The sequence below is a fragment of the Actinoalloteichus caeruleus genome (genome assembly GCF_049311605.1).
Classification (GTDB): domain Bacteria; phylum Actinomycetota; class Actinomycetes; order Mycobacteriales; family Pseudonocardiaceae; genus Actinoalloteichus_B; species Actinoalloteichus_B caeruleus.
The window spans coordinates 5347353-5405023 of sequence record NZ_CP186005.1 but is presented as its reverse complement, the minus strand read 5'-3'; the positions used below and the strand labels follow the sequence as shown (position 1 = coordinate 5405023).

Here is a 57671-nt window from a genome sequence, read left to right as displayed (position 1 = left end):
TGGTCGTCCTCGCCCAGCGCGCGGACGCCGCCGAGCAGGCGGCCGCGGCGGGGCACACCGACGCCCTGGCCGGGCTCGACTCCCTCTTCTCGGCCGCCCGCACCGAGTTCGCCCAGATCCAGGGCGGCCTGGCCGAGGCCGTGGACCTCGGGAACGGCGTCATGATGCCCGGCGCGACCCCGGTCGCCGGTGCGAGCAGCCCGACAGCGCTCACCTTCTCCTCGCCGGAGGCACTGCTCGGTGACGAGGACGGGATCGGGGAGGGCGCGCCGTTCGGGCTCGGCCAGCACGACGGGGACTTCCTCGAACGGTCCGCCTCGGACTCCGCGTTCCTGCTGGAGGAGGTGATGAGCAGCCTGGTGGCCGAGGGGGAGATCTCCGAGGAGTTCGCCGTCCGCAGCGGCGAGGAGTGGGGGCTGGACGAGGGCTTCCTGGGTGGCCGTGACGGCCAGCCGATCCCGGATGTCCCTGGCGAGGAGACGCCCCCACCACCGTCCGAACCATCGGACACCGGAGCCCCACCCCTCCCGGCATCCACCCGAGGCACCGCGCCGTCCGGAACGGACGCACCCGTCGGAACGGACGCACCCGTCGGAACGGGTGCCGGTGTCCCGGCCGCCGTGCCCGGGCCGCCAGTCCACTCCGCCGCCCCGCCCGCCCCGCCCGTGGCGGGCACACCCCCGATCACCGAACCACCGGCAGCGGCGGCACCCCCGTCGGCGCCGCCCCCCGCTGGGGCACCCCCGGCCGGGGCAGGTCCGGGGGAGGTCACCGGACCGACCAGGGTGGACCCGAACTGGGCCGGAAGCGCTCCCGCGCAGCCGACCGCACCGGCCGAACGGCAGCCGGGTGGTCAGCCGGTGCCGCCGCCCCCTCCAGGAGGGGGACAGCCGCCTGGCGGGCACCTCCCAGCTGGCGGCCTGCCCGCCGCGCCACCGGGAGCGGGTGGTCCCGGCCTTCCGCACGGTGGGCCCGCGCCGACGGTCCCTCCCGGTTCGGGCGGTGCTGGGGGCGCCGGCGCGCCAGGCGGCCAGGCCGACCCCGGTCGCGGCGCCGGGGCCGCTCCGCCGCTCGGCGGCCAGCCGAAACCGATGCCGTTCCGACCCGAGTTCCCGGTGGGCGGTGGAACGGCCGTACCACCCGGAGCCGCCGTCGCCCCCGCCCCAGCCCCGGCCCCCGGCCAGCAGCCGCTGGCCCCGGTTGCCGGCGCGGCTCCGGTCGCCAAGCAGGTGCTCGGACCCGGGGCCCCGGACGGACCGGCGGCGCCACCGGCCGAACCGCGCACGACGCGACGCACCGCCACCCCGCAGGGCGAACTCCCCGAGGTCGCCTCGTTCGTCATGCACCTGTTCCCCCTCGGACGCATCCCGGTCCCCGAGGTCGAACCCGCCCGGCAACGGCCCGCTCCCGCTCCCGACAGCGACTACGCCCCCGGCGGGAGGTACGCGCCCCAGGACCATCCGCGCGCGGACCTGGTGAACACCCTGGACACACCCGGGGGAGAGGGCCCCGACGGCTCCGGGCCCGCACCCGAGGGCACCTCACCCCCCGGGGCGGCCGTGGCCGTCCCCGAACCGACGCCCACCGACCGCGAGTGGGACCGCCGGTTCGTGGTGCGCGGCATCGACCTGGCGACGGGCCGCCCACCCGAGTACGCCTGGCCGCCACCGGAGCTCTTCCCCGAGGGCGCCGCCGACCCTGGTGGCCTGGAGCCCGTGGTGCTGTCCGAGGGGGCGGAACTCGACCGGTTCGGCGACGAGGAGGGACGCCTGCTCTGCCGCGCGGGGGCCCCGTTCGAGGCGCGGTCGCTGCCACCGGGCCACGCCGACCGCGAGTACGCGCGGTACCGGGTCGCCCGGCCGTTGCCCGTGTGGGCCGGCCCCGCCGCCGCCTGGTTCGCCCAACCGGGGGGCGCCCTGAGATACCGCACCACGTACGCGGTGGCCGAGTTGGTGGCGATGGGCTACCTGGATCGGCTCGGCTCCACGGCGACCGGAGGAGACACCACGTGAACATGAACTCGATCGCGGACTGGCTCGCCCGGGTGGGGGTGCCGGACGAGGTCGTGTCCGTCGGCCGGGAGGCCGAGGACGCCTGGTGCGTGCTGCACGACCCGGGGGAGAACGGCGGCGAGCCCGCCTGGGAGGTCTTCTGGCGCGAGCACGGGAACCGGTACGACTGGGCCAGGTTCTCCAACGAACAGGTGGCCTGCTTCTACCTGTTCGGGCGGCTGTCCTGGACCCAGGTGCTCCGAGGTGCCCTCGGCACCACGTCACCCACGTCCACCGTGGACGAGATCCGTCCGAGCCCGCCACCGGTCACCGCGCATGAGGCCGCCACCCCGCCCACGGGGCTTCCGGTCGGCCGGTGACCGGCGTCGCGGCGGCCGGTGCGCGTCGGGCGAGCTGTCAGCCGCCCAACACGCGCAGCGCCGCGTCGTGCAGCGGACCGTTCGAGGACAACGCGTCACCGCCCTCGTGCGTGCGTGTTCCCCGCAGGTCGGAGAAGCGGCCCCCGGCCTCCTCGACGAGCACCTGGAGGGCGGCGACGTCCCAGGCGTTCACGACCGGTTCGGCCGCCAGGTCGATCGCCCCCTCGGCGACGAGGCAGTGCTGCCAGAAGTCGCCGAAGGCGCGGTTCTCCCAGCAGGCGTCGGCCAAGGCCAGGTAGGCGTCCCGGGACGCGTACTCCACCCAGGTGCCCAGGTGGGTGGTGGACAGGTACGCGTCCTCCAGCTGGGACACGGTGGACACCCGCAGCCGCTCAGGGGGCTCCTCGGCCGTCGCCGCCCAGGCGCCGAGCCCCCGGGCCGCCCACCACCGACGGCGCAACCGGGGCGCGCTGACCACGCCCACCGCGGGCGTGCCGTCCACGACCAGGGCGATCAGGGTGGCCCACGCCGGCACACCCCGGAGGAAGTTCTTGGTGCCGTCGATGGGATCGACGATCCACACCCGATCGGTGGATGCTCGTTCCGCCCCGGACTCCCCGCTCTCCTCGCCGACGAACACGTCCGCCGGCCGATGTTCGGCGAGGGACGTCCTGATCAGCTCCTCGACGGCCCGGTCGGCGTCGGTCACCGGCGTGCGGTCCGGCTTCCGCTCCGACCGGAGGTCGAGCGCCCGGAAGCGCCGCGTCGTGATCTCGTCGGCGGCGTCCGCCAGCGCCAGCGCCAGCCGGAGGTCCGCCGCCACCGCGTCCCCCGTCTGGCCCGCCAGGACCAGGTCCTCCCCGTCAGCACCCACGGCCCGCAAGCCTAGCCGGCGGACGGCCGCCACCCGCTGGGACCTTCGGCGCCCGCTGGGAGGTGGTCACCTCGGTCGTCACCCCACCCGGGGCGGACCGGCCGCTCTAGGCTGGGAGGCGTGAGCGTGGTGCTGCTGGCTGAGGACGACAAGGCGATCGCGGAACCACTGTGCCGGGCGCTGCAACGCGAGGGCTACGTGGTGCGCGTGGTCGGGGACGGCCCGAGCGCGTTGGGCGCGACCCGGGCCGGCGGCGCCGACCTTCTCGTGCTCGACCTGGGGCTGCCCGAGATGGACGGGTTGGAGGTGTGCCGGCGGCTGCGCTCGGACGGTGTCGGCATTCCCGTCCTGATGTTGACCGCGCGCACCGACGAGGTGGACTTCGTGGTCGGGTTGGACGCGGGTGCCGACGACTACGTCGCGAAACCCTTCCGACTGGCCGAACTGCTCGCCAGGATCAGGGCGCTGCTCCGGCGGCGCGCCGTGAAGACCATCGAGGCGAACGGGGTGCGGATGGACCTGGCGGCGCGGCGGGTCCAGGTGAACGGATCCGAGGTCCAGCTGGCGAACAAGGAGTTCGAGCTGCTGCGCGTGCTGATGCAGCACGCCGGCGAGGTGGTGACCAGGGACGCGATCCTGGACGAGGTGTGGAACGGGCCGGAGAGCAGGACGAGCAAGACCCTGGACATGCACGTGTCCTGGCTGCGCCGCAAACTGTGTGACACCAACGCGAAGCCGGCGGACCAGCGCATCGCCACCGTCCGCGGCGTGGGCTTCCGATTCAACATCGACTGACGGGGTGACCCAGGTGGCTCGGCGACTGCCCGAGAGGGATCGTGCCCGGACCGGGGCGGACGACGGGGTCGGCGTCCGCCCCGGACCCGGCGCAGGGTCGAACGGCGACGGCTGAGTCCGGTGCGACGTCGAATCCTCCAGTCGATCCTGCTCGCCGTGGCGGTGACCGCGGTCGCGCTCGGCCTGCCCCTCGGCTTCAGCGCCCTGCGCCTCGTCGAGGACATCACCCGGGGCGAACTGAGCGGTCGCGTCCAGCAGATCGCCGCCAGCCTCGACGACCAGCTGGCCTTCGGCCGGGACCTCGACCTGGGCCAGATCCGGGTCGCGGTGCCGGAGGACGGCCAGATCAGGGTGACCATCCCGGGAGAGCCGCCGGTGGAGCAGGGGCCTGACCCCGGCCCGAACCCGGTGGTGGAGCGAGCCGCGATCGTGCAGCAGGGCACCGTGTCGCTGGCGGTTCCCTCCGGGCCGCTGCGCACGGCCCAGGCCCAGATGGCGGCCGTCGTGCTGCTGCTGGTGGTGCTCTCGGTCGGGACCGGGATGCTCGTCGCCAACGTGACCGCGCGCCGGTTGTCCGAGCCGCTGCGGCACGTGGGGGACCGGGCGGCCCGGCTGGGGGCGGGTGACTTCCGGCCGGACTCGCGGCGCCACGGCGTGCCCGAGCTGGACCGCGTCGCCGAGGCCCTGGACACCTCGGCAGCCGCGCTCTCACAGCTCGTCGAGCGGGAGCGTGAGCTGGTCGGGGACGTCTCCCACCAGTTGCGAAGCCACCTCACCGCCCTCCAGCTGCGGTTGGAGGAACTCGCCGACCCCCGGCACCAACCCGAGCCGGGGGAGGCGAGGGCGGCCCTGGAGCAGGCCGAGCTGCTGGCCCGGGTGCTGGAGGACCTGCTGGCGACGGCGACGGCGGTGCGTTCGCTCAGCGCCGAGCCCCTCGAACTGAGCGCCGAACTGCCCACGATGGTGGCCGAGTGGCGTGACCGGCTGCGCGGGGCGGGCCGCGCCCTGCGGGTGCGGGTCGAACCCAACCTGCTGGCCAGGGCGACACCCGCTCGGTTGCGGGAGGCGATCGGGGTGCTGCTGGAGAACGCCGTCGTCCACGGCGCCGGGACCGTGGCGGTGACCGCGCGGCTGACCGGGGGAATGGTGACCATCGAGGTCACCGACCAGGGCAAGGGCGTGCCGGAGGAGCTGGTACCCCACGTGTTCGAACGCGGCGTGTCCGCCGCCGGCTCGACCGGGGTGGGGCTCGCGGTGGCCCGGGCGCTGGTGGAGGCCGACGGGGGCCGGTTGAAGGTGAGCCCCGAACGCACGGCGGCGTTCGTCATCTACCTCCGGGTGCCCCGCGTCGACGACGTCCTCGGCGTGTCCTGGCGGGCGGAGGCCCCGCGCTGAGTCCCCGGCACGTGGTGCCCACCGGCGCGGGCGGCTGATCGGGACGGGGGCGCCCACCGTCGTCGACGACGGGAGCGAGGTCGGTGGCCCGCGCGTCCGGGCCCAGGGGAACGGCAGAGGACCGGTGGGTCGCCGGCGTCAGCTCCCCCGCGCGCGTTCGCTCACCTGCGACGGATGCGGTTCCGGTCTCGTGCCTCCTCGGCCGGCTGCTCCTCCGACTCCGGGTGGGCTCGCCGCCCGTGCTCCGGCGCCGAGGCGGGCGGCGCCGAGGCGGCCGGCACCGCCCGGGCCGGGGGCGGGCCGTCGAGGGTGTCGGTCTCCGACCCGGCCGTGTCGTAGCTCGTCTCCAGGTTGCGGACCCCGCTCTGGGGGAAGACGAACCGGCGGAACGCCCAGTACCGGAAGATCATGCCGAGGAGGACGCCGATGACCTGGCTGCTGACGAAGTCGGCGACCTGCTCCGTGACGAAGCTGACCGCCGGCTGCTTGAGGTCGAGCACGTAACGCGACACCGCCAGCGGGGCCAGGTAGAGCACGAAGGCGAGACCGCTGATGACGAAGAACAGGCTCGCCTCGTGCCCCGGGCGTCGGCCTCCCCGCGTCCGGAAGGACCACTCCCGGTTCAGCACGTAGGAGGCGGCGGTGGCCACCAGCACCGCGATGACCTTCGCGGTGAGGGGCTTGTCCAGGATCCACAACTTGACGGTGTAGAAGACGATCGTGTCGATCACCCAGGCCGTGCCGCCCACGACCGCGAACTTGAGCAGTTCGCGGTGCTTGAGCATGACGGTGCGCAGCGGCGCTGGTAGTCGATCGAGGACCTTGTGGACGACGGACACCACCGCAGTCTACGGAACCACGCTCCACGGCCGTGTGTAGCTACCGGACCCCGCAGCGAAGTGGTGAATTCCCCCTGTTCAGCCGTGCGAGCGCCCCCCGATCCCCAGTGGGTGGTCGTGCCGGTCCGCCTGGTTCCTCCTACCGAACGTATCGGACAACCGTCGCATTACGCCACTGTCGAGTGAAGGAGGTGAGGGAAGTGGTACTGACCGTGCGTCCCGACCACCGCCCGGCGGACCCCCCGGTTGGGGTGGCCCGCTCCCGCTGACCGGAGGGGGCGTGGACGGGGGCGACGGTCGGTGCGGCGCCTCCGGGGTCCGGTCGGGACGGGGAGGATCCCGGGATTCGACGCCGTGCTCAGGAGCCGGCCCCGGGGGCCCCTCCGGTGGAGCGGGGGCCCGTGGCCGCGGTTCCGGGTCCGCGGCGTCCCTCGGTGCCGGTGGTCCGTCCCGGTCGACGTCCTCCACCGGGTCCGGCGCCTCCCCGACCGCGGGACCGCCGAACGGTCGGTGGGACCACTCCACCCGCACCGACGTCGGGTGCTCGGAGTCGCCGAGCCGCGCCAGCAGTGCGACGGAGGACGCGGGTGGCACGTCCCGACCGCCCTCCGCGCAGAACCACAGGACGAGGTGCCGTGACGAGCCCGGGCTGAGGGGCGGCGTGGGCCGGGGTCGGGTCGACCCCGAGGGGCAGCCAGCGAGCCCCCTCGGCGGGTCGAGGGGCCAACCGGGCAACTGGCGCATCCGGACACCCGGCGGCAGCGTGGCCTCCAGCCTCGCCGGCGCCGTCGTCTGGCCGACGTTGCTCACCCGGACCCGCAGCACCGCGTGGTAGGAGCGGTGGCCGGCGCCACTCGGGGACGGCGTCGACCACGCGGGTCCGGTCCCCGTGGAGACCGCCACCCCGGACGGCCGTTCCGCCAGGTCCAGCCGTACCGCTGGCAGCCGGGTCAGCGCGCCGTCCACCCCTCGAACGTGTCCCGTGACCTCCCCGGCCGAACCCGCCGCCGCCAGCGCGCGGACCACGAGAGGGAGGTCGGCCTGCTCACCGGGTTCGAGGCCGCCCGGAACGTGGCAGTGGACCAACCGTCCACGCCCGTCGCACGAGATGTCCTCCCCGCCGTCGAGGGCGAAGTGGCGCGGGACCTCGGCTCGCACGGTCACCGGGCCCGTCGGGGCGTTCCCCGTGTTCCGCAGGCGGTAGGTGACCGACCCGGCGGGGCCGCCGGGCGGCAGCGGCTCCGGAACGCCGAGGGCCTCGACCCGGAGGGCCGGGCGCGCCGCGGTCAGCCGGAGGTCCAGCGCCTCCCGCGCCGCGCCCAGCCTCGCGGTGACCCGGATCGGCGTCTCCACGGGCAGCCAGGTGCGGAGCCGCAGGCGGACGTCGTGCCGGTCGCCCGGTGCCACCTCGCCCGGTGACTCGCAGCGAACCACCGACGGGGGCAGCGCCGAGGCGACGACCCAGGAGGAGTGGGGGTGACGGAACGCGTCGGACCGCAGGTCGCACCGGGGCGGAAGGCCGTCGACCCGGACCCACCACGGCAGCCGCAGCTCCACGGAGACGGGCGCGGTGCTCGTCCCGGTGTTCGTGACCTCGGCCCTGAGTTCGGCGGGGGCGGGCCACCCGCCCCCAGGGGTGCGGAGCGCGCTCCCGCCCAGGGCCAGGTGGTCGACCGTGGCGGGGCGCACGGTGACGGTGATGGTGGCCAGGCGGAGGTGGATGGCGGTGCCGGCGTGCAGGGTGCCGCTGATGGCGCCCCCCTCGGCGTCGACCGAGGCGGTCAACTGGATGTGGAGCGTCAGGTCGCCCCCGGCGGGCACCCCCTCGGCCGACCGGCAGGTGACCCTCGTGCCGGTCGGGTGTTGGACGCAGACGTCCGGCTCGCCGACGGTGGTCGGGACCGGGGATGGGGCGGCCGGCGCGGCTCCGGTGGGATCCTCGGCGGCCCTCGGTGAGGGAGGTTCGGCGCCGGTTCGCGGTCTCGCGGCCGGATCCGGGGCGGGCGGTTCGCCGGCCCCCGTTCCCGGGGTGTCTCCGGCGGGCCGCGATCCGGAAGGGGCGTCCGGGACGGTTCGTCCCGTTGCCGTGACCCCCTTCGGGAGGTCCAACGACACGGTGACGGGTTCCGACGCACGGTCCCCGGTGTTGCGCACCGTGATGGGGAGGTCCACCGGTTCGCCGCCGGCGACCAGGACGAGTGAGCTGTCGGGAACGGTCGCCTCCAGCCGCGCGCCCACCGGCTCCGGTGTTTCCTCCGGGGGCGGAGGTGGGTCCGCCGGCCTTGGCGGGTGGGGCGGCGACGGGGACGGGGTCGGTGGTGGGGGTGGGAGCTGGACCGGATCCCGCACGGTCGGGGGCGCGGTCGGGACCTCGGGCAGCGGTAAGGACTCGCTGGCCGGCGGGTCGGAGGGCTGCGCCACCGGGTCGGGTGCGGGACCTCCGCTCAACAGGCCGAGCACCATCGCCGCGGCCAGCGCGGCGGCCGAGGAGGCAGCACCCAACCACTGGCGGGGGGCGCCGCTGATGAGCCCGCTGACCGCACCCGCCGTCGACCCGGTCACCGCGCCGACTCCCGCGCCGGTCAGGGAGGTCGCCGCCGCCGTGGCGAGGTAGCCGCCCGCTCCCACCCCGAGGACGACGAACGCGACGCCGCGCAGCGCCCCGTTGAGGTCGGCCAGCTCGGAGGCGAGGGTCCGACAACGTTCGCAACCGTCGAGGTGGGTCTCCACCTGGGCCGTCTCCCGTCGGGAGAGGCCATCCCTCGTCCACGCGCCGAGCCGCTCGGCCACCGCGCGACACCGCGACGTCGCCCCGACCTCGCTGAGGTGCTCCTGGAGGAAGGCCTGCCGCAGCCCCTCCCTCGCCCGGTACGCGAGGGCCGCCACCCCGTTGGCGGAGAGCCCGAGGATCGGTGCCACCGCGGAGGGCGGCTGTCCCTCGATCTCGGTGTGCCACAGCACCGTCTGCCACCGTTCGGGGAGTCGAGCGAACGCCCGGGCGGCGAGGGAGCGTTCCAGGCCGGCGACCGCGGTGTCGGTGAAGGGCACCGCGAGGTCGGCGCCCGCGACGGCGCCCACGTCCTCGGACAGCTCGACCCGCCGTTCCCGCCGGGTCCGGTCGTAGGCGGTGTGCCGCAACGACGTCAGCAGGTAGGCGCGGAAGGCCGAGTCCGGGCCCCCACCTGTCCGCAGCACCTGGAGTACCCGGGCGAACGCCTCCGACACCAGGTCGTCGGCCTCGATCGGGGTCCTGGCGAGCTGGCGGGACAGGTTGCGCGCCGCGTCGACGTGCCGGACGTAGAGCTCCCCGTACGCCGAGGTGACCCCCTGGCGGACGGCATCGATCAGGTCCTCGTCACTCGTGCCGTGCGTGTTCCCCGGGTCTGCCACGCCCGCCGCCTCCTCATCACACGGAAGCACACATTGTGACCAACCGGTTACCCGTCGCGCCATCAGGGCCACCGTGACGGACGAGCGGGGCGGGGACCGGCAACGCGCGGTCCCTCGGAGCCAGGCCACCGGACCCTCTCCGCGTGGCCCCCGTTTAGGCTCCTGGAACCGTGGAGACCAGCAACGACCGACGTGCCCGCCGCGGCGGCCGTTCCACCATGCCCTCGGTCGGCATGGTGGGCGGCGGTCAGCTCGCGCGGATGACCCACCAGGCAGCGATTCCCCTCGGGCAGTCCCTCCGGGTGCTGGCGGTGGCGGAGACGGACCCCGCCGCCGTCGTCGCCAGCGACGTCGCCTTCGGCCACCACACCGACCTGGAGGCGTTGCGGTCCTTCGCCCGGGACAGCGACGTCCTCACGTTCGACCACGAGCACGTGCCCGGCGAACACCTGCGCGCGCTCGAGGCGGAAGGGGTCACCGTCCACCCGGGGTCGGCCGCGCTGGCGCACGCGCAGGACAAGCTCGTCATGCGTCGCCGGCTCGCCGAGCTGGGCGTCGCGGGCCCCGCCTTCGCGGAGGTGACCTCGCCGGCGGACCTGGTCGCCTTCGGGGAGGAACACGGCTGGCCCTGCGTGCTCAAGGCCGCGAGAGGGGGCTACGACGGGCGCGGGGTGTGGATGGTGGACACCCGGGAGGACGGGGCGGCCCTGGTGGCGGAACTGCTCGCCGCCGGTACCCCACTGCTGGTCGAGGAAAGGGTCGACCTCCACCGCGAGCTGGCCGCCCTGGTCGCACGGTCCCCCTTCGGCCAGGGCGGGGCGTGGCCCGTGGTCGAGACGGTGCAGCGGGACGGCATCTGCGTCGAGGTGCTGGCGCCCGCGCCGGGCCTGACCGAGGGCCAGGCCGCCCAGGCCCAGGAGCTGGCCTTCACGATCGCGTCCGCGTTGGGCGTCGTCGGGGTGCTGGCGGTGGAGCTGTTCGAGACCCGGGACGGGAGGTTGCTGGTCAACGAGCTCGCCATGCGCCCCCACAACTCGGGCCACTGGACGATCGAGGGCTCGCGGACCTCCCAGTTCGAGCAGCACCTCCGGGCCGTGCTCGACTACCCGCTCGGCGCCACCGACCTGGCGGCGCCCGCCGTCGTGATGGCCAACGTGCTGGGCGGGGACCCCGTTCCGGAGATGACCATGGACGAACGGGTGCACCACCTGTTCGCCCGGTACCCCGACGTGAAGATCCACCTCTACGGCAAGGAGGAGCGGCCGGGGCGCAAGATCGGTCACGTCACCGCGCTGGGCGCCGATCCGGACGCCGCTCGCGGGCGCGCGGGGCAGGCCGCGGCGTGGCTGCGGGACGCCCGCTGGCCCGACGGCCACGACATCCACGGCACCTAGAACTGGTCGCCGCCGGCGTGGCACGGCCCCGCCACCACCCCGGGTCGGGTCAGGATGGCCGGGGTCGGTCCGCCCGCCCGAGGCGACGTCGTCCCGTAGCGCAGAGCGTCGGTCCCGCCGGCCCACCCTCCTGGTGCGGCCGCCCGGTGGGGCCGCGGAGGGAGAAGAGAACCAACGTGGCAGAACAACAGGCGCCTCTCGTCGGTGTGATCATGGGCAGTGACTCGGACTGGCCCGTGATGGGCGTCGCCGCCGAGACCCTGGCCGAGTTCGACGTCCCGCACGAGGTGTCGGTGGTGTCGGCTCACCGCACACCCCAGCGCATGCTCGACTACGCGCGGACGGCGGCGGAGCGGGGAATCCGCGTGATCGTCGCCGGAGCCGGTGGGGCGGCGCACCTGCCCGGCATGGTCGCCTCGGCGACCGTGCTGCCGGTCATCGGCGTTCCGGTGCCCCTGCGGCACCTGGAGGGCATGGACTCGCTGCTCTCGATCGTGCAGATGCCGGCCGGGGTCCCGGTCGCGACGGTGTCGGTGGGCGGGGCGCGCAACGCGGGGTTGCTCGCCGTGCGCGTGCTCGGTGCGGGAACCGACGAGCGCGCGGCCGGGTACCGGCAGCGGATGGCCGCGTTCCAGGCGGAGATGGAACGCCTGGTGCTCGACAAGGACGCGGCGCTGCGGGAACGGATCAGCCAGGGCGAGGCGATCACCGGCTGACCTCCACCGCACGCGGTGTCGGGGTCCGGCTGGTCACGACCGCGCTGGCGCGGGCTCCTCCGGCCCGGTCGGGGAGGAGCGCTCCCCTGGATCCGGTCGACCTCCCACACGGCGGCCGACCCGAGAGGCGCGCTCCGCCGGGAACCTGGGCACCCGTCACCAGCACCGGTGTCGGCACGCTCCCTCGCTACTGGCGGGTAACCCCGCTACGATCGCCCGCAGGAGCGTTGCTACCCGTCGGTAACAGGAGGACGTGCGGTGAACCGTGGCTTCGACACCTACCAGCTGGCAGAGGAGCACGAAGCGCTGCGCGCGGCGGTGCGGTCCCTCTCGGAGAAGGAGATCGCGCCGCACGCGGCCGAGGTCGACGAGCAGTCGCGGTTCCCGATCGAGGCGAAGAAGGCCCTGGTCAAGGCCGGGTTCCACGCCGCGCACATCCCCGAGGACTACGCCGGGGAGGGCGCCGACTCCATCGCGACCTGCATCGTCATCGAGGAGGTCGCCCGGGTGTGCGCCTCGTCGTCGCTCATCCCGGCCGTCAACAAGCTGGGCACCATGCCGATCCTGCTCGGCGCCTCCGATGAGCTGAAGCGGACGGTGCTGCCCTCCGTCGCCAACGGCGAGGCCATGGTGTCCTACGCGCTGTCCGAGCGCGAGGCGGGCTCCGACACGGCGTCGATGCGCACCAGGGCTCGCCTGGACGGCGACCACTGGGTGCTCAACGGCACCAAGTGCTGGATCACGAACGCGGGCGAGTCCAGTTGGTACACGGTGATGGCCGTGACCGATCCGGACGCGGCCAGGAAGGCGGACGGGATCTCCGCGTTCCTGGTGCACGCCGACGACCCCGGCTTCGAGGTCGGGGCCAAGGAGCGCAAGCTCGGCATCAAGGGGTCGCCCACGTGTGAGATCCACTTCAGCGACTGCGCGATCCCCGAGAACCGGATCATCGGGGAGCCGGGGACGGGACTGCGCACCGCCCTGCGCGCCCTGGACCACACCAGGCCGACGATCGGCGCGCAGGCGGTCGGCATCGCTCAGGGCGCCCTGGACGCGGCCGTCGCCTACGTGCGGGAGCGCCGCCAGTTCGGCCGCCCCGTCAGCGATTTCCAGGGCGTCCAGTTCATGCTCGCCGACATGGCGATGAGCATCGAGGCGGCGCGGCACATGGTGTACGTGGCGGCGGCGCGCGCCGAGCGCGGTGAGGACGACCTCGTGTTCGTCTCGGCCGCCGCGAAGTGCTTCGCGTCGGACGTCGCGATGCGGGTCACCACCGATGCGGTGCAGCTCTTCGGCGGTGCCGGTTACACCACGGACTTCCCGGTCGAGCGGATGATGCGTGACGCCAAGATCACCCAGATCTACGAGGGCACGAACCAGATCCAGCGCATGGTGATGGCGAAGTCCCTGCTCCGGGGCTGAACCGGGCGCACGAGGGCGGAGTCCGCCCCGGCCGCCTCGCCGTCGCTGCTCGTGGGCACCGAGCCGCCGGGGCCTGCACCCGGCCCTCCGGCCACCCGGAGGCGACCAGGGCGTCCTTCGGCGTGCCCCGAGCGTCCCGGGCCGGCGCCGTCCGCCTCCTGGGCTGGGGACGGGAGGCGGCGGTCACCCGGGACCACCGGCCGCCGCGCGCGGCGGCCGGTGAGGAGGGCACGAGCTCGTGGTGCCCGGGCGCGGTGGGCGAACGAGCCGTGCGCGGGCACCCGGACCGCCTCCACACCCCAGTCCGGGCGTGGACGACGCGGCGTGGCCCGCCGAGGCCGATGCCGAGCCTCGGGCGTTCGAACCGGCCCGGTCCGTGGTCCCCGGGCCACGCCGGCCCCGGTGGGTGGTCGACGACTGCGCTTCGCCGCTCGCCGTGCCGTCGCCGTGCGGTTGGCGGAGCGCCTCCGCGGCGTGCGGCGGCTGCCCAGCCCCACGGCCGGAGGCCGGCACGATCGCTCGTGCTGACGGGACCGTTCCACCGTCCGTCACCGGTCGGGCTCCTGGCGGCGGCCACGGGTGGAAGGCCGGTGGCATCCCCGGCCCGTACCGCACGCGGTAGCGGGCCGTCCGGAATCCGTGTGCTCGGGGTGGCGAGGCGTCGTGGTCGCGGGCGGTCGACGCGCTCGTGCTGGATCCCGGCTCGTGGGCCGGTCGAATCCGCCTGGTGCCGCGACACGGTACGCCGCCGACCGTCGATCACGGTATGTCGCCAAGGAGTGTCGACGGTCACTCTCCGTGGGAGCCGTTCGTCGTTCGGCCGGCGTAGGAGGTGGGAGGGGGCGTGTCCTCCGCCGTTGTCGGGGGATGGTCGACCGGCCTCGTCGCCTGCCCCGGTGGGGTGAGCGGATGGCTCCACCGGTTCCCAGTATGTGGAAGTGGTGTCTTGTCTGTCGTGTTTGGCTGGGTCTCGCATGAACGAGTCGTGACATCGATCGCTCGGAGCATCACTCCCGGTGTAGGTTCACGGCAAGCTTAGTTGAGCGTTCATATAATTCGGCACTCGTGAGCCCCCGCACCAAGCACAGGAGATCAGCATGAGCATGATCAAGGACATCACCCTGCTGGTGGCCAGGCTGGCAATCGGCCTGGCCTTCGTCGCGCACGGCTGGGACAAGTTCTCGAACGGGATCGGCAACGTCGCGACCGGGTTCGACGCGATGGGCGTGCCCCTGCCCGAGGTGTCCGCGTGGGTCACCGCGGTCGGGGAGCTCGTCGGTGGCGCGGCCCTGGTCCTGGGCGTCGGCCTCCCAGTCGCCGGGGTGGTCCTCGCCGCCCTGATGGCCGGCGCGGCCTTCTTCGTCCACATCGGCAACGGGTTCTTCGCCTCCGAGGGCGGTGTCGAACTCGTCCTCGTCCTGGGCACCGCCGCCCTGGCGCTCGGCTTCAACGGCGGCTCCTACGCCGTGGACCGCCTGCTGTTCCGAGGCACGCCCCCGGTCGCCGCCGCCGGCACGAGCGGGCAGCCGAAGCCGACGGCCGAGGTCAACGCCTGACCACGACGACAAGCGCGCGTCAGGCCCCGTCGACGCCGCCGGTCCGGGGGAGGACGAGGGCGGCGAGCTCGGAGTCCCGCAACGACGCCAGCCGCTCGGGGTCGACGACGCCCCCGGGCGCGGTGCCGTACTGGACCAGCCCCGCCTCCCGTGCGAACACCGCGAGGACGCCGTCGAGCACACCGGCCGGCAGCGTCCACTCGAGGGCCGAGAGGACACGTGAGCCCCGTTCCACCCCGAGGGCCGAAGCCCGTTCCTCGGCGGTGGCGAGCACCTCGTCGACCGTCATCCCCAGCAGGGCCGGGGTCGAACCCGGCACCGGTGACCACGGGACGAAGTCGTCGGGCTGGATGCGGATCTCCGAGGTGTAGTCCACGGCGTCATCGTCCTGCCCGCCTCCGGACATCCCCAGCGCGTCGAGACCGACCTTCGCGATCGTCGTCGCCGTTCCCCGGTGCGCCTCGACCGCCGTCGCCGGCACGAAGGCGACCGCCGCCTCCTCGTCCCCCAACCCGTCCCCACCGGTCGCCGCCACCACGTGCGCACCGCACCACCAGCTGCCCAACAGCACACCCAGCGTCTGCCAGTGCGCCGGCAACGCGACCACCACCGGTGTCCCCGGCTCCACGTCGCACTCGTCACGCAGCCAGTTCGCGGTCTTGGCCGCCCAGTTCGCCGCCGTCGCCACCGACAGCTCCACCCGGTAACCCCCGGGCCCGTCGTAGTAGGTGAGCATCGGCCGGCTGGGGTTGCGGGCGAGCAGCGGGCGCAACAGGTGATCGGTGACGCTCATACCGGCAAGCCTAGTGTCCGCCGCCGTCGACCCGGCCCCTGCTCCGAGCGGCGGACCCCGGGCGGTGCCGGCACGGACGGACGGCCCCGGCCCGAGAGGTGACGACCGGGCGAACGCCGGGGGCGGCTCAGTTCACGCAGGTCAGGCCCTCGGCGGTGATCGGGTCCTCGTCCGTCGGCGCACCAGCGGCCAGCGAGGACGCCTCCGCCGGTCGAGAGGGGCCGCCGGCCGCGGCCGGGCCGGCGCTCGGCGCGCCGGTCTCCTGGGCTTCGGACGGCGCTCCCGGCGCGGGTGTCCCGGGCCCGGACGACCGGGCGGGCGCGGGCGGGTCCTCCACGCCGTCGAGGAGGCCGGCGACGAAGTCGCGCACCTGGGTCGGGTCCACGGTGATGATGCTCTGACCCCGGTCGTTGCGGGCGCCGACCCCGGTGACGGGGATGGTGGTGAACTGGATGGCGCCGCTGGCGATGCCCTCCAGCTGTCGGGCGAAGCCCACGAGGTCCAGGTCCTCGTCGAGGACCACCGAGTCCCGGGTCGCGGCCAACAGGGCCTGGAGCTTGCCCGGATCGGTGAGGGTGCCGGTGGACAGCACCTTGTTCGCCAGGGCTGCGAGGAAGACCTGCTGCCGGACGATCCGGTCCAGGTCGCCTCGCGGCAGGTTCTTGCGTTGCCGGACGAACGCGAGCGCGTCGCCGCCGGAGATGACCTGCGCGCCCCTGGTGAAGCTGGCGCCGGAGTCGGTGTCGCTGGTGGCCTGGTTCAGGCAGACCTCGACGCCGCCGATCGCCTCCGTGAACAGGTAGAAACCGTACAGGTTCACCTCGGCGTAGTGGTCGATGTGCGCGCCCGTCAGGTCCTGGACCGCCCGGACGAGCGCCAACCGGCCCGCGTGGTCGGACTCCCGTTCGATCCGGGACCGGTCCGTGACGCCCTGGGCGGCCAACTCGTTCGCCTTCCGCGCCTTCACCAGCCCGAAGGCGCCGTTGATCTTCTCCTCGGTGCCGAGCGCCGACACCGGAACCGAGGTGTCCCGGGGAATGGACACGGCGTGCGCGGCGCTCCCGTCGTCGGGGATCCGCAGCAGGATGATGGTGTCGGTGTTCAGGCCGGCGTTGGCCTCGGTGCGCAGCTCCCGGAGCACCGACTCCGGCAGGGGGCGGCCCTGCGCGTCGGTCCTGCTGTCGTTGCCCACCAGCAGGATGTCGGTGGCGAGATCGGCCGCGTCGGGCGGTGGTGGAGCGTTCCTCTCGGCCTCCACGGGCGCCCGCCGCAGGTCCGCCAGGACGCTCGTGGTGCTCAGGTCCTCCTGGATGCGGTCGACCATGACCCAGGCGACCCCGGTCACGACCAGGGCGGTGACCGAGACGAGGATCGTCAGCGAGCGGCCACCGGCGACCAGCACCCGCCGGGCCCGACCACGTCCTCGACCACCTGGCACCACCCGGACCCGCCCGGTGGCGGGTGGGGGCGTGGGCTCCCCGGACCCGCTCGCCGCCACTCCCCCCGGCGGGTCGGTCGCCGATGTCCGCCGGCCCGGCTCCCCCTCGTCGGCCACCTGTTCCCCCTACTGTCGCCGAGCTGGCGCGGGATCGCGCCCTCACCGGTCCTGTCCCTCGCTGTCCCCCGGGCGTTACCGGCCGTGGTCACGCCCCGAGCGTTTCCCCCACGCTCATAGTGCGCATCACCGGCCCGCGCCGCCACCGTGCGGAACCCGACGGGACGAGGAGGGTGGTCAGTTGACGCAGGGAACCGTGCTCGCGGTGATGTCGCCGCCCTCGTCCGTCGCGGTGGCGTTCGGTTGGACCGCCCCGGGGTCGACGGCACCCGGACCGGGCTCCGCGCCCTCCGCCAACTCCCCACCGGAGTAGTCCAGCCCCAGCAGCACCGAGACGGACCCGGCTGGCAGGTTCGCGTCCGGCTCGATGGACACGCCACCGAGTTCCTCGGCCACGAGCTCCGCGTTGGCCTCCTCGCCCGGCGCGTGCCTGACCACCGTGGTCTCGCGCAGTTCCGCGTTCCCGGTCACGCCCTCGGTGAAACCCGCCGTCGTCAGCCGCTCCATCACCTGCCCGGCCAGGCCGGTCACCTGCGCCGCGTTGTGCACGCCGACCGTGACCGCCGCCCTGTCCGCGTCGGCGGCCTCCTCGGAACCGCCGTCCTCCGAGGAACCGGCGGTCAGCGACCGCATGTACTCCTGGACGGCCACCGGGTCAACCTCGATGTAGTTCCCGACGTGACCGACCGGGATGGTCTCGAACGCCATGTTCCCCCCGGCCATGTCCTGCATGTGCATGGCGAAACCCGGGACGTCGAGGCCGTCGTCGAGGACGACGGACCGCTGCACGGCGGACACCAGGTTGTTCAGCTTCGCCGGGTTCGTCAGGGTGTCGGTGGACAACAGCTTGTTCGCCAGCCCGGCGAGGAACACCTGCTGCCGCACCACCCGGTCGAGGTCACCTCGGGGCAGGCCGTAGCGCTGGCGCACGAAGGCCAGCGCGTCGCCCCCGGAGATGGTCTGCTCACCCGCCTCGAAGTCGGCGCCGGATTTCGGTTCGCTCACCGCGGAGTTGAGGCAGACGGTGACGCCGCCGATGGCGTCGGTGATCTCGAAGAAGCCGAGCAGGTTCACCTCGGCGTAGTGGTCGATCTCGACGCCGGTGAACTCCTCGATGGTCTCGATGAGCAACTTGCGCCCCTCGGCGGAGGACTCCTGGTGGAGCTGTTGGGGATCGGTGACCCCCTGCGCGGCGAGGGTCGCCTCCGCCGCGCGTTTCCCCCGGCCGAACGCGGAATTGACCTTGTAGGAGCCGTGGCCGGGGATGTTGACCAGGCTGTCCCGCGGAATCGACACCGCCGTCGCGCTCTCCCCACCCACCGGGACGCGCACCAGGATGAGGGTGTCGGTCAGCTCACCGTCGTTGTCGGACGCCCGCAGCTCCGCGAGGACCTCCTCCGGCAGGGGGTTGCCCTCCGCGTCGGTGCGGCTGTCCATGCCCACCAGCAGCATGTCCATGCCCCCGTCGAGCGGGCTCGGCCCGTCCGGGGTGATCGGCGCGCGGTCGCGGTCGCCGAAGACGTTCGTCGTCGTCATCCCGGACCCGAGGCTGCCCAGCGTCGCCCACGCGTAGCCGGTTCCGCCGATGACGATCGCCGAGCAGAGGGCCACCACGCTCTTCGCGGTGGCCAGCGCGGCCCGCCCGGCCCGGCTCGGGCGCACCCGGCCCCGGCCGCGCCGAGCTCGGTCGCGCTCGGCCGAGGCCCTGGCCGCGCCGCCCACCGCCCCGATCGGCTCGGTGAGCGCACCACCGCCGACGCCCACCTGGGTCGGCGCGGAGGAAAGGTCGTCATCAAGGTCGCCCGCGGCGACCCGCCGCAGCTCAGAGGGTGTACGACCAGGCTGGGGAGGCGTCGGACCGCCTCTGCGGCGGCGGGATGCCCCTCCCGGATCGGGCGGCATATCCTCCACGCGTGAACTCCTCCCCGCAGGAGCGCACGTTGCCGCGTGCGCGCCGGCACTGCCCCGACTGACCGTTGGTACCCGGCCCCGAACAAGGCTAATCCCGTGTTGGGCTGAACGGGTGTCACCTCGCTACATGTTTGACGTTTTCGAGATCCTCGAGGTTCACTCCCGACCCGAACCGCCCGTGACAGACTGTCCGGGCCGGGCGCCGCCCGGTCGGTGCGCACGCCCTTCCCCCGTGTGTCGGCGTGTCGGTCACCCTCGACGTGACGTCGTCGGCCCCCCGACGAAGGAGGAAGTGTGATGCGAGTCCTAGTGACCGGTGGAGCGGGCTTCATCGGCTCCCACTACGTCCGGTCCCTGCTCGCTGGCGCGTACCCGGCCCTGGCGGACGCCGAGGTCGTGGTCCTCGACAAGCTCACCTACGCGGCGAGCGTCGACAACCTGGCCCCCGTGGCGTCCGACCCGAGGTTCCGCCTGGTCGAGGGCGACATCTGTGACCCGGAGACGGTGAACCCGCTGATGCGCGGAACCGACCTCCTCGTGCACTTCGCCGCCGAATCACACGTGGACCGCTCGATCGACGGCGCCTCCGACTTCGTCGTCACGAACGTCCTGGGCACGCAGGTCCTGCTCCAGGCCGCGCTGGAGGCCGAGGTCGGCCGGGTCGTCCACGTCTCCACCGACGAGGTCTACGGCTCGATCGCGGAGGGGTCCTGGGACGAGGGCCACGTCCTCGAACCCAACTCGCCCTACTCGGCGTCCAAGGCCGCCTCCGACCTGCTCGCGCGCGCCTACCACCGCACCCACGGGCTCCCGGTCTCCATCACCCGCTGTTCGAACAACTACGGTCCGTACCAGTTCCCGGAGAAGCTCATCCCGCTGTTCGTCACGCGGCTCCTCGACGGGGGCACGGTGCCCCTGTACGGGGACGGCGGGAACGTCCGCGACTGGTTGCACGTGGACGACCACTGCCGGGGCATCCAACTGGTCGCGGAGGGCGGCCGTCCCGGGGAGATCTACAACATCGGGGGCGGGACCGAACTGACCAACCGCGAGCTGACCGGCCGGCTGCTCACGGCTCTCGGCGCCGACTGGTCCTCGGTGGAACCGGTGGCCGACCGGAAGGGACACGACCGGCGGTACTCCGTCGACATCGGCAAGATCCAGGCGGAACTCGGCTATGCCCCGAAGGTGCCCTTCGACGAGGGCCTGGCGGGCACGATCGCCTGGTACCGGGACAACCGCGCCTGGTGGGAGCCGCTGAAGCGGCGCGCCGCGCTGGTGAGGAGCTGACGGACATGCCAGAACTCGCCCTGCTGGTGCCGGGAGGCCACGGGCAGCTCGGCCGCGACCTCGCCAGATTGGCGCCCGCCCACCTCGGCGACGCGGGGTTCGCGCACGCGCCGGGGTCCGCCGAGTTGGACATCACCGACGCCGACACCGTCCGGGACGCCGTCGGGGCGCTGGCCGAGGCGGCTCGGAACTCCGGTGTCGTGCCGGTGGTGGTGAACGCGGCCGCCTACACGGCGGTGGACGCCGCGGAGGAGGACGAGGCCCGGGCCCACGAGATCAACGCGGCCGGGGCGGCGGCGCTGGCGGCGGCGTGCGCGGCGGAGGCCGTGCCGCTGGTCCACGTCTCCACGGACTACGTCTTCGCGGGTGATGGCGACCGGCCGTACGAGCCGAGCGACCCGCCCGCTCCCCGCTCGGCGTACGGAAGGACGAAGCTCGCCGGCGAGCGGGCGGTGCTGGGTGGCACCGACCGGTCATGGGTGGTGCGCACCGCCTGGGTGTACGGGGCTGGTGGCGGCAACTTCGTCCGGACGATGGCCAGGTTGGAACGGCAGCGCGACACGCTGAGCGTCGTGTCCGACCAGGTGGGTTCGCCGACCTGGTCGGCCGATCTGGCCGCCGGACTGCTGCGGCTGGCGTCGGTGGTGGCCGCCGGCCGACCGCCGGAGAACAGGGTGCTGCACTGCACCAACACGGGCGTGACGAGCTGGTTCGAGTTCGCCAGGGCGGTCTTCGTCGAACTCGGCGCCGACCCGGAGCGGGTCCGCCCCTGCGGAACCGAGGACTTCCCCCGCCCGGCGCCCCGCCCGGCCTACTCGGTGCTGTCCCCACGGCGGTGGGAGGACGAGGGGTTGGGAGCGCTCCGCCCCTGGCGGGAGGCGTTGGCGGCGGCCTTCGCCGAGCAGGGTGAGGAACTGCGGAACTGAGCCCGGGACCTCGGGGAGGAACGCGGCCCGCTACCAGGGCGCGCCTCCCCGGGCGAGCGTGCCGAGGCCCCCGCCGGAACCCGCCCTGCCCGTCCTTCCCTCTTGGGGCGGGCGTGCCCCGGAATCCCGGCGGGAAGGGTGAGCGTCCCCCGGGGGAGTGGCAGCCGTGGTCCCCACGGCCCGGCCAGAGGTGCCGCCCGGTGGCCGTGCTGATCGTCCTCGGTTGGCCGCCCTGTCCCCATCAGGAACTCCTCGGCTGGCCGCCCTGTCCCCATCAGGAACTCCTCGGTTGGCCGCCCTGTCCCCATCAGGGAGTTGTCCACAGCGGTCGGTGCGGGTGGAGGCGCACGTCACCGGCCCGCCGATAGGCTTGCCGCGGGGCTGCTCCCCCGGGTGGGTGGGGGTGTGCTCCGGCTACCTCGCCGACAGGACACGGCTGCTCCCCCGGGTGGACGTGCGGGCACCACCCGACACCGAGGATGAGCGGAACAGGCGACCCGGTCGTCCCGTCGCTGACGGGTCCCCCATGAGGGGCACGGCCGCCCCGCCCCCCAACGGCGTCCCGCCCCCCAACGGTTGTCGCGCAGCACGGTCTAACGCGGATGTGGCGCCGGGGTGCGTGGGGGAGGACGGGGTGCTTTCGGCTCCGGCTGGGGGTGGTCGGGTGGCGTGGGTGGCTCGGGAGGATGTGGCCCGGTTGGCGGTGGAGGTGTTGGTGGACGAGCCGCGCCCCGGGAGCCCGGACCGCCCACGGCGGCTCCGCCTCAGCCAGCCGCCCTGCGGTAGGCCGCCGCCGTCGCCTCGGCGCACCGGCGCCAACTGAAGTCGGCGGCGTGGTCCCGGCGCGCGGTCAACGTCGCCGTGTCGCTGGGGCTGTCCAACGCCTGGACCAGGGCCGCCCCGAGCGCCTCCACGTCGCCCACCGGGGCGAGGACGGCCTGCCCACCCGCCACCTCGCGCAGCGCGGGCACATCGGAGCAGACCACCGGCACCCCACAGGCCAGCGCCTCCAACACCGGAAGACCGAAGCCCTCGTTCCGGGACGGCAGCACCAGCGCCGAGGCGCCGGCCACCACCCTCCGCAGGTCCACTTCCGGCAGGTAGCCGGTTCTGATCACCCGGTCGGTCGACCCTGGCGGGTCCGCGGCGGCCGGGCCGGCGATCACCAACGGCGGCAGCTCCGGGCGCGCCGCGTGGGCGGCCAGCAGCGTGCTCAGACCCTTCCTCGGGCCGTCCGCGCCCACGAACAGGAGGTACTCCTTGGGGATGCCCAACGCGGACCGGAGCGCGGAGGTCGGGTGGCGGGCGGCGAACCAGGCCGCGTCCACGCCCAACGGCGTCACCACGATCCGCTCCTGGGGCACCCCCAGCCGTTCCGTGACCACCTCGGCCACCGCCGAGGTCGGCGTGCACACCACCGCCGCCCGGCCAGCGGAGCGCCGCACCAGTTCGGGCAGGTCCCGTTCCCCGGCCGGCAGTTCCTCGGGGGAGTCCAGGAAGTCCAGGTCGTGCACGGTGAGCACACCCCGCGCGAAGATCGTGGGTGCCAGGACGAAGTTCGTCGCGTGCAGCACCGCCGCGCGGCCGGCCAGCAGCTCCACCGGAGGCGCCGAGGTGCGGAGCCAGGCCGCCCGCAGGGCACGCGCCGGCACGGGAAGACCACGGGCCCGGACCCCGTGCGGCAGGACACCGCGCAGGGTCCGCCAACCGCGCAGCGTGAACGCGAGAGCGGTCACGTCCATGCCCGGCATCGACGCCAGTTCCTCGGCCAACGCGGCCGTGTACCGGCCGATCCCGGTGCGGGCGCCCAGCAGCGGCGTCCCGTCCAGCAGAATCCTCAGCTTGCGCCCGGAACCGTCAGCGTCGACCACGCACCGTCTCCTTCACCAGCCTGCGTAACCTGCCGGCCGCCCTGCGGGCGACCTCGCCGGGACCACCGAGGTCGAGGTACTCCCGGATCAGACCAAGATCATGCCTCAGTTGGCCGCCGGCCCCTCGCGGCTGCTCGCGCACCAAGGGAGCCGACCCGCCCAGCCGGTCCACCGCCGGCCGGGGGTCGCGGCAGAACTCCAGCAGCGGGCGCAGGGTCGCGTCCCAGGTGAACCGCTCGCGCACCTCCGCGATCCGCGTCCGGCAGGACTCGGCGAACGCCTCGTCGTAGAGCACCCGGCGCAGGGCGGCGGCCAGCGCGTCGACATCCTCGGCCGGCACGACCACCCCGAGCCGTTCCCGCCGCACGAGGTCCGCGAACGAGTCCCCGTCGGTGGTGATGATCGGCAGACCCGCCCACAGGTAGTCCAACACCCTGGTGCGGAACGCGAACGTCGTCTCGACGTGGTCGAAGTGCGTGGTGACCCCGCAGTCGGCGTCCAGCAGCCAGTTGTGCCGCTCGTGGTAGGGCACCCAGGTCTCGTTGAAGAAGACGTGCGAACCGACCAGGCCCAGCCGGTCGGCGAGCTGGCGGGTCTGCCCGGCCATGCCCATCTCGGGCACGTCCGGGTTGGGGTGCTGCATGCCGAGGAAGAACAACCGGACGCCGTCCTCCTCCCGGCGCAGTTTGTCGATGGCCTGGACGAGGGTCAACGGGTCGAACCAGCTGTACACGCCGCCGGCCCACAGCACGACCCGGTCCCGTTGGCCGATGCCGGGCACCACGTCCCGGATCGCCGGCGCGGTGCGCCGTGGGCGGGCCGCCGGCAGTCCGAAGGGGACGACGGACAGCAGGGACCGCACGGTGGGGTCGGAGTCGTACATCCCGGGGCTGAGCCGGCCCAGGGAGGCCAGGTGCCCGAGCCAGAAGTGCCGCTGCCGCTCCGAGGCGCAGAGGAAGAAGTCCCCGCGCATCAGCTGGGTGTTCAACACCCGGGTCACCCCGTCGAGGTCGCGGGCGCGACGTTCGTCGTCGACGTCCTTGCCCTGCTCCAGGTACTCCAGGTGCATCGGGTCGTAGACGTCGCAGACCACGATCTTGCCCGAGGAGGGGTCCTTCAGCTCGGGCGCCATCTCCATGATGTGGCCCTGCACCACCACGATGTCGGACCACGCGATGTGCGTGCCCAGGTCCCTCGGCCTGGCGTGCACCACCGGGAAACCCGCCTCCGGCGGCTCGTGGTGGTTGTTGACGCTGACCAACCTGACCTCGTGCTCGGTGGACAGCGCCTCGGCCATGTGCCAGGCGCGGATCGCCGGGCCCGCCATCCGTTCGGCGATCGCGTCACCGGTGACGACCAGCACCCGCCGGGGGCGTCCGAACGCCTCGTCCAGTCCGAAGGCCCGCACCAGGGTCTCGTGGGCGGCCAGGTAGCGGGGGAGCGGGTAGGCCGGCTCCAGCGCCTTGCGCATCAGCGGAACGATGTCGCCGTCCGAGCGGACCCGCGACTCCTGCTCCACCTTCCTGGACTCGGCCAACTGGGGCAGCAGTTCGACGAACTGGTCGATCGCCAGGAAACCGGCCAGCGCCTCCCGCGACACCGGGACGGGCTCGGCGTCGGCACCCCGGTCCGCCGGGCGGCGGGTGATCTCCAGCTGGGTGGGGTCGATGTCCCCCCGTGCCGTCGACCGGCGCACCGCGAGGGCGAGCGCCGCCGGCAGCACCTTCGCCAGCGTCTCGTCCTCCAGGTTCTTGTAGAGCGTCGCCAGGGCGTTGCGTTCCAACAGGTAGTACTCACGGGACGAGTCGACCGAACCCATCGAGCCGTGGTGCCGGTGGTAGGTCACCGACGTCGGTTCGTACCGCACCCGCCAGCCGCGCAGGTTCAGCCGCCAGCCGAGGTCCACGTCCTCGTAGAACATGAAGTAGCGCTCGTCGAAGCCACCGAGGGCGGTGAACAGCTCGGTGCGCACGAACAGCGCCGAACCGGTTCCGAAGAGCACGTCCCTGGCGACCTCGTGGCTGCCGTCGTCACGTTGACCGGCGTGCCGCTTGTACCCCATCCCGAACCAGGTGAGGCCGCCGTCGACGAAGTCGATCAGCTCGCCGCCCCAGTCGAGCACCTTGCTGGCGACCGCGCCGACCGTGGGCTCCGCGCGGAACACGGCGACCGCGGCCCGCACCCACTCCGCGTCCGGGCGGGCGTCGTTGTTGAGGAACGCGAGCACCTGGCCACTGGCCTGGCGGGCGCCGAGGTTGCAGCCGCCGGCGAAACCGAGGTTCTCCGGAGACTCGACCAGGGTGACGTCGGGCATCTCGTCCCGGAGCCGTTCCACGCTGCCGTCGCCGGAGGCGTTGTCGACGCAGATGATCTCCAGGCGGTCGGCCGGGTAGTCCAGGTCGTCCCGCAGCGACCGGAGGCAGGTGATCGTGTCCTTGACCCCCCGGTAGTTCACCACCACCACGGAAACTGTCGGCAGGCCCCCGGAACTCGGCTCGGGCACGTCGCTCCCCCTCAGCTTCTCCTCGGGCCGGTCGGCGACCAGCCGCGTCTAAGCCTGCCCTATCCGCTTCGCGCCGGGGGGCGGACCCGGGGGAACCGCCGCCCCCCGCCACCATGATCGCCCTGCGGAGTCCCGTGGCAACCTTCTGTGAGGAAAACGCCCCCGGAGGCCGGCCGCGCTGTCTACGCTTCCGTCAGGGTGTCAGGTCCAGGTGAGGAGTGGACGGTGGCGGAGATCAGCAGAGGCCGGAAGATCGTGGCCGGGGTCGTCCTCGGGGTGGTCGGCCTGACCCTGTTCGCCCTCGTGTTCCCGTTCACGACCACCCTGCACACCTGGGGCGGGACCAAGGCGGACGACAGGCCGGTGGTGGACGCGGGAACCGCCGAGGTGACGAGCTGCCGGAGCACCGGGCCCATCAGCCTGGAGGGCGGCATCGGGCCGGCCGACGTGTGCACCGCGGAGATCCACTGGTCGGACGGCCGGGTGGAGCACCGTGAGGCCTACCCCCGGCAGCTGACCCGGGAGGACCTGGGCACCGAGGTCCCGGTGGAGGAGGTCCAGATCGTGGCGGGTGGCGGATGGAAGCTCGCCGTCTTCCGGACGGACCGCTCCGGAGCCCCCGTCCCGCCGCCGATCTCTATCGCCGCCTACGCCCTGGCGAACCTGCTCGTCCTCGCCGTGACCGTCGGCGTCCTGGTGCGCCTCGGGTTCCTGCCGCGTCCGGAGCGGGAGGGTGAGCAGGAGCGGAACGGCGGGGGGAGCCCCCCGAACCCCAGGTTCGGACCGCACTGGGGCAGCAGCGGCCGACCGGGGAGCCAGGGCGGACCACTCGCTCCCCCCGCCAGCCACCTACCGCCCCACCAGCAGCGAGGCACCACCGGACAGGGAGACTGAGGACACGTGCAGCCCGACACCAGCGCCGCCGACGCCATGTTGCGCGGCTTCCAGGAACAGATGCAGGCCAAGCTGCGCCAGGCCGACCAGTTGCAGGCCGCCGCCAGGGAGGCGCGCGTCAGCGAACGCAGCCGGGACGGCGCCGTCTCGGTGACGGTCGACAGCAACGGGGGCATGACCGCCCTCGACCTGACGCCGGCCGCGATGACCCGGCGCCCCGAGGAGCTGTCCGCGCAGATCCTCGACACCCTCCGCCGGGCGCAGGCCCGGATCGCCGACCAGATGCGGGAGGCGCTGGCCCCGATCCTCGGCGAGGACAGCGAGTCGCTGAACGCGGTGATGGGCGGCTACCAGGAGCGGTTCCCCCAGCTCGACGACGAGGACACCGGGGGAGCAGCCCGGAGCTCGGACGACCCCCAGGACCCGGACGACCCGGACGGCGGCGCCAGCTGGCGCAACGACAGGGGGTGGTGACGGATGGACGGGTTCCACGTCTACCCCGAGCAGATGCGGCAGCACGCCGCCCGGCTCGACGGGGTGGTCCAGCAGATCGGGGTCGCGCAGGACGCCGCCACCCACGCCTCGATCAGCGGCACCACCGCGTACGGGCTGCTGTGCAGTCCCATCATGCTGCCCCTGATGGGCAGCATCGAGGCCCTCGGCCACGGCGCGATCGCCGCCGCCGGCGAAACGGTCAGCGCGACCAGCACCGCCATCACCGCCTCCGCGGACACCTACGAGCTGTTGGAGGAGGGCGTGAGCCGCCTCTTCGCCCAGATCGCCGAGCGACTGGAAGGACCGTCGACGCCATGACGAACCCGCTGATCGCCCCCGACTACAGCGGGGGTGACAAGCTCGACGCGGTCGTGATGGTGGAGGCCGCCGGCGACGCGGTGACCGCCGTCCAGAACGGCGACTGGCTCGAGGCCGGGGTGAACATCGGCGCGGCCGGCCTGGACGCGCTGGCAGTGGTCGCCGACCCCTTCGGCACGCTGCTCACCTCCGCCTTCGCCTGGTTCATCGAACACGTGCCGCCGCTGCCCGACATGCTGAACTGCCTGGCCGGCAACCCCGACGTGGTGCACACCAACGCGGCCACCTGGGGCAACGTGGCCGACTCGCTCGGGCAGTCCTCCCAGGACATGGGCGACATCGTCCGCGCCGACACCGAGGGCTGGGAGGGGCCGGCGGTGGAGGCCTACCGCCCCGTCGCGATGGGCCAGGCCGCCGCCATCCAGGCCGCCTCGATCGCCGCCAACGGGGTCGGAGTCGCGTTGACGGCGGGGGCCACGGTGGTGTCGGTGGTGCGCACCATCGTGCGGGACCTCATCGCCGAGGCGATGAGCGAGCTCGTGCAGTGGCTCATCCGGGCGGCGGCCGCCGCCGGACTGACCCTGGGCCTCGCCACCCCGGTCCTCGTGGCCGACGGGATCCGGCTGGTGATGAAGTGGGCCAACAAGGTCCAGGACTGGATCCAGAAGGCCGTGCTGAGCATCACCGGGCTCAGCAAGCACGTCGCGAAGCTCGGTGACGTCCTCACCGACGTGGCCCAGACCCTCGCCATCGCCGTGCCGAAGAACCTCGCCGTGTACTCCACCCAGGTCGACGACAAGCCCTTCGCGACCGGGGAGAGCTCGGCCTGACCCGGGGCCGTCCCGGCGGCCAACCGCCGGGCGTTCCCCGCCCCCGCGCGCCGACCGCGCGGAGGTCGGGGGGCGAGACGGCCCGGTTGCCCACGTGGCGGGTGAGGTGGCCCAGGCGGGGTGCGGTTCCCCGTCGGGCCTCGGGGTCCACCCGAGTGACCAGGCGGCGGGGGATGACCGGTCGTGGCAGCACTTCCGGTCGTGGGAGTACTTCGCGGTGTGGGCCGAGCGGGTTCCTGCTCCCCGCCGGCCGGCGCCGCTCGCGCCGGTGCTCCGGGGCCGGCCGCTGAGGTCGGACGCCGAGGACCCGGTCCGCTAGGCGAGGTGATCGGGGAGGTTCGGTCCCGTCCCGACCCTGGTCGAGGAGGTGGGCCACGTTGGGCCACGTCGCATCCCTCCCCGCCGTCGTCGGGCGGGGGCTACGACGTCACGGGGGCGGGTGCCGTCACCAGGCCAGGCCGCGCTGCCGGTGCTCCGCTCGCCTGGTCGTCGGTGCGGCCATCACCGCGGAGTCGGGCCGGCGGGCCGGCGCGGCGGGAGCGGCGCGCTCCTCGTCACGAGCGGGGCGGTCCACCCGCTGGCACGGCGACCAGGGGCGGTGCGGGCGGCGCCGCTCACCGCTCGTCCCGGCCAGCCCAGCTACGCCACACCGCCGTCCGGTCCAGCACGGCCCGGCGGCCGAGTTCCCGCCGGAACCGCAGCGCCTCGGGTGTCCGCGCCAGCGTCTCGCCGAGCACGCCGAGGCGGAGCCCCACCCGGAAGTTCGCGGCGTCCGGCGTTGGTCGTCCCAGCCGGCGTCGGAGGGGGAGCGCCGCGGTGATCGCGGTGAACCGCAGCACCTCCCGGAGCGCGACCGGCAGCGGCGCGCAGCGCACCAGCGTCACGAGGCGGTTCCGTTCGTTCCACCGGTGGAAACGGGGGGAGCCCGGGGCGCTGCTCGCACCGTGCGCGTGGCGCACCCCGGCGGCGGGGGCGAGCAGTACCCGCCAGCCCCCGAGCCGCAGCCGCCACGCGGTGTCGGTGTCCTCGTAGTAGCAGAAGTAGGACTCGGGCACGCCGCCGAGCGCGCGCAGCGGCTCGGTGCGCACCAGGGCGGCGCCCCCGCAGAAGGAGAACACCTCCACGGGTTCGGCGGTGCCGTCCACCCCGGTGGTCGCACCGAGATCGCGTCCGTGGCCGTCGGGGGTCAACCCGACGCCGGCCGACTGCACGGTGCCGTCCTCCGCGCGCAACAGCGAACTGACCGCCCCTGCCCCCGGGTCGGCGTCGGCGGCGTCCTCCAGGGCCGCGAGCCAGTCGCGTGCGGGGACGGCGTCGTCGTTCAGCCACACCATGAACTCGGTGCGGACCCGGCGCAGCGCGGCGGCCATCCCCCCGGCGTACCCGGAGTTGGCCGGTAGCCGCAGCACCTCCGGGGCGGTCGGGTGCGCCCTCAGCAGGTCGGCCGTGCCGTCGTCCGAAGCGTTGTCGACCACCAGCAGCCGGTGCGGCCGGGTCTGTGCCGCCAGCGCGTCCAGGCAGTGTTCGAGGTGGTCCCTCGCCCGCCAGGTCACGATGACGACGGTGCTGCGAGCCGATGTGGTCCCGGGGTCGGCCGTGTCCATGACCGACCAACCTACCCACGGGGCCGGGGCCGGTGGCGGCCGGCGGTCCCGGCTCCGGATCGTCCGGTCCCGGCGAAACGCCGCGGTGTTCGTGGCAGTGTTGGCGGGTGCCGCTCCTCGTTGTGCTCACCGAACAGCTGCTCGCTCCCGTCCCGGGTGGGACGGGCCGCTACACCCGGGAACTCGCCGCCGCGCTCGCCGGGACGGCGCCCCCGGGGTGGGATGTCGCCGGGGTCGTCGCGAAGCACGCCGACCCGGACGCCGCCGTGATCCCCGGGCTGATCGGACCGAAGTCGTTGCCCTACCCGAGGCGGGTGCTCTCCGCGTTGTGGGAACGCGGGATCCCGGTCTGGCCCGGAGGTGACTCGGTGCACGCGCCCACCCCGTTCGCCCCGCCGTCCGTGCCACGGGGGCGGGGGCTGGTGGTCACGGTGCACGACACCGTGCCGTGGACCCACCCCGAGACGCTGACCCGTCGGGGCGCGGCCTGGCACCGGCGGATGGTGGGCCGCGCCGCCCGCCGTGCCTCCGCGCTGGTGACCCCGACCGCGGCCGTGGCGGCGGAACTCGCCAGGCACCTCGACGCCGACCGGCAACGGTCCGGGGCGGGCACGATCGGCGCCACCGGCCCCCGGACCCACGTGGTCGGCGAGGGCGTCTCGGACGCGTTGCGCCGTCCGTTGACCGACGAGTTCCAGCAGCGGGTGGGTCGGAAGTTGAGACTGCCAGACCGGTACGTCCTCGCCGTGGGCACCGTGGAGCCCCGGAAGGGCATCGACGTCCTCATCCGGGCGATGGCCGGTGCCAGGGGCCCGGATCTCCCCCTGGTCCTGGTCGGAGCCAGCGGCTGGGGCGGGGTCGACCCCCGGCGGCTGGCCGAGGAGCACGGGCTCGCCCGCGATCGGCTGCGGGTGCTGGGGCGGATCGAGGACACCGAGCTGTCCGCCGTCCTCCGGCAGGCGACGGTCCTCGCGGCACCGAGCCGGGCCGAGGGTTTCGGGTTACCGGTCCTGGAGGCGATGGCCGTCGGCGTTCCAGTGGTGCACACCGACGTGCCCGCGCTCGTCGAGGTCGCGGGCGGGGCGGGTCTGGTGGTGCGGCGGGGGGACCCGGACACCCTGGCCGGGGCGCTGCGCGCCGTGGCCTCCGACTCCGGGCGGGCCCAGGCGATGATCCGCGCGGGTCTGCGCCGGGCCGAGCACTACGACTGGGAACACGCGGCGCGGGCGCTCTGGCGGATCCACCTCGACGCGGTCGGCTGACGCCAGCCGACCGCGGCCAGGAGTGGTTCAGCCGGAGGTCTCCCGGTCCGCGCGGGCGCGCTCGCCGATCACCACCAACTCGTCGGCCTCCTCCGATGTCAGGGGAACGTCCAACACGTCGCGGAAGTACCCGGGGAGTTCGTCGGGCCCCAGGACGACCACCTCGTCCGGGGAATCGGGGCGGGACACCGTCAGGTCCAGGCCGGAGAGGCTGTGCGCCGTCTCCTCCCCGCCGCGCGAGCCGAACAGGGTTCGGCGGAACGGCGAGGTCGGGTGGGTCGCCGCGAAGTGGTTCTGCACCACGTAGTCCACGCGGTAGTGGGGTTCCAGGGTGAAGCCGTAGAGGTCCTGCCAGTCCTCGCCGCGCGCCAACTGGAGTGCCCAGGTCCCGTCCTCCTCCCGTGCGAGGCGGTGCCGCCACCCGGCTCCCTGCCGAACCTCGGCTCCCGACACCAGGGGTGTCGGTTCCAGCACGCCCTGCTCGCCGACGCTGACGTCCGCCAACCACATCCGCTCCTCGGCCTCGACGAGGAGGGCGGCGTGCGCGGCGGGTCGCACGTTCCGGGAACCGAGCCGGATTCGGGTGCTCACTCCGGACACCCGGTAGCCGAGGCGCTCCAAGGCGGCGGCGAGCAGGACGTTCTGCTCGAAGCAGTAGCCGCCACGACGGCGCCGGACCAGTTTGTCCTGGAGGGAGGCCGTGTCCAGTCGGACACCCCCACCTGAGAGGAGGCCCAGGTTCTCGAACGGGACGGTGGTGGCGTGGGCGCGGTGCACCGCCCGCAGCGTGTCGGCGTTGGGGGCGCGGTCGCCGTCGTAGCCGATGCGGGCGAGGTAGGCGTCCAGGTCGAGATCGGCGGAAGCCCACCCCCGCGCGGTCTCCGGTGCCGTGTCGAGTTCCGGGCCGACCAGCGGATCGTGGGCGAGGGTGGTCGTGCTGTCCTGTTCGGTCGTCGTCATGCCACCATCGTTCAACCTGAACGATTGTTGAGGTCAAGGTCCTCGGGTCGGCCGTGCGGACACCTCGGACCACCACGGTCCGGCGGCCCGCCACCGTGCCCCGCCCGGCCGTCCCCAGGCGGGTCGACGGGAAGGGGAACGGCCACGGAGCGCGGGAACCCGGGCACGGGAGGCGAGCGCGGACCCGTCGCCGAGGCGCGTGGACGTGGGGCTGCCCACTGCCGGCCGCCGATTCGGCCAAAGGCGCCGGATCGCGTGTGAAGCGGCCGTAGGCTTCAGTGGTGCGGTCTGCCGAACCCAGCGTCCTGATCGACGCCACCGCTGTGCCCACCGACCGAGGTGGAGTGGGCCGGTACGTGGACTCGTTGATCGCTGGCCTTGACGCCGCCGGGGCCCAGCTCAGCGTCGTCTGCCAACCTCGTGACGCCGAGCTGTACACCAGGACCGCGCCGTCCTCCCGGGTCGTTCCGGCCTCGGAGTCGGTGGCGACCAGGACGGCGCGCCTCAGCTGGGAACAGCTCACCCTGCCCCGGCTCGTCCGACGACTGGGCGTCCGGGTGCTGCACTCACCCCACTACACGATGCCGCTGGCCAACCCGGTGGCCAGCGTGGTCACCCTGCACGACGCGACCTTCTTCACCGACCCCGCGTTGCACTCGTCGGTCAAGGCCGGGTTCTTCCGGGGGTGGATCCGCGCGTCCCTGGCCCGCGCCACGCTGTGCGTCACCCCCAGCGACGCGACGACCAGCGAACTCGTCCGGTTGCTCGGCGCCAGGCGCAGCGCCATGTCGGTGGTGCCGCACGGCGTCGACACCAACCGGTTCCACCCGCCGACCCCGGAGGAGGTCGCCGAGGTTCGCCAGCTGCTGGGTCTGCGGGACGCGCCCTACGTCGCCTTCCTCGGCGCGCTGGAACCCCGGAAGAACGTGCCCTCGCTGATCCGGGGGTTCGCGAAGGCGTGCCAGGGACGGGAGGACCCGCCCACGCTGGTGTTGGCCGGTCAACCGGGCTGGGACGGTCAGGTCGAACGAGCCCTGGACTCGGTTCCCCACCGCGTGCGGGTGATCCGGCCCGGCTACCTCCCGTTCCGGAACCTCGCCGGGTTCCTGGGCGGCGCGGAACTGGTCGCCTACCCGAGCCTCGGGGAAGGCTTCGGCCTGCCGGTGTTGGAGGCGATGGCCTGCGGGGCCTGCGTCCTGACCACCCAGCGCCTCAGCCTCCCCGAGGTCGGCGGCGACGCGGTCGCCTACTGCGGGGTGGGGGCGGCGGACATCGCCCAGGCGATCACCGAGCTCCTGGACCAGCCACGGCGGCGCGCCGAGCTGAGCACCGCCGCGCTCACCCGGTCCAAGGAGTTCTCCTGGGCGGGGTGCGCCGCCGGGCACCTGGAGGCCTTCGCGCGGGCTGACTGGATCCACCGGCGCGGCCGTTGACCGTCTCCGACACGCCCCGCTCGCCGGCCGCGACACGCCGTTCGCGCCGCGGGAGCGCCAGCTGGACCGAGGACGCGGGGGGCCGGTGGCGCACGAGCGGTCCACGGCAGAATGGTCCGCCGTGACCTCGTCGAGTGCGCAGAGCCGGAAACCAGCGACCTACGGCGACGATGTCGCCGTCGTCACCGTCACCTACTCACCAGGGGAGACGATCGACCGCTTCCTGGACACCCTGGTCACCGCGACAGAACGCACCCCGAAGGTCGTCCTCGCCGACAACGGGTCCACCGACGGCGCCCCAGAACGGGCGGCCGAACGACCGAACGTCGAACTCGCCCCCACCGGGGGCAACCTCGGGTACGGGCGGGCGGCCAACCACGGTGTCGAGCGCCTCGGGGACGAGGTCGGCTGGGTCGTCGTCGCCAACCCCGATCTGGAGTGGACGCCGGGAAGCCTCGACGTGCTGTTGGCCGCCGCCGAGCGGTGGCCGCGCGGCGGGGCCTTCGGCCCGCTGATCCGGGAGCCCGCCGGCGACGTCTACCCGTCCGCGCGCCTCCTGCCCTCCCTGGGGCGCGGCGTCGGGCACGCCGTCCTCGGGAAGGTCTGGAGCGACAACCCGTGGTCCAGGGCCTACCGGCAGTCCGACACCGCCGTCGTCGAGCGGACCGCTGGCTGGCTCTCCGGGTCCTGCCAGCTCTTCCGCCGGGAGGCCTTCGACTCGGTCGGTGGCTTCGACCCCCGCTACTTCATGTACTTCGAGGACGTGGACCTGGGCGATCGGCTGGCACGGGCCGGCTGGCTCAACGTGTACGTGCCCAGCGCCGAGGTCATGCACGTCGGGGGAGCGTCCACCTCGACGGCGTCGGAACGGATGCTCGCGGCCCACCACCGCAGCGCCTACCGGTACCTCAGCGACCGGCACCAGGGGCCCGCCTGGGCTCCGCTGCGGTTCGCCCTGCGCACCGGCCTGAACGCCCGCTACCGCTGGGAGCTGCGCGGCTCCCGACGCACCGGGGGCTGACCCGGAGGTGGAGCGCGGTGACGGGGCACGGCACCGTCACCCCGGGCCGACGAGTGGCCGCACCCCGCCTCCGGCCGACCGGGACCCCGGCGTCCTCATCCGGAGGTGGCCCCCGCCCAGCCCGTTCGACGCACCGGGCCCGAGTTCGTCCGGCGCCAGGGCCAGGAGGGCGGGTTGCCGCCGGCACGCGCGCGGGCCGGCGGCCGGCGCCGCGCCCGACCCGTGACGGCCAGTCGCGCCCGGTGGAGCGGGCGCTGGCCTGGGGAACGCGCCTGGGAGGCCTAGAACTGCTGGTTGTGCCAGGGCGGGGTGGTGCTCTCGGCCTGCTGGTGCCCGCCAGCGCCCGGCCCCGGGTGCGGGGCCTGCTGACCACCCGGCGACGGAGCGGCCTGCGGCGGGGGCTGGTGCGGGGGCCGTTGCTGGGGCGCGGTCATGCCGTGCCCACCGGTCTGCTGCGCGGGCGGCTGCGGCCGGCCGGGGCCACCCGGCCCCGGCTGCTGTCCGTGCTGACCGGGCTGGCCCATCCCGGGATGACCGGGGGCGGTGGGGGCCGGGCGCTGGTCCGGCCGGAGGACCACGGTGCTCTCCGCGTCGGCGAGTTTCCGGCCCGGGTCCGCCGCCGAGACCACCCGGCGGGGGATCTGCACGGTGCTGGCGGCGTCCATCGGTGAGGTGGCGTCATCGGGGGTCACGACGAATGAGCCGCGCGCCCTGGCACGCGCCAGGGCCGCGTCAGCACGGTTTCGGGGGTCCATCGGTGACCTCTCCTGACGTTGCCGCGGAGCCGCGGGGGCCGACGCGAGCGGTGTTCGGTGGGCGGCTGGAGACCTACTCGCGGTGTGTGACCGCGGCGCCTCGGTGGGTCCACTGCCCGCGCGCTTGGTCGCTCATGCCAGAGTAGGCCCTCCGACGTGGTTTCGATAGATCAGGAGGAGCGTCGCATGTCGGTGAGTCCAGCCGAGCCACCGGCGACTGAGTCCGGATCGCGACGAGCACTGCGCGACGTCGACGCGGTTGTGCTGGTCGGAGGCAAGGGTACCCGGTTGCGGCCCCTGACCCTCTCCGCACCCAAGCCCATGCTGCCCACCGCCGGCGTGCCGTTCCTCACCCACCTGCTCTGCCGGATCCGGGCCGCCGGGGTGACGAGAGTGGTGCTGGGGACCTCGTACAAGGCGGAGGTGTTCGAGCGGCACTTCGGCGACGGGTCGGCCCTCGGGCTCGACCTGCGGTACGTGGTGGAGGACCGTCCGCTGGACACGGCGGGCGCGATCCGCAACGCGGCCGCCGGCCTGACCGCCCGCGACGTGCTGGTGTTCAACGGGGACATCCTCTCCGGGGTGGACCCGGCCGCCGTCGTCGACACGCACCGCTCCTCGGGAGCGCACGCCACCCTGCACCTGGTCCGGGTGAAGGACCCCCGCAGGTTCGGCAGCGTCCCCACCGACGAGACGGGGCGGGTCCTCGCCTTCCTGGAGAAGACCGACGACCCACCGACCGACCAGATCAACGCCGGCTGCTACGTCTTCCGCCGCGAGGTCGTCGACGACATCCCGGCCGGACGGCCGGTGTCGGTCGAACGGGAGACCTTCCCCGGCCTCCTGGAGTCCGGAGCTCGGCTCCAGGGCCACGTCGACACGTCCTACTGGCTCGACCTCGGCACCCCCGCCGCGTTCGTCCGAGGCTCCGCCGACCTCGTCCGGGGTGTCGTGCACTCCCCGGCCCTCCCCCGCCCCGCCGGCCCCGCCATCGTGCTCGACGGCGCGAGGGTCGCCGACGACGCGAAGGTGCACGGGGGCACCGCCGTGGGCGAGGGGGCCGAGGTGGGTTCCGGCGCCACCGTCGAGGGGTCCGTGCTGTTCTCCGGTGCCGTGGTCGGCAAGGGCGCCGAGGTCCGGCGGTGCGTCGTCGGCGCGCGCGCCGTCATCGGGGCCGGGGCGGTCATCGAGGATTCCGTGATCGGCGACGACGCGGTCGTCGGCGAGAACTGCGAGCTGGTCGGCGGCGCCCGCGTGTGGCCCGGAGTGGAGCTGCCCTCCAACGGCATCCGGTTCTCGGCGGACGTGTGAACCGCGAGTCCGGGACGCGGTCGCGCGCGGCGGCCCGCCCGCCCGCCGGACACCCCCGGACACCCCTCACCCGGTCCTGGACCCCGGCCCGCCCGGTGGACCTGGGGGAGCTGCTCGGGCCACTCCGGCGGGGGAGCGGCGACCCGTGCCTCCGCACCCACGGCGACGCCTACTGGTGGGCGACCAACACCGACGAGGGCCCCGGGACCCTGGCGCTGCGACGGCACCGGGGGGCGGTCCTGGCGACGGCGTGGGGGCCCGGGGCGGCGCGGCTGGTCGAGGGGCTCCCGGCGCTGTGCGGCGCCGAGGACGACGACGGCGGGTTCGTCGCGCACCACCCGGCGGTCGCCCTCGCGCGCCGGACCCTGCCGGGGCTGCGGCTGTGCTCCACGGGCCGGGTGTGGGACGTGCTGCTGGCCGCCGTCCTGGAGCAGAAGGTCACCAGCACCGAGGCGTGGCGCTCCTGGCGTGAGCTGGCCCGCCGTTTCGGCGGGCGGGCCCCCGGCCCCGACGGGGTGGACCTGCGGGTCCCACCGGACCCGGCTCGGCTGCGGTCGATCACCGACTGGCAGTGGCACCAGTGCGGTGTGGACGGCGCGAGGAGGCGCACCCTGCTGGCGGTCGCGGGCGTCGCGTCCCGCCTGGAGCGCGCGGTCGAACTCGGCGGTGCGGAGGGACGGGCCCTGCTCCGCGTCGTGCCCGGCGTGGGGGAGTGGACGGCAGCCGAGGTCGCCCAGCGGGCCTGGGGCGACCCCGACGCGGTGAGCGTCGGGGACTACCACCTGTCCAACACGATCGGGTGGGCGTTGCTCGGCCGGCGGGTGGACGACGCGGGCATGCTCGCGTTGCTCGCCCCCTACGCCGGCCAGCGGCACCGCGCGGTCCGGTACCTGACGGCGGTCGGTTCCCGCGCCCCCCGGAGGGGGCCGAGGCTGTCACCCCGGGACTACCGGGCCTGCTGATCCGGCCTCAGCCGCACCGGCCGCCCTGGTCATCGCCAGGCTGACCATGGTGGGCACCGAGTCCACGTCCGCCGGCAGCGCCGCCAGCGGGAACCAGCGCAGGTCGAGCGACTCCGCGCTGAGCACCTCCCGCGCCGCCACCGGGGCGCGCACCAGGAAGCGGACGTCGAAGTGCCGGGTCGGCACACCGAGGGAGCAGGTCACCTCGTGGACGTCGAGGTGCAGGGGACGCGGGTCGATGCGCAGCCCGGTGATGCCGGACTCCTCGGTGGCCTCCCGCAACGCCGCCGACACCAGGTCGGTGTCCTCCGGTTCGCAGTGCCCGCCGAGTTGGAGCCACCGCCCGACCCGGGGGTGGAGCGTCAGCAGGGTGCGTTCCCCCGTCGCGTCCAGCACCAACGCGGAGGCGGTGAGGTGGCCGGCCTCGCAGGACCGGTGGCACGCGTCCGCCCTGGCGGCGAGGAAACCCAGGAAGGCCTGGCGCAGCGCCTCCTGCCCGGGGTCCGCCGTCCGCCACGAGGACAGGCAGCGCACGGCGTTGGTGTGGAGGTCCGGCCCTGGCGCGGTCACAGCTCCACCATGCCCTCGTCCAGGGCGGCCGGCGGGCGGGGGCCCTCGGCCGGCTGGGCCGGGTGCCCCACCGCCACGGTGCCCAGCGGTTCCCAGTGCTCGGGTAGCTCGAGCACCTCCCGCACCACCTCCGGGCAGAACAGGGTCGACGACACCCAGCAGGAGCCGAGGTCCTCGGCGGCGAGGGCGACGAGCAGGCCCTGCACCGCGGCGCCCCCGGCGACGGTGAACATCGACCGCTCCGCCTCCTGTCGCCGCGCGTCGGGGTAGTCGTGCGCCGCGTCCCGGACCAGGAAGGGCAGGACGAGTTCGGGAGCGCGGTGGAGCAGGTCACCCCGCCGCACCCGCCGTTCCGCGCGCTCGGCCGTCAGGCCGTCGCCGGCGAGGTCGGCCAACCACGCCCGCCGCATGGCCGCCAGCAGCGTCCGCCTCCGCACCGGGTCCCGGAGCCACACGAAGCGAACCGGGCGGCTGTGGTGGGGTGCGGGGGCCGTCAGCGCGGCACCCACGGCACGGCGGACCGCGTCGGGGCTCACCGGCTCGTCCGCGAACTCGCGGACCGACCGCCGCGACAGGACGGCCTCGGACCGCCCGCGTCGCACCGCCTCTGCGGTCCCCATGCGGAACAGGTCCTGCTCCACCGGCCGCACCAGGGCGCGTGCCGTTGACCCGTCGTCCACCAGACGCAGCCCGCGCACCACGGCGACCGGCACGCCACCCAGTTTGCCCTTGACCAGGTCGGCCGCGGCGGCGATCTCGTCGGCCAGCGCCACGGACGTCACCGCGAGTTCGTTGCCGTGCTGGTCGACCCGCCCGGCGTAACCGTGGAGCACCGGCAACCCGGAGGCGCCGATCGCCGCGTCGGTCTGCCCGTTCCGCCAGGCCCGGCCCATCGTGTCGGTCACCACGACCGCCACCTCGACGCCCAGCCGCTCCCGGACGCCGGCCCTGAGCCGCGCGGCGCTGGCGTCCGGGTCCTCCGGGAGCAGCGCGATCTGGTCGGTGGCGACGTTGGAGGCGTCGACCCCGGAGGCGGCCTGCACGATGCCCAACCGGTTCTCCGTGATGAGGCTGTTCCGGAACCGGGCGATCACCGAGACCGCCTCCTGGCCGACCAGTTCCCGCCGGGCGGCCTCGCGGGCCTCCGGGTCGCGGGGAACGGTCACCAACCGGCCCTCGGCCTTCGAGACGATCTTGCTGGTGACCACGACGACGTCGTGGTCCCGCAGCCAGGGGGCCGATCCGGCGACCAGCGCGGCCAGGTCGGTACCGGGCCGGACCTCGGGCAGCCCCGGGACCGGGAACAGTTCGAGGCGGCTCGCCGCGTGGTCGCCCTCCCGCACCGGCGGCGTGGTGGTGTCGGAACCGCCCCGCGCCGGGCCGGCGCCCTGGGGTGCGGGGCTCTCCTCGTGGGGGGTGGACGTCGTGCTCATCGGGTCACCTCAGCCAGATCGAAGGCCGCCTCCACCATCGCAGCCGTGGCGGCGACGTCGGACATGAGCAGCGGCACGGAACGCACCGCCGCGCCGGGGACGACGGCGGTGTCCCCGGTGTGCACGAGCCAGCCGTCGAGCAGGCCGGAGCCCCCCTGCCCCCGCCCGCCGTAGTGCCGGCCCACCCCCTCGGCGGTCGAGGGGACCCCGATGGCCCGGAGACAGGCGTCGGCCATGCCCCGGAGCGGTTTCCCCGCGATGATCGGGGACACGCCGACCACGGGGGCGGAGGTGGCGCGCACAGCGTCCCGGACGCCCTCGACGGCCAGGATCGACCCGATGCTGACGACGGGGTTGGACGGCGCCAGCAGCACGATGTCCGCTTCGTCGAGGGCGGCCGCGACGCCGGGGGCCGGGGTGGCGGTCTCGGCGCCGACCTGGCCTATCCAGTGCGCCGGTAGGCCAGCCCTGTGCCGCACCCACCACTCCTGGAAGTGGATCGCGCGCCGCTCCCCGGAGTCGGGGTCGTCCACCGAGACGTGGGTCTCCACTCGGTCGTCGGACGCGGGGAGGAGCCGGACCCCCGGCCGCCACCGGTCGCACAGGGCCTCGGTGACGGCGGACAGGGGGTAGCCGGCGCGGAGCATGCGGCTGCGCACCAGGTGCGTGGCGATGTCCCGGTCGCCGAGGCCGAACCAGTCCGGGGGCGCGCCGTAGGCGGCGAGTTCCCCCTTCACCGCCCAGCTCTCCCCCGCGCGGCCCCAGCCCCGTTCCTCGTCGATGCCACCGCCCAGGGTGTACATGCAGGTGTCGAGGTCCGGGCAGATCCGGAGACCGTGCATCCAGGTGTCGTCGCCGGTGTTGACCACCGCCGTCACCTGGTGTTCCCCCACGTCGCCGCCGGAGCCCGAGGTCGGTTCCCCGACCGGGGGCAGTCCGAGCGCGGCCTTGACCCCGAGGAGGAAGCGAGCGCCCCCGACTCCCCCGACCAGCACCACGATTCTCACGAGGCGTCATCCTCGCATTCCCCGATCACGGCCACCGCCGGGAGCCGTCGGAAGCGGGTCGGACGGGCGGCGCGGGGCGGGGCGGGCAGCGGGGCTCGGGTCTACCGCCAGAACCGGAACTCCGACCCGCCCCAGGCGGCCAGCATGGCGTCGCCGCCGATCAGGCGGAACAGCTCGGAGGTGAGGGTGAACAGCCCGTCGGTCAGGTACGGGAAGCCGATCTGGGGCAACCCCAGCAGGACGGCGAAGAGCGCGAGCGGGGCCCAGGGTCGGGCCACCGACCCGTAGTGCCGCCACTTGGCGGAGAGGTGCGGTTCGAGCGCCCCGTACCCGTCCAACCCCGGAACCGGGAGCATGTTCAGCACGAAGGCGATGATCTGGACGTAGGCCAGGTAGGACAGCGCGGCCGCCAGCGTGAGCGGGGGCTGGGTCAGCGACACCGCGGCGACGAGCAACCCGCCCAGGGCGAGGTTGGTCAGCGGGCCGGCGAGGGAGACCCCGCTTTCCACCGCACGGGAGCGCAGCGCGTGCCGGTTGATCCAGACCGCCCCGCCTGGCAGCGGGATCCCACCCGCCATCAGCAGCAGGATCGGCAGCAGCAGGCTCAGGACCGGGTCGGTGTACCGCCGGGGGTCGAGCGTCAGGTAGCCCTTGTCCCTGACCGACAGGTCCCCGCCCCGGTAGGCGACGGCGGCGTGACCGAACTCGTGGAGGCACAGGGAGACCGCCCAGCCGCCGAGGACGACGAGCACGACTCCCGCGGTGGCGGCGGCGGAGGCGTCGACGAGGGTCAGCGCGCCGCCGGCCACGGTCGCCGCGAGGATGGCGAGGAAGAGCGGGCTGAGGCGAACGGGAGAACTCGTCACGAGGCCAGTGTCCCCCACCTCCCGGGGGCGACCGGTGGGAGAGAGGTCCCTCCCAGCCGGCCCGCCGCCACCGCCCGATCGGTGGGCCTTTCGCGGCGCGTCGCTGTCAAGCGGCTGTCCGTGGGTTTCCGGGAAACCTCCTGATGGCCTAGCGAGTTCGGCGTTCCGCACCCGCCTTCGGGAACCCCGTGCGCTGGTAACTCGTTCGGCTGACTATCGCTTGACCCCTAGCGGTTACACAGGTGTAATCACATCGGTGTCATTCGTCGACCGAGGGGGCCGACGGGTGGCGTCCGCCAACCGGGGAGTGCGGAAGGCGAGGAGGCGGACGTGCGGGAATTCGAACTGGACCGTGAGACAGAGCGGGGGACCGTCCAGCTTGGGGAGTTGGACGTGCTGACCGGTTTGTTCGATACGGGAGAGGAAGAACAGGACTGGCAGGAGCGCGCACTGTGCGCGCAGACCGATCCGGAAGCGTTCTTCCCAGAGAAGGGTGGGTCGACCCGGGAGGCGAAACGGATCTGCTCCGGCTGCGAGGTGCGCTCCGAGTGCCTCGAGTACGCGCTGGCGCACGACGAACGTTTCGGCATCTGGGGCGGACTGTCCGAACGTGAGCGACGCAAGCTCAAGAAACGCGCGGTCTGACGCCGCGTGTGCGGAGCCCCTCGGCACGCCGAGGGGCTCCGTCGTTCCCGCGCCCAGGGGGCGGCCCGGAGCCCCGTCTGGCGTTCTCGCCACGGGCGCCCGGTGGCTGCGCTGCGTAGTCGGAACTCGGTCAGGGCACCCCCGCCGCGGTCCGGAAGTGATCTTGGCCACGTCGGTTGTCCCGGGCGGGTCGGCCACCCGTTCCGGTCCGGCGACCGGACCCCGCCTCAGTCGTCATGGGGATTCCGGAGTACTCGCAGGTGTGGCCGACCAGGGCTGGTCACCGACTCCTCGGGCACCTCTGCCTGCCGGTCGACGCGACCGGCCTCGCGGACTGCCTCCGCGAGCGCGGTCAGATCGTCGACCGACGGTTGGGACAGGGCGAACTCGCCCTCGTACCGGACTACGTCCCATCCCTTGGGTGCCGTCAACCTCATCGCGTGCGCTTCGCACAAGTCGTAGCTGTGTGGCTCGGCGTAGGTGGCCAGGGGCCCGACAACTGCGGTGGAGTCCGCGTACGCGTAGGTGAGCGTGGCGACAGCCGGGTTGGTACACCCGGTTCGCGAGCACCGTCTCACGCTCCGCACAGCGGGGACGATAGCGCCTGTCCGCCCTGGCGAGTAGCAGCCACGCGGATGACACGCTTTCGTGATCCATTCCCCGCCGGTCACGCTCCGGTTCCGCCGGTCCGCCGGTGGGTGCTCCTGGGCAGCCGGTCCGGTGACGGCGGACCGGAAGGGCTGCCTGGTCCCGTACCCTTGGCCCTGTGGCGGTAGCGCGCGGATACCAGAGGCGAACTCGCTGCCGACGTGATCGGCGGGGGCGTGGCCTGCGAGGCACGCTGTACCCGCCGTCGATGCCGGCGGCACGCAGTCGGGCGGAGCGGTTCGACGCCCTCGTGCTGGAGGCGCTGGAGCCCATCGAGCAGCGGTGGCGGGCGGAGCTGACCCAGCTCGACGTCGCCGTGGACGATGTGCCCGAGCTGCGCGCCGGCTACCGGCCGGACGGCGACCAGGGTGATGTCGTGGGCGACGGCGAGATCCCCCTCGCGCGGCTCGTACCGGCGGGCGTCGACCGGCGCGGCGTTCCCACCAGGGCCAGGGTCGTGCTCTACCGCCGGCCCCTGGAGGCGAGGGCGCGGGACGGCGCGGACCTCTCCGACCTCGTGCACGACGTCCTGGTCGAGCAGGTGGCCAGCTACCTCGGTCTTGATCCGGATGTCGTGGAGGGTGAGGGCTGACCGGAGGCTTTGCCCACCGACCCGTTCTGGTGACCGCTCCGCGCCGGTACCCTTCGGAGGCCAGGGTCGGCGAGATCGGGGACGGCCCGCAGTGAGGGAGGCGGCGTGCGCGACCTGTCCGACATCGTGAAGGCCTACGACATCCGCGGTCTGGTCGGTGAACAACTCGACGAGGACGTGGTGCGGGACATCGGCGCCGCGTTCGCGCGACTGGTGGGCGGCCCGGAGATCGTCGTCGGCCACGACATGCGGGAGTCGTCACCCGGGCTCGCCGCGGCGTTCGCCGAGGGGGTCACCGGCCAGGGGATCGATGTCGTGAGCATCGGTCTGGCCAGCACCGACATGCTGTACTTCGCCTCCGGCACGCTCGACCTGCCCGGCGCGATGTTCACCGCGAGCCACAACCCCGCCGCCTACAACGGCATCAAGTTGTGCCGGGCCGGCGCGGCGCCCGTGGGCCAGGACAGCGGCCTCGCCGAGATCCGCGAGATGGTCGCCACCGGCGTCCCGGGTTTCGTGGGGAGGCAGGGAACGGTCCGGCAGCGCGACCTCCTCGCGGACTACGCCCGCTACCTGCGCGAACTGGTGGACCTGTCCGGTTCCCGGCCGCTGCGCGTCGTGGTCGACGCCGGGAACGGCATGGGCGGCCACACCGTCCCCAGCGTCTTCGAGGGGCTGCCGATCGAGATCGTCCCGCTGTACTTCGAGCTCGACGGCGAGTTCCCGAACCACGAGGCCAACCCGCTCGACCCGAAGAACCTGGTCGACCTACAGGCGCGGGTCCGCGCCGAGGGGGCCGACGCGGGACTCGCGTTCGACGGGGACGCCGACCGCTGCTTCGTGGTGGACGAGCGGGGAGAGGCGGTGTCCCCGAGCGCGATCACCGCGCTGGTGGCCGTGCGGGAACTGGCCAAGGAACCGGGCGCGACGGTGATCCACAACCTGATCACTTCCCGGGGAGTTCCCGAGATCGTCACCGAACACGGCGGGAAGCCCGTCCGCACCCGGGTCGGCCACTCCTTCATCAAGCAGACGATGGCCCAGACGGGGGCGATCTTCGGCGGGGAGCACTCGGCCCACTACTACTTCCGCGACTTCTGGCGGGCGGACACCGGCATGCTCGCCGCGCTGCACGTGCTGGCGGCCCTGGGCGAACAGGACCGGCCGCTGTCCGAGCTCACCGCCGCCTACCAGCGCTACCAGGCGTCGGGGGAGATCAACTCGACGGTGGACGAGCCGACCGAGCGGCTCGCGGCGGTGCGGTCCGCCTACGCGGACCGCCCCGAGGTGGTCCTCGACGAGTTGGACGGCCTGACCGTCTCGCTGCCCGGGGGAGCGTGGTTCAATCTGCGCCCGTCGAACACCGAGCCGCTGTTGAGGTTGAACATCGAGGGACCGGACGAGGCGACGGTCGCGGGACTGCGCGACGACGTGCTCGCGATCGTCCGAGGTTGACGTCGACGACGAGTCAGAGGGCGGCGTGCCGGCCTTGCGACTCCCGGTGAAGAGGAGGAACCGTGGCCGTTGATCTGAACCCCCGTCTGCTGGACGTGCTCGCGTGCCCGTGTGACGAGCACGGCCCCCTGCGGACCGGTACGCCGTCCGACCCCGACGCCGACTACCTGACCTGCACCCTGTGCGCCCGACGGTTCCCGGTCCGCGACGGCATCCCGGTGCTGCTGCTGGACGAGGCCGAGGGCGGCCCGGACGCGGCGCGGGGGACCGGAACCGGCGCACCGACCGGTGGGGACTCGGCGAGCAGGTGATCCCGGTGCTCGACGACACCCTGCTCGACGATCCGGCGTGGCTCCAGCAGGCCGACACCGCCGGTCTGCTCCGGGCGGCCGCGACCCCGGGAGCCCAGGTGCGGGCCACCGCCGGCGCCGCGGTCGAGGCGGGCCTGTCCCGCCTCGTCAGTGAACGGCCCAGGGCGCTGGTCCTGCTCTCCAGGAGCACCGCCGGCGCCGACGCGGCACCGCTGGTGACCGCGCTGCTGGGGCCGGAGTGCCCGGTCCCCGTGGTGACCTCGCCCGACATCCCGCGCTGGGTCGGCCCACTCGACGTCGTCGTCGTCCACGTCGACGACATGGTCGACGAACCCGCCCTGGCGGAGGGCGTGTACCGAGCGGGCCGGCGCGGGGCGCGGGTGGTCGTCGCCGGGCCCGGCGACGGGCCGGTGGCCGCCGCGGCGGCCGGCGGGCAGGCGATCCTGCTCCCCACCCGGGTCCCGGTCCCACCGGGGTTGGGGCTCGCGGCCGCCGTCGCGCTCACCCTCGCGGTGACCGACGCGCTCGGGCTCCTCCGCGTCGACCTCGACGGTCTGGCCGACCGGTTGGACCACGCGTCGGAGCGCGACCACCTCTCCCACGAGTCCTTCGTCAACCCGGCCAAGTCGCTGGCGCTGCGGCTCGGGGAACGCCTGCCGCTGCTCTGGGGCGTCGACCCGGTCGCGGTCGCCGTGGCCGGCCACGGCGCGGGCGCGCTGGCCGGGTTCGCGGGTGTCGCCGCCGACGCCACCGGCTACCAGCAGGCCGAACGCCGTCCCGCGCTGTTCAGGACCGCCGTCTCCCAGGGCTCCGACGGGGACATCTTCGCCGACCCGGACGACCTGTCCGGGCAGCAGCGGGTGCGGGTACTGCTGGTCAGCGTGCCCGCCGGACCGGCCGTGTCCCCGGTCCCGCCCCGCCCCGACCAGCGCGAGGCGGACCTCGTGCTGCGGAGGGCGACGGACCGCCTTCCCGCCGCGGACCTCCTCGTTCCCGGTGAGGAGTCGCAGGGCGACCCGGTGACCGGTGCGTTGTCCCTCGCGTGCCGACTGGACACCGCCGCCGTCTACCTCGGTCTGACCACCGGGGCGATGGGCGGCTCGGCCGAGCTGCGGCCGTCCGGCGTGTGACCGTCCGGGCGGCGGCCAGCGCCGGCCCGGCTTGAGACCAGCGGACAAGCGAACGAGAGACGACAGTGGACCTGCTGCGCAATCCGGTGCGCCCCTATGCCTGGGGTTCCCGCACCGCGATCTCGGAACTGCTCGGTCGACCGATCCCGGCGCCCCACCCCGAGGCAGAACTGTGGCTCGGCGCCCATCCCTCCGACTCCTCGGTCCTGGTGCGGCCGGACGGTACCGAAGCCGCCCTCACCGAGCTCCTCCACGCCGATCCGATCGGGCAGCTCGGCAGCAAGTGCGCCGACCGGTGGGGGCCTCGGCTCCCCTTCCTGATGAAGGTGCTCGCCGCCGAGGAACCGCTCAGCCTCCAGGCCCACCCGTCCTCCGAGCAGGCGGAGGAGGGGTTCGAGCGGGAGGAGGCCGCGGGCGTTCCCCTGCTGGCACCGACCCGGAACTACCGCGACAGCAGTCACAAACCCGAGTTGATCTGCGCGCTCACCGAGTTCCACGCCCTCGCCGGTTTCCGGGACGCCCAGGTGACCCTGCGGTTCCTCGACGCGCTCGACGTGCCGACGCTGCGGCCCTACACGGGCCTGCTGGCCGCCGAGCCCGGGCCGGGTGGCCTGCGGGCGCTGTTCACCACCCTCATCACGCTGCCGCAGCGCGCCCTGGACGTGCTGCTCCCGCCGGTGCTGGAGGGCTGCGTCCGGCACCTGCGGGAACGCGGCGCGTTCGGTCAGGAGTGCCGGACGGTGCTGGAGCTGGGGGAGGCCTACCCGGGGGACGCGGGCGTCCTGGCCGCCCTGTTGCTCAACCGCGTCGTCCTCCAGCCAGGGGAGGCCATCTACCTCCCGGCGGGGAACCTGCACAGCTACCTGCTGGGCACCGGGGTGGAGATCATGGCGAACTCCGACAACGTCCTGCGCGGGGGACTCACCCCGAAGCACGTGGACGTGCCGGAACTCATGCGGGTGTTGGACTTCGCCCACGGCCCGATGCCGGTGCTGACCGGTGACCAGGAGGGCCAGCACCTGACCGTCTACCGGACCCCGGCCGAGGAGTTCCAGCTGTCGCGCATCGACTGGGACGCCGACGAGGTGGCGCCGGTCGCCCTGACCGGCGCCACCCCCCAACTGCTCCTCTGCACGGACGGTCAGGTCACCCTCACCAGCCCCGAGCACGGTGAACTGGAGGTGTGCCGGGGGCAGTCGGTGTGGCTCCCGGCGGAGGACCCACCGGTGCGGGTGCGCCCGGCGACCGGGGCCCGCACCCAGCTCTTCCACGCCACCGCGCCGCTCGGCTGACCACTGCCGAGGGGCCGCGGTCGTCGCGCCGGCCCGGCGGGCACGCCCCCCGTTGGTCGCGGTTCGTCCGGTTCGTGGCGACCACGCCATCGCGCGGGCCCGGCCCGTCCACCCCGACCCGGGTGGGTGATCAGAGCGCGGTGGGACTCGTGCCACCCAGCCGGCTCCCCACGCTCTCGCTACCGTGACCAGCGCGGCGGCGGGTGAGGCGCCCGGGCACGGGTCTGCCGCTGCGGCGCTTCCACCCGCGGTCAGCGCGCTGACCCGGGGTCGGACCACGGGAGGGCGGGGCGTGGCAGGGGAGGAGAGCACCAGGGCGGTACTGGCCGCGCTGGCCGCGAATCTGGGTCTCGCGGTCGCGAAGTTCGTCGGTTTCCTCGTCACCGGGTCGTCGGCCATGCTCGCCGAGAGCGTGCACTCGGTTGCCGACACCTCGAACCAGGGGCTGCTGTTGGTCGGGAAGCGGACCTCCCGGCGGAGGGCGACACCGGAACACCCCTTCGGGTACGGACGGGACCGCTACTTCTACGCCTTCGTGGTGGCCCTGCTGCTCTTCTCCCTCGGGTCCGTGTTCGCCCTCTACGAGGGCGTGCGCAAGGTGTTCGGCGCGGAGACCCTCACCTCTCCCCTGGTCGCCGTGGTGATCCTGCTCGTGGGCATCGGGCTGGAGTCCCTCAGCCTGCGGACGGCGGTGCGCAACTCCCGGGCCGCGCGGGGGACCCGGAGCTGGTGGCGGTTCATCCGGCAGGCCAAGGAGCCCGAACTCCCCATCGTGCTGTTGGAGGACAGCGGTGCGCTGGTCGGGCTGGTACTCGCCCTCGCCGGTATCGGCCTCACCGTGCTGACCGGCGACCCGGTGTGGGACGGAGTGGCCACCCTCGGCATCGGCGCGTTGCTCGGGTTCATCGCGGTCACCCTGATCATCGAGACCAAGAGCCTGCTGGTGGGCGAGGGGGCGAGCGCCGAGGAGGTGCGGCGCATCCGGGAGGCGCTGGTCGGGAGCCGGGTATCCCGCGTCATCCACCTGCGGACCGAGTACCTCGGGCCGGAGGAGCTGCTGGTCGCCGCCAAGATCGCCGTGACGGCGTCGCTCTCCACCCGCGAGGTGGCCGCCGCCATCGACGAGGCGGAGGGCAGACTCCGCGCCGCCGTTCCCGTCGCCCGCCTCGTCTACCTCGAAGCCGATCTCGACCGGGGGTGAACGGTCGACGGGCGGGTGGGAGGCGCTGCGGCGCGGGCGGTGTCCCACCCGGTGAGCCGACCACGACCGTGGCCCCGCGGGCCTGGCTCGCCCGCCGCCCGGACGGCGAACCGGTGCGAAACGACCGAATCGTCCGGTGGGCGGGTGCGACCAGTGCTCACCCCCGTGTGGCCAACGTCAAATGGTCTGGACTTCAGCGCCGCGAGGACTATCGTTTCGGTGACTTTCCAACGGTGGGGCCTCGGGGGGAACCCCGGGGAAGGCAGTGAGGGGCGAACGACATGGCCCGGCATGGGCTGATGCGAACCAAGAGCGTGGAGCAGTCCATCGCCGAGACGGACGAGCCCGGTACGCGACTCCGCAGGGACCTCACGGCCTGGGACCTGACGGTCTTCGGTGTCGCGGTCGTCATCGGAGCGGGGATCTTCACGTTGGCGGCCAGAACCGCCGGGAACGTGGCCGGCCCCTCCGTCTCGTTGTCGTTCGTCCTCGCCGCGATCGCGTGTGGCCTGGCCGCGTTGTGCTACGCCGAGTTCGCCTCGACCCTGCCGGTCGCCGGTTCGGCCTACACCTTCTCCTACGCGACCTTCGGCGAGTTCCTCGCCTGGATCATCGGCTGGGACCTGATCCTCGAGTTCGCCCTGGCCTCGGCGGTGGTCAGCAAGGGCTGGTCGGACTACCTGCGTGAGGGACTGGCCCTGCTGGGTCTGGACGTGCCCACCACCGTCACCCTGGGGTCGCTCGAGTTCGACTGGGGCGCCGTCCTGCTCATCGCCGTGCTGACGCTCCTGCTGGCCCTGGGCACCAAGCTCTCCTCCCGGGTCAGCCAGGTCATCACCGCCATCAAGGTCGCCGTCGTGCTGCTCGTGATCATCGTGGGCTTCGCCTACGTGCGGGCCGAGAACTACTCGCCGTTCATCCCCCCGGCCCAGGGCAGCGCCGAGGGTGGCGGTTCCGGGCTCGACCAGTCCTTGTTGTCGTTGGTGTTCGGCGTGGAGACCAGCACGTACGGGGTGTTCGGCCTGCTCGCGGCGGCGTCCCTGGTGTTCTTCGCCTTCATCGGATTCGACGTGGTGGCCACGACGGCCGAGGAGACCAGGAACCCGCAGCGCGACCTGCCCCGAGGCATCCTCGGTTCCCTGCTCATCGTGACCGTCCTCTACGTGCTGGTGGCCCTCGTGCTGACCGGGATGCAGAGCTACCAGGAACTCGCCACCCAACCCGGAGGGCAGGACGCCACCCTGGCGACCGCGTTCGCCGCGAACGGGGTCGACTGGGCCGCCGGAGTGATCTCCGTGGGGGCTCTCGCCGGTCTGACCACCGTGGTGATGGTGCTCATGATGGGCCAGATCCGGGTCCTCTTCGCGATGTCACGGGACGGGCTGGTGCCCCGGAGGCTGGCACCGACGGGCAGGCGCGGCACGCCGGTGCGGGCCACCCTCCTGGTCGGTGGGGTGGTGGCCGTGGTCGCCGGTTTCCTCCCGGCGCACGCGCTGGAGGAGATGGTGAACGTCGGCACCCTGTTCGCCTTCGTCCTGGTCTCCGCGGGGGTCATCGTCCTGCGCCGCACCCGGCCGGACCTCAAGAGGGGATTCCGGGTCCCGCTGGTCCCGTTGATCCCGATCCTCGCGATCCTCGCCTGCGTCTGGTTGATGTTCAACCTGACCGCGCTGACGTGGGTGCGGTTCTCGATCTGGATGGCGCTGGGCGCGGTGATCTACTTCGTCTACGGCTACCGGAACTCCACCCTGGCCAGGCGGGAGCGGATGGCGACGGCCCCGGCGGGCGCGGCCGCTGGCCCGGTGCCCTCCGAGGCGGGTGACGCTGCCGGGGGACGCGGCGGGGCGGGACCCCGGGGCCCGGCGACGGCCCAGGACGACGGTGCGGACGGTGCGTCCGGCGGCGGGTCCACCTCCGACGGCACCGGGGACGGCTCCTCCTCCGGCGCTGCGGGTGACTGACCTGACCCGGTCGGTGGCGGGGCCGTGGGGCGAGTCGGGCGGCGGGATTCGACGCCGCCGGTGACCGGTCGGCGTCGACCGCCCACGGCTCGTGCGGAGAGGAGCGCCGTGCCTCGGGGGTCGGTCCACGCTCGCCACCGGCCCCCCGACGCACCGCGGCCCGCTCCCAGCCGCCCCGGCTCGGTGCCCGTTCGCGGGCACGGGTCGGGTGGGGGTTCCTGACGGACAGCCCGGTCCACCACCCGCGCGTCGGCGGACCAGTCCGAGGCCGGGGGCGGCCCCACGAGAACCCGGCATGGACGCGGCCGGCGGCGCCGCCGTCGAGCCGGACCCGGGCGGTGCCTCGGGTTGACCCCTCCGGGCGCCAGGGGGACCGGGGAACCCGCCCGAGGGAGGCGGGGAGTGCGGCGTCACGTCATCCAGGGCACCACGCGGATCTCCCCGCGCGCCGGCGGCCAGCTCCTCGGCGTCCCGGCTCGTGACGGCGGTGAGCGCCGTCCTCTCCGCTCGGGGCGTGGTCCCAGGGCCCGGGCCCGAGGGCCACCCCAGGGCGCGCGAGCGCTCCTCGCGTGCGGCTCCGGGCCGGCGACGCCCGTCGACCCCGAACGCTCAGCCGCCCTTCACCGGCAACTCGGCGGCACGTTCCCAGGGAGTGCTGCGGCCCCGGGGGATCTCGGTGGGAGGTGGCACGGGGTCGGATAACGACGTTTTCGACGGTCGTCCCGGCGGTCGTCCTCGGCCCTCCGGGTCGGCCGAGCCACCACCACCGCCGTCGATCGGGTCCGCCGCTCCTCGTGGAGGGGACTGGCCGGCGGCGGCGCCGTCGGAGCCCACCCCCAACGCGCTGAGCAGGCTGCCCGTCGTCGGGGTGTCCCTCGGTGGCAGTTCCAGGCCGGCCGCGATGGCCACCGCGCGGTCCCACTCCGGGTCGACGGGGTAGTCGTAGTGCGAGAGCACCCCGGGGCTCCACCGACGACCGGTGAACGGCCCCCGCATCGGGTCGGGGAGCCAGTGGTCGCCGCCGAGCACCAGGGCGCCGTTGGGGCTCCGCGTCGCGGCGGGCAGGGGGCCGACCGAGCCGTCGGCGCGGAACCCGACGCCGATCAGGGTCCCCTCGTAGACCTGCCGGTTCCAGGTGGTGACCGGCCCGCCCAACGGGTCCGTCCCACGGCAGAGGGAACGCCACCGGCCCCGGAGCGCGCCGGACAGCTCCGCCAGGGAGGACAGCGGCACCACCGAGGGGAACGCGCGCGCGTAGATCCACTGGAGCTGGGAGCCGTGCGTCACCAGACCGACCCGGTGCCGGTCCGCGTCGGGCAGGGACTGCGCGAGCCGCGCCGCCGTGACCGCCGCCAACAGACTGCCCTGGCTGTGCCCGGTGATGACCACCCGGACCCCGGGGTCCTTGAGGTGGTGGACCACCCGGTCCGCCAACTCGGGGATGACCTTCAACGCGTAACAGGGCGGCACCGTCGGGTGGGCCTCCCTGGGCCAGAAACTCGTCAGGTCGGCGAGGATGCCCAGCACCTTGGCGGTTTCCGGGCGCCGTTTCGCCAGGTGGACGGTGCGCAGCAACGCCAGGGCCAGTGCGGCGAGCACCACGACCCCGATCCCGGCGAGCGGGTCGAACCAGTCGGGCAGCGAGAGGTCCGCGAGCCGGACGACCAACGCGATCAGCGCACCGGCACTGAGCACCCCGGCGACCAGCAACAGGATGTGGTGCAGGTGCCGGCGCTGCGCCGCGGCCCACCACCAGGCCCTCGCGCCTACTCGGGAGTCCTCCGGCCGGCCCGCGTGCAGGAGCGTGGTCTCGGGCGGGGCCAGTCGGTCGCGGCGCTCGGCGAGCCAGCGGCGGAAGAGCACCACCGGGACGACGACCGCGACCGCGACGACGGCGAGAACGGCACCGGCGCCCCACAACAGGGTGATCGCCTCGTAGCCCTCCGGATCGGCGAGATGTCCTCGCCCCAACAACTGGCGGACGGTTAGCGTCAACCCGGCACCGAACCCGGCTCCCAACAGGGCGGCCAGGGTGAGCACCGGAGCCGAGAACCAGCCCCCGGCCCAGGGGCGCTGGTCGCGCGGTTGCCCGCGCCACTCCACCCGCGCCAGCCAGGCGGCCGGGACGAGCAGGGCGCCGAACAGGACGCAGCAGAGCGCGAGCAGGGCGGCGACCACCTCGACGGTGAGCGTCGATGCCGGCAGCTCGGCGGGCAGCGGGCCCAACCGGACCGACACCAGGGCCACGAGCAGTACCGACGCGCCGACCATGACCTGGGACGGCCAGGACCCCAGGAACCGCCGGAGCCTTCCCCCCAGGCCGCCCCTGGCCCGCAGCTCCGGTGGGTCGTCCAACAGGGCGGTGGCCAGGAGCCCGAAGAGGAACAGGGCGGCGGCCGACCACCACAACCAGTCGTTGGAACCGTCGGTGGCGCCGGTGGGCCCGCCCAGCGCGAGGATCGCGACCACCGCCAGCGTCGCCACGGTGTGCGTCATCCGGAGAACGGGGGTGTCGGGGTCGGCGATGACGGTCTCGCCGGGGAGGCCGGCGAGCCGGCTGCGCCGCCGCTCCGGGTCGGCGGGCAACGGGTCCGAGGACCTGTTGACCTTCCAGCTCACCGTCGACACCCGGTGCAACACGGCGACCAGGGCCACCACCGGGAGCAGGCCGAGCACGGCGCGTCCCAGGTCCCACCCGCGCAGGGAGTCCGGCGCGAACGGCAGGCAGGAGGAGCCGGGCCGCAGGCACTGCGTCGCGACGAGGTCGAGGAAGATGACGGTGAGCTGGGACACGAGCAGGCAGGAGAGCAGGAGCGCGGCCAACCGGAGCAGGGCGCGCAGCAGGTGGCCGAGCCCCCGGGAGGCGGCGCTGCCCTCCCGCACGGGAGGCAGCATCCAGTGCGCGACGTTGGCCATCGCGAAGGGGAAGAGCAGTGCCCAGGTCGCCTTCGCGAACCCGCCGGAGGTCATGCCGCCCCAGACGTAACCCTCGACGACACGTGGCACCGGCCGTCCCCCGGCGTTGAGCATCGGCCCGGGCGCGGGTCTGCGGAGCCGGTCGGCGGGGCGGACGAGTTGGCCGAGGCCGTCCCCGGCCACCTCGACGGCGGACACCGATCCGGTCAGGTCCTCCGGGGTGGTTCCGAGAACGCCGTGGACCCTCAGCTCCACGACGCGTGTGTCGGGCCCGGGTATCACCACGGCCACCGCCCTCCCTGCCCCGTCGTGCTCCGTGCGATCGATTATCGGTTCTCCGGTGGTGGATCGGTGGCAATCCTGGGCTATTTGATCGTCACTGGCGAGTATTGGGGCTCCGGCGTGGCGAACGGTAGTGTGCGGGGGCTGTTCCCATGTCGTGAGGAGACGCCTGATGAGCGCCGAAAGGCTCCAGACCCGTGCCGGTATCGAGTTCGCCATCGCAGACCTGTCACTCGCCGACTTCGGACGCAAGGAGATCCGGCTCGCCGAGCACGAGATGCCCGGGCTGATGGCGCTGCGGCGGGAGTACGCGGGTGCGTTTCCGCTGCGTGGAGCCCGTATCTCCGGATCGCTGCACATGACGGTGCAGACCGCGGTGCTGATCGAGACGCTGGTGGATCTGGGCGCCGAGGTCCGGTGGGCGTCCTGCAACATCTTCTCCACCCAGGACCACGCGGCGGCCGCCGTCGTCGTGGGTCCGAACGGCACCGAGGAGGAGCCCAAGGGCGTCCCCGTCTTCGCCTGGAAGGGGGAGACCCTGGAGGAGTACTGGTGGTGCACCGACAAGATGCTCACCTGGGGTGGGGGCGCCCTGCCCAACATGCTCCTCGACGACGGTGGCGACGCCACCCTGTTGGTGCACAAGGGAACGCAGTACGAGAAGGCCGGCGTGGTTCCCTCGGCGGCCGACGACGACCCCGACGAGTGGAAGGTCATCCTCGACCTGCTCGGCCGCTCGCTGAAGGAGGACGACTCGCGGTGGACGCGTGTCGGGGAGTCCATCCTGGGCGTCACCGAGGAGACCACCACCGGCGTCCTGCGCCTGTACCAGCTCGCGGCGGCCGGTGAGCTGCTCTTCCCCGCCATCAACGTGAACGACTCGGTCACCAAGTCGAAGTTCGACAACCGGTACGGCATCCGGCACTCGCTGATCGACGGCATCAACCGGGGCACCGACGTCCTCATGGGCGGCAAGGTCGCGGTGGTGTGCGGCTACGGTGACGTGGGCAAGGGCGCGGCCGAGTCGCTGCGGGGTCAGGGCGCCAGGGTCATCGTCACCGAGATCGACCCGATCTGCGGTCTCCAGGCCCTGATGGACGGGTACCAGGTGTCCACGCTGGACAGCGTCATCGACCAGGCCGACATCGTCATCACCACCACGGGCAACAAGGACGTCGTCAGCGCCGAGCACATGTCCCGGATGAAGCACCAGGCGATCCTGGGCAACATCGGGCACTTCGACAACGAGCTCGACATCGCGGGGCTCGCCCGGTGGAAGGGCGTTCGGCGCGTCAACATCAAGCCGCAGGTCGACGAGTGGGTCTTCCCCGACGGCCACTCGATCATCGTGCTCTCCGAGGGGCGCCTGCTGAACCTGGGCAACGCCACCGGGCACCCGTCCTTCGTGATGTCGAACTCCTTCTCCAACCAGGTGATCGCCCAGATCGAGCTGTTCACCAAGCACGAGGAGTACGACAAGGAGGTCTTCCGGCTGCCGAAGAAGCTCGACGAGAAGGTCGCGCGCATCCACCTGGAGGCGCTGGGTGGTGAGCTGACCAAGCTCACCAAGGAGCAGGCCGAGTACATCGACGTCGCCGTCGACGGCCCCTTCAAGTCCGAGCACTACCGGTACTGACCGTCCCGGTCCCCGGCGGATGCCCCGCCGGGGGCCGCTCCCGGTCGCCCACCTGTCGCCGGCGGGCTCCCGTGCGGTGCCGGGTCCGCGTCTCGGCGCGGGCAGCCGCTCCGCCCGGCCCGAGGAGCACCCCGTCCCGCCCGAGGGCGGCGGTCCCGCGCGCCCTCCCGACGATGTGCCGGACTCCGGTTGGTCGGGACGCCCCGCAGCCGAGGGACCATCCGGCCGTGGTGGGTCGCCCGCTGCCGCCGCGTGACGCGCCCGGGTGCCCTCCGGGCGGGGCGTGGTGGTGGCGGTCCTCGGTCCCCCCGTTCGGCGCGCGCCCTGCCTCGGGGGTCAGCACCTCCCCCCGCCCCTCGTCGCGACGCCGCCACCCTCCCCTTGGCCAAGGCGCCGGTGGCCGGGCTCCGCCCAGCCCCGAGCCCGGCGGTGATCTCCTCGTGCTGGCTGGGCGCCGGCGGGGCCGCGCACCCGGCCCGGAGGAGGTGGTGCGCGAGCCAGCCGCCCCCGTCCGAGCACGGGGCTGGCCGCCGCTGCCGCCGTCCCGGGTTCCGGCAGCGCCCCGCTGGTGGGGTGCCGGCTGAGCGGTCCGCCCAACCCGTGGTGCCGACGGGAGGCGTCGAGGCGGCTGGTGGTGCCGGCGGCGCGTCGCGGGGCCCGGAGGGCGACGACCGGTGCCGGACCGGGGTGCCACCACCGCCGGGGCCGGCGCCGAGGGGCGGACCGCCCCTCGGCCGTGCCGTGCTCACGCGTGCCAGTCCCGCCGGCGGCGCGAGGACGCGCGGGCCCGCGCCCGCCGCCGCCAGGCGCGCCTCATCCGAGGGGTGCGGAGGGGGTTCGCGGCCCAGGAAGCTCCCACCGCCTCGGGCGGCCGCCCACCGCCGTGGTTCGCCGTCGCGACGTCGTGCGCCTGGTGACCGGCCACGAGCGACATCCGTGGGCCGGCGTCCGCGGGCTCCCGAGGGGTGGCTACGGTGTGCGCCCGTGGGACGCTTGATCGGGATCGAGGGCATTGACGGAGCGGGCAAGCGGACCTTGTTCGGGAAGCTGAGCACGGCACTCACCGAACGCGGGCTGAGCGTGCGCGGTCGAGCCTTCCCCCGCTACGGCGTGGACGTGCACGCGGACCTGGTGCGGGACGCCCTGCACGGCGACCTGGGTCCGGTCTCGGACTCGCCGCACGCGATGGGCCTGCTGTACGCGCTCGACCGGCGGGACGCGGCGGAGGGCCTGCGAGCGGACCTGGAGCGGTACGACGTCGTGCTGCTGGACCGCTACGTGGCGTCGAACGCCGCGTACGGTGCCGCCCGGCTGCGCCAGGACGCCGACGGCGACTTCGTGCGCTGGGTGCACGACCTGGAGATCTCCCGCTTCCGGCTGCCCGTCCCCGACGCGCACCTCCTGCTCAGCGTCACCCCCACCGTCGCCGCCTCCCGAGTGACCCGCCGTGAGGCGACCGAGGTGGGGCGCGAACGTGACATCTACGAGTCGGACGCCGACCTCCAGGCTCGGTGCGCCGCGCTCTACGAGCAGCTCGCCCGACGCGGCTGGCTCGCGCCCTGGACGGTCGTGGACGCGGTGTCCACGGTGGATACGAATCGGTTGGTCGATGAACTCTTCGGCTGAACAGCCGCACACCCTCGTACTCGCCCTGCTCGACGAGGTGCGGTCCGAGACTGGCCTGCCCGTGACGGACTGGGTCCGGGAGGAGCACGGCGACCACTCGATCGTCGAGGTCTGCCCGCCCGACGCCGCCGGTGACGTCGTGGTGTGGCTGCTCGGCCAGATCGCGCTGGTCTTCCTGGACATCGCCGAGCCCGTCGAGTTCGACCTCCGGGAGGAGGGTGAGGCGGAGCGCCTCCACTCGCTGTTGCTCGCCGCCGCGCGGGGGCAGGTCGAGTTCGACGAGCTGGTGGGCAGGTCCGCGAGCCACCCCTACGCCGTGCGCTGGCCCGGCGGCGAGCACCGGGTGACGGTGTCCTCGTGGACCTGGATGTGGCGGCGGCGCATGACCCACCGGGTGCGGCGGTTCCCCTCCTGGACGGGGGCGGCGGAACCCGGCCGGGTCCTGGCCGACGTGCCCGACGGGCACCCGACGGGCACGAGCGAGGACGACGGCGCTCCCCCCGGGGAGGGCTTCCTGGTCGCACCCCGCGAGAGCCTCGAGAGTCCCCCCACGAAGAGCGTGGAGGCCGCCGGAACGGCCTTGGGAGGCAGCCGTTCCGACTAGCCCGACCCCGTCCCGACCACGCCTGCCCCACGCGTAACGAACCGGTCACC

Annotated in this window: 47 protein-coding genes (1 of these 47 only partly in view); 30 read left to right on the top strand and 17 right to left on the bottom strand. The window is 73.8% G+C overall.

The features are described from left to right. On the top strand, window positions 1-2012 hold the 3' portion of the coding sequence (locus ACOJVX_RS22145) for a glycohydrolase toxin TNT-related protein (RefSeq protein ID WP_422647072.1). Its footprint begins 343 nt before the window's first position; 2012 of the gene's 2355 nt are visible here — the last part of the coding sequence; its start codon lies beyond the left edge, outside the window; its stop codon occupies window positions 2010-2012. Further along, window positions 2009-2371 (top strand): hypothetical protein, encoded by a 363-nt coding sequence (locus ACOJVX_RS22140; RefSeq protein WP_026419342.1) that lies wholly within the window; start codon window positions 2009-2011, stop codon window positions 2369-2371. Before ACOJVX_RS22145 ends, ACOJVX_RS22140 begins: the two co-directional genes overlap by 4 nt. A gap of 37 nt (window positions 2372-2408) precedes the next feature. Here ACOJVX_RS22140 and hisN read toward each other — a convergent pair whose 3' ends face one another. Then, a complete protein-coding gene (gene hisN / locus ACOJVX_RS22135) occupies window positions 2409-3245 on the bottom strand; it encodes a histidinol-phosphatase (RefSeq protein ID WP_248783795.1) in 837 nt (278 codons plus the stop codon). Between the two features lie 120 nt (window positions 3246-3365). On the opposite strand from hisN, the gene ACOJVX_RS22130 reads away from it, so the two are divergent. Then, entirely contained in the window at window positions 3366-4040 is a 675-nt protein-coding gene (locus ACOJVX_RS22130; protein WP_026419340.1) for a response regulator transcription factor, read from the top strand. A gap of 120 nt (window positions 4041-4160) precedes the next feature. Beyond that, on the top strand, window positions 4161-5435 hold the full coding sequence (locus ACOJVX_RS22125; protein ID WP_026419339.1) for an ATP-binding protein: 1275 nt from the start codon (window positions 4161-4163) through the stop codon (window positions 5433-5435). Between the two features lie 161 nt (window positions 5436-5596). Here the strand turns inward: ACOJVX_RS22125 and ACOJVX_RS22120 are convergent, their stop codons facing one another. Both ACOJVX_RS22120 and ACOJVX_RS22115 read right to left on the bottom strand, forming a co-directional pair. After that, a complete protein-coding gene (locus tag ACOJVX_RS22120) occupies window positions 5597-6274 on the bottom strand; it encodes a GtrA family protein (RefSeq protein ID WP_308208865.1) in 678 nt (225 codons plus the stop codon). Between the two features lie 78 nt (window positions 6275-6352). Then, window positions 6353-9664 (bottom strand): sigma-70 family RNA polymerase sigma factor, encoded by a 3312-nt coding sequence (locus ACOJVX_RS22115; protein ID WP_418153650.1) that lies wholly within the window; start codon window positions 9662-9664, stop codon window positions 6353-6355. Window positions 9665-9882: 218 nt separating this feature from the next. On the opposite strand from ACOJVX_RS22115, the gene ACOJVX_RS22110 reads away from it, so the two are divergent. The 4 genes from ACOJVX_RS22110 (at window position 9883) to ACOJVX_RS22095 (ending at window position 14752) form a co-directional block, all read left to right on the top strand. After that, on the top strand, window positions 9883-11058 hold the full coding sequence (locus tag ACOJVX_RS22110) for a 5-(carboxyamino)imidazole ribonucleotide synthase (protein ID WP_026419338.1): 1176 nt from the start codon (window positions 9883-9885) through the stop codon (window positions 11056-11058). Between the two features lie 212 nt (window positions 11059-11270). Next, the gene (purE, locus tag ACOJVX_RS22105; RefSeq protein WP_030104820.1) at window positions 11271-11774 is read left to right on the top strand and encodes a 5-(carboxyamino)imidazole ribonucleotide mutase; all 504 of its coding nucleotides are present in this window, start codon (window positions 11271-11273) and stop codon (window positions 11772-11774) included. Between the two features lie 258 nt (window positions 11775-12032). Beyond that, window positions 12033-13196 carry an acyl-CoA dehydrogenase family protein gene (locus ACOJVX_RS22100; RefSeq protein ID WP_026419336.1) on the top strand — a complete coding sequence of 388 codons (1164 nt, stop codon included), beginning with the start codon at window positions 12033-12035 and terminating at the stop codon, window positions 13194-13196. Between the two features lie 1097 nt (window positions 13197-14293). Continuing rightward, window positions 14294-14752 carry a DoxX family protein gene (locus ACOJVX_RS22095; protein ID WP_026419334.1) on the top strand — a complete coding sequence of 153 codons (459 nt, stop codon included), beginning with the start codon at window positions 14294-14296 and terminating at the stop codon, window positions 14750-14752. A gap of 19 nt (window positions 14753-14771) precedes the next feature. Here ACOJVX_RS22095 and ACOJVX_RS22090 read toward each other — a convergent pair whose 3' ends face one another. The 3 genes from ACOJVX_RS22090 to ACOJVX_RS22080 form a co-directional block, all read right to left on the bottom strand. Continuing rightward, window positions 14772-15545 (bottom strand): TIGR03089 family protein, encoded by a 774-nt coding sequence (locus ACOJVX_RS22090; RefSeq protein ID WP_418153651.1) that lies wholly within the window; start codon window positions 15543-15545, stop codon window positions 14772-14774. Between the two features lie 127 nt (window positions 15546-15672). Further along, a complete protein-coding gene (locus tag ACOJVX_RS22085; protein WP_026419332.1) occupies window positions 15673-16986 on the bottom strand; it encodes an LCP family protein in 1314 nt (437 codons plus the stop codon). Between the two features lie 291 nt (window positions 16987-17277). Then, window positions 17278-18864, bottom strand: a complete 1587-nt coding sequence (locus ACOJVX_RS22080) for an LCP family protein (RefSeq protein ID WP_245588852.1) — start codon at window positions 18862-18864, stop codon at window positions 17278-17280. Window positions 18865-19308: 444 nt separating this feature from the next. Between ACOJVX_RS22080 and rfbB the strand changes: the two genes are divergently transcribed. After that, the gene (gene rfbB / locus ACOJVX_RS22075; protein WP_026419331.1) at window positions 19309-20301 is read left to right on the top strand and encodes a dTDP-glucose 4,6-dehydratase; all 993 of its coding nucleotides are present in this window, start codon (window positions 19309-19311) and stop codon (window positions 20299-20301) included. A gap of 5 nt (window positions 20302-20306) precedes the next feature. Continuing rightward, the gene (rfbD, locus tag ACOJVX_RS22070) at window positions 20307-21227 is read left to right on the top strand and encodes a dTDP-4-dehydrorhamnose reductase (protein ID WP_026419330.1); all 921 of its coding nucleotides are present in this window, start codon (window positions 20307-20309) and stop codon (window positions 21225-21227) included. A 764-nt stretch (window positions 21228-21991) separates the two neighbouring features. On the opposite strand, the gene ACOJVX_RS22065 is transcribed toward rfbD, so the two are convergent. Both ACOJVX_RS22065 and ACOJVX_RS22060 read right to left on the bottom strand, forming a co-directional pair. Then, window positions 21992-23098 (bottom strand): glycosyltransferase family 4 protein, encoded by a 1107-nt coding sequence (locus ACOJVX_RS22065; RefSeq protein WP_026419329.1) that lies wholly within the window; start codon window positions 23096-23098, stop codon window positions 21992-21994. Continuing rightward, on the bottom strand, window positions 23085-25601 hold the full coding sequence (locus ACOJVX_RS22060) for a glycosyltransferase (RefSeq protein WP_030104975.1): 2517 nt from the start codon (window positions 25599-25601) through the stop codon (window positions 23085-23087). Before ACOJVX_RS22060 ends, ACOJVX_RS22065 begins: the two co-directional genes overlap by 14 nt. A 198-nt stretch (window positions 25602-25799) precedes the next feature. Here ACOJVX_RS22060 and ACOJVX_RS22055 point away from each other — a divergent pair, with 198 nt between their 5' ends. The 4 genes from ACOJVX_RS22055 to ACOJVX_RS22040 are packed head-to-tail and all read left to right on the top strand — an operon-like array spanning window position 25800 to window position 28138. Then, window positions 25800-26495, top strand: coding sequence for a DUF6346 domain-containing protein (locus tag ACOJVX_RS22055; RefSeq protein WP_422647071.1), 696 nt, complete (start codon window positions 25800-25802; stop codon window positions 26493-26495). Between the two features lie 6 nt (window positions 26496-26501). Continuing rightward, on the top strand, window positions 26502-26969 hold the full coding sequence (locus ACOJVX_RS22050; protein WP_051314091.1) for a YbaB/EbfC family nucleoid-associated protein: 468 nt from the start codon (window positions 26502-26504) through the stop codon (window positions 26967-26969). Window positions 26970-26972: 3 nt separating this feature from the next. Then, complete coding sequence (locus tag ACOJVX_RS22045) at window positions 26973-27308, top strand: type VII secretion target (protein WP_026419326.1); 336 nt, start codon at window positions 26973-26975, stop codon at window positions 27306-27308. Continuing rightward, window positions 27305-28138: a hypothetical protein gene (locus ACOJVX_RS22040; protein WP_030104979.1), complete on the top strand. Its 834-nt coding sequence runs from the start codon at window positions 27305-27307 to the stop codon at window positions 28136-28138. Before ACOJVX_RS22045 ends, ACOJVX_RS22040 begins: the two co-directional genes overlap by 4 nt. A gap of 614 nt (window positions 28139-28752) precedes the next feature. Here the strand turns inward: ACOJVX_RS22040 and ACOJVX_RS22035 are convergent. Continuing rightward, window positions 28753-29742: a glycosyltransferase family 2 protein gene (locus ACOJVX_RS22035; protein ID WP_422647070.1), complete on the bottom strand. Its 990-nt coding sequence runs from the start codon at window positions 29740-29742 to the stop codon at window positions 28753-28755. A 107-nt stretch (window positions 29743-29849) separates the two neighbouring features. Here ACOJVX_RS22035 and ACOJVX_RS22030 point away from each other — a divergent pair, with 107 nt between their 5' ends. Then, on the top strand, window positions 29850-31004 hold the full coding sequence (locus ACOJVX_RS22030) for a glycosyltransferase family 4 protein (protein WP_418156025.1): 1155 nt from the start codon (window positions 29850-29852) through the stop codon (window positions 31002-31004). A gap of 27 nt (window positions 31005-31031) precedes the next feature. Here ACOJVX_RS22030 and ACOJVX_RS22025 read toward each other — a convergent pair whose 3' ends face one another. Beyond that, entirely contained in the window at window positions 31032-31964 is a 933-nt protein-coding gene (locus tag ACOJVX_RS22025; RefSeq protein WP_051314090.1) for an arylamine N-acetyltransferase family protein, read from the bottom strand. A gap of 281 nt (window positions 31965-32245) precedes the next feature. On the opposite strand from ACOJVX_RS22025, the gene ACOJVX_RS22020 reads away from it, so the two are divergent. Both ACOJVX_RS22020 and ACOJVX_RS22015 read left to right on the top strand, forming a co-directional pair. Then, window positions 32246-33397 carry a glycosyltransferase family 4 protein gene (locus tag ACOJVX_RS22020; protein ID WP_026419320.1) on the top strand — a complete coding sequence of 384 codons (1152 nt, stop codon included), beginning with the start codon at window positions 32246-32248 and terminating at the stop codon, window positions 33395-33397. 121 nt (window positions 33398-33518) lie between these two features. Next, window positions 33519-34418, top strand: coding sequence for a glycosyltransferase family 2 protein (locus ACOJVX_RS22015; protein ID WP_026419319.1), 900 nt, complete (start codon window positions 33519-33521; stop codon window positions 34416-34418). A 281-nt stretch (window positions 34419-34699) separates the two neighbouring features. Here the strand turns inward: ACOJVX_RS22015 and ACOJVX_RS22010 are convergent, their stop codons facing one another. After that, window positions 34700-35173: a hypothetical protein gene (locus tag ACOJVX_RS22010; protein WP_418154480.1), complete on the bottom strand. Its 474-nt coding sequence runs from the start codon at window positions 35171-35173 to the stop codon at window positions 34700-34702. Between the two features lie 186 nt (window positions 35174-35359). Here ACOJVX_RS22010 and ACOJVX_RS22005 point away from each other — a divergent pair, with 186 nt between their 5' ends. Further along, entirely contained in the window at window positions 35360-36484 is a 1125-nt protein-coding gene (locus ACOJVX_RS22005) for a sugar phosphate nucleotidyltransferase (RefSeq protein WP_051314089.1), read from the top strand. Between the two features lie 95 nt (window positions 36485-36579). Next, window positions 36580-37446, top strand: a complete 867-nt coding sequence (locus tag ACOJVX_RS22000) for a hypothetical protein (RefSeq protein ID WP_026419317.1) — start codon at window positions 36580-36582, stop codon at window positions 37444-37446. On the opposite strand, the gene ACOJVX_RS21995 is transcribed toward ACOJVX_RS22000, so the two are convergent. The 4 genes from ACOJVX_RS21995 to ACOJVX_RS21980 form a co-directional block, all read right to left on the bottom strand. Then, on the bottom strand, window positions 37420-38016 hold the full coding sequence (locus ACOJVX_RS21995) for an NUDIX hydrolase (protein ID WP_026419316.1): 597 nt from the start codon (window positions 38014-38016) through the stop codon (window positions 37420-37422). The two genes, ACOJVX_RS22000 and ACOJVX_RS21995, sit on opposite strands and share 27 nt — an antisense overlap. Next, window positions 38013-39449 (bottom strand): coenzyme F420-0:L-glutamate ligase, encoded by a 1437-nt coding sequence (locus tag ACOJVX_RS21990; protein ID WP_248784492.1) that lies wholly within the window; start codon window positions 39447-39449, stop codon window positions 38013-38015. Before ACOJVX_RS21990 ends, ACOJVX_RS21995 begins: the two co-directional genes overlap by 4 nt. Continuing rightward, on the bottom strand, window positions 39446-40456 hold the full coding sequence (gene cofD / locus ACOJVX_RS21985; RefSeq protein ID WP_026419314.1) for a 2-phospho-L-lactate transferase: 1011 nt from the start codon (window positions 40454-40456) through the stop codon (window positions 39446-39448). Before cofD ends, ACOJVX_RS21990 begins: the two co-directional genes overlap by 4 nt. 101 nt (window positions 40457-40557) lie before the next feature. Next, window positions 40558-41322 (bottom strand): site-2 protease family protein, encoded by a 765-nt coding sequence (locus ACOJVX_RS21980; RefSeq protein ID WP_026419313.1) that lies wholly within the window; start codon window positions 41320-41322, stop codon window positions 40558-40560. A 387-nt stretch (window positions 41323-41709) separates the two neighbouring features. Here ACOJVX_RS21980 and ACOJVX_RS21975 point away from each other — a divergent pair, with 387 nt between their 5' ends. Further along, window positions 41710-41967 carry a WhiB family transcriptional regulator gene (locus ACOJVX_RS21975; protein WP_169533982.1) on the top strand — a complete coding sequence of 86 codons (258 nt, stop codon included), beginning with the start codon at window positions 41710-41712 and terminating at the stop codon, window positions 41965-41967. Between the two features lie 227 nt (window positions 41968-42194). Here the strand turns inward: ACOJVX_RS21975 and ACOJVX_RS21970 are convergent, their stop codons facing one another. Next, a complete protein-coding gene (locus ACOJVX_RS21970; protein WP_016699407.1) occupies window positions 42195-42545 on the bottom strand; it encodes a DUF3499 domain-containing protein in 351 nt (116 codons plus the stop codon). 188 nt (window positions 42546-42733) lie between these two features. Between ACOJVX_RS21970 and ACOJVX_RS21965 the strand changes: the two genes are divergently transcribed. The 7 genes from ACOJVX_RS21965 (at window position 42734) to ACOJVX_RS21935 (ending at window position 50557) form a co-directional block, all read left to right on the top strand. After that, window positions 42734-43207 (top strand): metallopeptidase family protein, encoded by a 474-nt coding sequence (locus tag ACOJVX_RS21965; protein WP_081715528.1) that lies wholly within the window; start codon window positions 42734-42736, stop codon window positions 43205-43207. A 105-nt stretch (window positions 43208-43312) separates the two neighbouring features. Further along, window positions 43313-44662 carry a phosphomannomutase/phosphoglucomutase gene (locus ACOJVX_RS21960; RefSeq protein ID WP_026419311.1) on the top strand — a complete coding sequence of 450 codons (1350 nt, stop codon included), beginning with the start codon at window positions 43313-43315 and terminating at the stop codon, window positions 44660-44662. A 62-nt stretch (window positions 44663-44724) separates the two neighbouring features. After that, complete coding sequence (locus tag ACOJVX_RS21955; protein ID WP_026419310.1) at window positions 44725-44973, top strand: Trm112 family protein; 249 nt, start codon at window positions 44725-44727, stop codon at window positions 44971-44973. 5 nt (window positions 44974-44978) lie between these two features. Further along, window positions 44979-46103: a hypothetical protein gene (locus tag ACOJVX_RS21950; protein WP_418154486.1), complete on the top strand. Its 1125-nt coding sequence runs from the start codon at window positions 44979-44981 to the stop codon at window positions 46101-46103. Window positions 46104-46168: 65 nt separating this feature from the next. Next, entirely contained in the window at window positions 46169-47395 is a 1227-nt protein-coding gene (gene manA, locus ACOJVX_RS21945; RefSeq protein WP_026419308.1) for a mannose-6-phosphate isomerase, class I, read from the top strand. Window positions 47396-47687: 292 nt separating this feature from the next. Then, window positions 47688-48596, top strand: a complete 909-nt coding sequence (locus tag ACOJVX_RS21940; RefSeq protein WP_418154487.1) for a cation diffusion facilitator family transporter — start codon at window positions 47688-47690, stop codon at window positions 48594-48596. Between the two features lie 281 nt (window positions 48597-48877). Further along, the gene (locus ACOJVX_RS21935) at window positions 48878-50557 is read left to right on the top strand and encodes an amino acid permease (protein ID WP_026419306.1); all 1680 of its coding nucleotides are present in this window, start codon (window positions 48878-48880) and stop codon (window positions 50555-50557) included. Between the two features lie 609 nt (window positions 50558-51166). Here ACOJVX_RS21935 and ACOJVX_RS21930 read toward each other — a convergent pair. Next, window positions 51167-53728, bottom strand: a complete 2562-nt coding sequence (locus tag ACOJVX_RS21930; RefSeq protein WP_422647069.1) for a hypothetical protein — start codon at window positions 53726-53728, stop codon at window positions 51167-51169. A gap of 199 nt (window positions 53729-53927) precedes the next feature. Here ACOJVX_RS21930 and ahcY point away from each other — a divergent pair, with 199 nt between their 5' ends. The 3 genes from ahcY to ACOJVX_RS21915 all read left to right on the top strand — a co-directional run bounded on the left by ahcY (window position 53928) and on the right by ACOJVX_RS21915 (window position 57621). Further along, window positions 53928-55391 (top strand): adenosylhomocysteinase, encoded by a 1464-nt coding sequence (ahcY, locus tag ACOJVX_RS21925; RefSeq protein WP_030105000.1) that lies wholly within the window; start codon window positions 53928-53930, stop codon window positions 55389-55391. Between the two features lie 984 nt (window positions 55392-56375). Beyond that, window positions 56376-57017 carry a dTMP kinase gene (locus ACOJVX_RS21920; RefSeq protein WP_026419302.1) on the top strand — a complete coding sequence of 214 codons (642 nt, stop codon included), beginning with the start codon at window positions 56376-56378 and terminating at the stop codon, window positions 57015-57017. Continuing rightward, entirely contained in the window at window positions 57001-57621 is a 621-nt protein-coding gene (locus ACOJVX_RS21915) for a hypothetical protein (RefSeq protein ID WP_026419301.1), read from the top strand. Before ACOJVX_RS21920 ends, ACOJVX_RS21915 begins: the two co-directional genes overlap by 17 nt. Window positions 57622-57671: the final 50 nt, after the last annotated feature.

Coding starts and splice junctions, on each gene's coding strand:
- ACOJVX_RS21990 (WP_248784492.1), bottom strand. CDS start 39,449: ATGAGCACGACGTCCACCCCCCACGAGGAGAGCCCCGCACCCCAGGGC.
- ACOJVX_RS22005 (WP_051314089.1), top strand. CDS start 35,360: ATGTCGGTGAGTCCAGCCGAGCCACCGGCGACTGAGTCCGGATCGCGA.
- ahcY (WP_030105000.1), top strand. CDS start 53,928: ATGAGCGCCGAAAGGCTCCAGACCCGTGCCGGTATCGAGTTCGCCATC.
- rfbD (WP_026419330.1), top strand. CDS start 20,307: ATGCCAGAACTCGCCCTGCTGGTGCCGGGAGGCCACGGGCAGCTCGGC.
- ACOJVX_RS21935 (WP_026419306.1), top strand. CDS start 48,878: ATGGCCCGGCATGGGCTGATGCGAACCAAGAGCGTGGAGCAGTCCATC.
- ACOJVX_RS22040 (WP_030104979.1), top strand. CDS start 27,305: ATGACGAACCCGCTGATCGCCCCCGACTACAGCGGGGGTGACAAGCTC.
- ACOJVX_RS22025 (WP_051314090.1), bottom strand. CDS start 31,964: ATGACGACGACCGAACAGGACAGCACGACCACCCTCGCCCACGATCCG.
- ACOJVX_RS21915 (WP_026419301.1), top strand. CDS start 57,001: ATGAACTCTTCGGCTGAACAGCCGCACACCCTCGTACTCGCCCTGCTC.
- ACOJVX_RS22095 (WP_026419334.1), top strand. CDS start 14,294: ATGAGCATGATCAAGGACATCACCCTGCTGGTGGCCAGGCTGGCAATC.
- ACOJVX_RS22045 (WP_026419326.1), top strand. CDS start 26,973: ATGGACGGGTTCCACGTCTACCCCGAGCAGATGCGGCAGCACGCCGCC.
- rfbB (WP_026419331.1), top strand. CDS start 19,309: ATGCGAGTCCTAGTGACCGGTGGAGCGGGCTTCATCGGCTCCCACTAC.
- ACOJVX_RS22010 (WP_418154480.1), bottom strand. CDS start 35,173: ATGGACCCCCGAAACCGTGCTGACGCGGCCCTGGCGCGTGCCAGGGCG.
- ACOJVX_RS22090 (WP_418153651.1), bottom strand. CDS start 15,545: ATGAGCGTCACCGATCACCTGTTGCGCCCGCTGCTCGCCCGCAACCCC.
- ACOJVX_RS22035 (WP_422647070.1), bottom strand. CDS start 29,742: ATGGACACGGCCGACCCCGGGACCACATCGGCTCGCAGCACCGTCGTC.
- purE (WP_030104820.1), top strand. CDS start 11,271: ATGGGCAGTGACTCGGACTGGCCCGTGATGGGCGTCGCCGCCGAGACC.
- ACOJVX_RS22110 (WP_026419338.1), top strand. CDS start 9,883: ATGCCCTCGGTCGGCATGGTGGGCGGCGGTCAGCTCGCGCGGATGACC.